The following is a 54891-nucleotide window of genomic DNA, read 5'->3' as shown; positions in this document are numbered from 1 at the left end:
GGCCTCACGATCGTCGCGGGGCCGCTCTTGACGATGGTGTTCGGGGCCGAGTACGCCGGCGCGATTCCCGTCTTGCAGGTGCTCGCCGGATTCGTCGTGCTACAGGCGATCACGAACCTGACCAGCGATAGCCTGGACTATCTGGGTCGCGCTCGCGCTCGAGCGGTCGCGAAGGGCGCGACGGCGCTGGCCAATCTCGGGCTGAACATCGCGTTGATTCCGGTGATCGGCGTCGTCGGGGCGGCGGTCGCGACGGTGGCGACCCACTCGGTGTACGTCGCGGTCAACCTCTATATCGTTCACACCGAGCTCGGCCTGCACGTGTGGCGGCTCGCGCGGACGACTGGGATGGTCTGTGCGATTACGGGCGTCATGGCGGTCGCCGTCTTGCTCGTGACGCCGCTGGTCTCGAACCTGCTCATGTTGTTCGGGGCGATCGCTCTCGGTGCCGTCACCTGGGCCGTACTGGCCGTGCTGAGCGGACTGGTCGATCCGGGACAGGTTCGGTCGGTCATCGGATGACATCGGTTCGAACCGTCCGAACGTTCGTCAGCCGATTCCGCGATCATTGAACGAACTATCAACGCTTATCCGAGCGTTCGGTGTCTAGGTAGTATGGCTGTTGCCGATCCCGTGACCGTCGGGGTACTGAGTCTTCATACGAGCAAGGAAACCAAGGCGATTCTGAACGCCGTCGAGGATCTCGGACACGACACCGAGTGGCTTCGCACCGAGAACACGTCGGTCAGCGTCACCGACGGGAGTCCCACGCTCGAGCCGGCGGTGGACGTCATCGCGAACAGAGTGCTTCTGTCGAACACCGAACAGCCCGCCGAGGAACTCGGGCTGGTAAACGCGTTCTCGCAACTGGTCCCGACGCTCAATACGCCGATGGCGGTGATGACGGCGATTCACAAGCTCTCGACGGCGACCGCGCTCGCGTCGAACGACGTGCGGACGCCGGACGTGACCCTCGCGCTGAGCGGCGAGCAGTTGAACGCTGCGCGGGACCGCTACGGCGAGGAGGCCGTCTACAAGACCGCCATCGGCACCCACGGCGGTGGGACGTGGAAGGTCGGCCCCGACGACCCGATCAACGCCAAGGTCGGTAACCGGTACGCCTTCCTGCAGGAACTCGTCGATCAGGAGGACGTTCGCCACCGCGACCTGCGCGTCTACGTCGTCGGCGGCGAAGTCGTGGCCGCGATGTATCGCTACGCGCCGGACAACGACTGGCGAACCAACGTCGCCCTCGGCGGCTCCGTCGAGGACGCGACCGACGACCTCCCCGACGAGGCACGCGAGATGGCCCAGCGCGCGTCGGATATCGTCGGCCTCGACTACGCCGGCGTCGACCTCGTCGAGGGCGACGAGGGCTGGTTCGTCCTCGAGGTCAACCCGACGGCGGGATTCAAGGGGCTCTACGAGGCGACGCAGGTCAGCCCGGCGCCCTACATCGCGAAACTGGCGATCGAACGGGCGGGCGGCGAAGTCGACGACGATCGGGTGCGAGACATCTCGAACGTCCTCGACGACTCCCGACCGGCGGCCCAGCCCCCGGATGTGAGAGGACAGGACACGGAACCCGCGGTTATCGGGTACACTGAGGAAGTCATTCTTTCGGGAACCAGCGGGTCGAAGACGGTTCTCGCCAAGTCCGACACCGGTGCCACGCGGACGAGCATCGACACCGGTCTCGCCGCCGATATCGGTGCCGGCCCGATCAAGTCCATCACCCGCATTCGGTCCGGCAGCAGCAAACAGTCCAAGAGCCGCCCCGTCGTCGACGTGGTCGTCGGCGTCGGCGGCAACCAGCACACCGTCACGGCCAGCGTCGAAGACCGTAGCCACATGGACTACCCCGTCTTGCTCGGCCGGGACATCCTCGGAAACTATCAGGTCGACGTCAGTCGCCGGATCGACAGCGATGCGGCCGATACTCCCGAAGAAGAGGAGTGAACGGCTGAGACGCATTCGACCGCCGCCCGAACGGAGACCGAAAATCGCCTTTCGATTCCAAAAGTTATCCTGGTGGACACGTCCGTCGAGATCGCGTTCGGCCCGCTTAGTCCGGCACTGTCCGGTCGGGCGGTAGCACGGTGACCGATGGGATTCCCGTACGCCGACTCGGTGATTACGAGGGATCTCCCACCGAGACCGAACGGGACCGAGAGTCGCTGGCGGCCTGTTCCACCGAGCTCCGGCCGGTTGAAGCGGCCGTATTGAATACGCGGCGCGCATCCGCTGTCGAGGGGATTTTTTAATTATGAAAAATATGTTTTCCCACACCGAAGAGTTACCCACCCGAGTAGCAAATCTTAATAGGAGAAAATAGCAATTGTACACTGATGAGTAAGTCAAATCAAGACTGGTGGCCGAACCGGTTGAACGTGGATCTCCTCGATCAGAACGTCCCCACGTCCAGCCCGATGGACGAGGACTTCGACTACGCCGAGGAGTTCCAGAAACTCGACCTCGAAGAGGTGAAGGCGGACCTCACGGACCTGATGACGTCGTCACAGGAGTGGTGGCCGGCCGACTACGGCCACTACGGGCCGCTGTTCATTCGGATGGCGTGGCACAGCGCCGGCACGTACCGGACCAGCGACGGCCGCGGCGGCGCCTCGGGCGGTCGACAGCGCTTCGCGCCGCTCAACAGCTGGCCCGACAACGCGAATCTCGACAAGGCGCGCCGCGTACTCTGGCCCGTCAAGCAGAAGTACGGCCGCAAGCTCTCGTGGTCCGACCTGATCGTCCTGGCCGGGAACGTCGCCCTCGAGTCGATGGGATTCGAGACGTTCGGCTTCGCCGGCGGGCGCGAGGACGAGTACAAGCCCGACGACGCCGTCGATTGGGGGCCCGAGGACGAGTGGGAAGCCTCCGACCGCTTCGACGAGAACGGCGAACTCACGGGGAACCTCGCCGCCACCGTGATGGGGCTCATTTACGTGAATCCGGAGGGCCCCGACAGCGATCCTGATCCGGAGAAATCCGCGGAACGGATTCGAGAGTCGTTCGGTCTGATGGCGATGACCGACGAGGAGACGGCCGCGCTCATCGCCGGCGGACACACCTTCGGGAAGGTCCACGGCGCTTCCGATCCCGACGAGCACATGGGCCCCGAACCCGAAGCGGCCCCGATCGACCAGCAGGGTCTCGGCTGGGAGAGCAGCCACGGCTCCGGCAAGGGAGCCGACACGATCACCAGCGGGATCGAGGGCCCGTGGAACTCAACGCCGACGCAGTGGGACATGGGCTATATCAGCAACCTGCTCGAGCACGAGTGGGAGCCGGAGAAGGGGCCCGGCGGTGCCTGGCAGTGGACCACGAAGAGCGGCGAGCTCAACGCCGCCGCGCCCGGTGCCGAGGACCCGGACGAGAAGGAAGACGTGATGATGCTGACGACGGACGTCGCCCTCAAGCGCGATCCCGATTATCGGGAGATCCTCGAGCGCTTCCAGGAGAACCCGGAGGAGTTCCGCGAGGCGTTCGCGAGGGCGTGGTACAAGCTGATCCACCGCGACATGGGTCCGAAAGAGCGGTTCCTCGGCCCCGAGGTGCCGGACGAGACGATGATCTGGCAGGACCCCATCCCCGACGCCGACTACGACCTGATCGGCGACGAGGAGATCGCCGAGCTCGAAGCGGAGATCCTCGCGTCGGATCTCTCGATCTCCCAGCTCGTCAAGACCGCCTGGGCGTCCGCGTCGACGTACCGCGACAGCGACAAGCGCGGCGGTGCCAACGGGGCTCGCATCCGTCTGGAACCCCAGCAGAGCTGGGAAGTGAACGAGCCCGACCAGCTCGAGACGGTGCTGTCGACCTACGAGACGATTCAGGAGGAGTTCAACGGCTCGCGATCCGACGACGTGCGGGTCTCGCTGGCCGACCTGATCGTGCTGGGCGGCAACGCAGCCGTCGAGCGGGCCGCGGCCGAGGCCGGCTACGACGTCGAGGTTCCGTTCGAACCGGGCCGCACCGACGCGACGCAGGAACAGACCGACGTCGAGTCCTTCGAGGCGCTCAAACCCCCCGCCGACGGCTTCCGGAACTACTACAGCGACGAGGCCGACCAGTCCCAGGAGGAGCTGCTGATCGACAAGGCGGATCTCCTCGACCTGACGGCACCCGAGATGACGGTGCTGGTCGGCGGTATGCGCGCGCTGAACGCGACCTACCAGGATTCCGAGCTGGGCGTCCTCACCGACCGGCCGGAGACGCTGACCAACGACTTCTTCGTGAACCTGCTCGACATGGACTACGAGTGGGAAGCGTCCGACGACTCCCAGGACATCATGGGCTGGGAAGCGCCCACCGACGACTCCGACGACGGCGAGGTCTTCGAGCTGATCGACCGCGAGACGGGCGAGCTCGAGTGGACGGCCACCCGCGCGGATCTCGTCTTCGGGTCGAACTCACGGCTTCGAGCCATCGCGGACGTCTACGCGTCCGACGACGCGGAGGAGAAGTTCGTCCGTGACTTCGTGGCCGCGTGGAGCAAAGTGATGACGCACGATCGCTTCGACCTCGAGTAATCGAGCGGTCGTGACGACGCGGATCGACTAGCTAGTCGCCCCGTTCGTTGGGACGACACGCCGCCCGATCGGGACGCTTCCCGGTCCGTTTCTCGCGTTACTCGCTCCGGATGACGACCTCGTCGTCCGTAATCTCCAGTATCTGCGAGGACTCGACCGGGTAGTCGTCGTCGCCGTGGCCGCCCCAGTCCATGCGGGCTTTGAGCCGATCCGTCAGCCCGGGCTCCGGATCGACGTACGCCGTCTGTCCCTCGACTTCGGCGACCATCCCGATCTGCTGGCCCGACTCGTCGACGACGTCTTTCCCCTGATCGCCGTGGGAGAGTTCGACCGCCGACGACTCCGTCATTTCGTCCGTCGTTCCCATCTCGGCCTCGGCTCCGGTATCCGCCGTCGTCTCGTCCATCGTTCCGGCGGTTCCGGTTTCCATCTCGGCGGTCCCCGTGGACTCGTACTCGTCGACGTCGATGATCTCTCCCTCGAGCACCTCGCTGGTGAGCACCTCGGACTCGATCAGTTCGGTGTCCTCGAGCATGTACCGCATTCGCAGTCGCTCGGTGACCTCCTCTTCGATCGTTCGGCGCTCGAGGAGTTCGCTCCGGACGGCGTCTCCCTCGGTCCGCTGGCTCTGGATGACCTCCTGTTGGACCACGTCGTCGGGCGTCACGCTCGAACGGACGACGTCGCTCTCGAGGATGGATCGTTGGACGCTCTCGAGTTCGATGTCCGTCCGGATATCGTCTCGCTCTACCTCCTCCTCTTGCTCGATATCGACGTCGACGACCTCGCTCTCGACGATGTAGCGCTCGATCTCCTCGATGGTGTCCATGTGCGTTTCGTCGACGGTCACCTCGATCATGTCGTCGGAGACGAACTCGGTCTCGACGATGTCGCGGCTCACCAGTTCGGAGTCGACGACCTCCCGCTCGACCAGATCCGTGTCGATCACCTCGCTCTCGATCGTGTCGCGTTCGACGATCTCCCGCTCGACGACTTGCGTCTCGACGATCTCCGTCGTCACGGTCTCGCCGCGTCGCAGCGAGTCCTCGAGTTCGTCCCGGCCGAGATCGGCGCGTTCGAACGCGTGTTCGCGCTCGACGACCTCGAAGAAGCCCATCTCCTCGCCGGTCGGCTCCGCCTCGTGGTAGACGAAGACGAGGTCCTCGTCGTCGAAGCGCTGCTCGAACTCGTCCCAGGTGTACTCCTCGTGGTGGTCGCCCATCTCGTCGCGCCGGGCGAAGGAGTGGCCGTGATCCTCGCCGTCCTGAACCCTGACCGGAACGGCGTCGCGCGCCTCGGCCCACTCTCTGATGCGCTCGGGATCGGTGGTCATACGCCGTTGCTCGGCTTCGCCGGTCTCCGTCGAGGATGTATCGTTCGCCATCTCCCGTTACACTGCGACCGATCCGTACTTCAGTCAACGGGGCCATCCCGTCGGATCAGTGTCCCGTTTCTCGAGCCCCCTCGTTCGGCCGGCAGTGGCCGGGTCGTAATCCGCTGTTGTCCGTCCTGGCGGTGACTGTTTCACGACCCCGAGACGTGTGTAGGACGAACTTACCGCTCGCGATAGTCGGGGCAGGATCCGAACTCTTTCGACTACGCTTCGTCTCCACGCGGCGATAGCCGACGGCACGCCCTGGAACCGGGACGTGAGGGCCGATTGAGTCGGGACGGATTCCGTCAGATCGGAGATCGGTCGGGTTCAGTCGGATTCGTATTCGGCCCAGATGTACCGCGTGGCGACGCTGCGATACGGCCGCCACGGCTCGGCGATTTCGCGCATCTCCGCGCGGGTCAGCTCCTCGCCGTCGCCGTAGAGCTGCTCGATCCCGCGGCGGACGGCGAGATCGCCGAGGGGAAGCACGTCCCGGCGCTCGAGGACGAACAGGAGGTACATGCGGGCGGTCCACGCGCCGATCCCCTTGATATCGGTGAGCAGATCGACGACCTCGTCGTCGGAGTGCGAGGCGAGTCCCGCTCGCGTGTAATCGTTCTCCTGAAAGGCGCGGGCGGCGTTTTGCACGTACTCGACCTTGCTCCGGGAGAGACCCGCATCCCGGAGGGCCGTCTCGTCCGCGGCCAGGACGGACGCCGGCGTCACGTCGCCCTCGAGGAGGTCGAACACGCGCTCGCGGACGGCCGCCGCGCTCGCGGTCGAGAGCTGCTGGTTGATGATCGAGATACAGAGCCGCTCGTACTCGGTCCAGTCCGGTTCGGCGTAGGGGTCGTGCCGGTCGAGGAGCCCCGCCATAACGGGGTCCTCGCGGAGAACGGCGTGTGCCTCTTCATTCATGCGCACGTGTCGATACGGGAGTACGGGACCGGGAACGCATAGGCGTCTCGGTCGGCCGCGGAGGGGGGGCAGTTCACTCGAGGTGGTGATAATCGAGTTCGTGGTCCGCCTCGAGCGCCGCCCGAACGGCCGGGCCGGGGTCACCGACGCCGCGTCGGTGGAACAAGAGTCCCTCGGTCCCGGCGGTGACGAGGAGGTTCACCCGCCAGTCGTCGGCCGTGTCGGGGTGATCCGTCCGGAAATGAGCGCCCCTGGACTCGGTGCGCTCACGAGCGGCTCGAAGCATCGCCTCGGCGACGGTGAGACTCGCCGAGAGATCCACGGCGTACTCGAACGATTTCGACGTGCGGTCGCCCTCGACGCGGAGATCCGCGGTGCGTTTCCGGACGGCGTCCAGTTTCGCGAGACCCGCCCGCAGCCCGGCTTCGTCGCGGAGGATGCCGGCGTGCTCCCACGACAGGTCGCCGAGCTCCTCGAGCAGTGCCGTCGGCGTAACGGTGCCGTCCGAGGCAGCGAGTGCCTGGAGGGCTTCCAACTCACGCTCGGCCAGCGCCCGCTGTCCGTCGGTGACGACGGGATCGACATCGTCGTCGGTGACGGTGGCCGCGACGTGCCCGCCGACGAGTTTGCCGATCGCGACGGTCTCGGCCAGCGAGTTCCCGCCGAGGCGGTTCGCGCCGTGGACGCCAGCGACGGTTTCGCCGACGGCGTAGAGGCCATCGACGCCTGTCTCGCCCGTTCGGAAGTCGATATCGACCCCGCCCATCGTGTAGTGGGCCGTCGGGCCGACTGTCATCGGCTCCTTCGTGATGTCGACGCCCAGCGACTCGAAGCGCTCGACCATCGACGGCAGCCGGTCGCGGACGTACTCGGCGTCCCGGTGGGAGATGTCGAGGAAGACCCCGCCGTCCTCGGTCCCTCGGCCCTCGCGGACTTCGCGGGCGATGGCCCGCGCGACCACGTCGCGGGCGTCGAGTTCCATCTGGTCGGGCGAGTAGCGCTCCATGAACCGCTCTCCCTCCGCGTTGTACAGCCGCCCGCCCTCGCCGCGGACCGCCTCGGTGACGAGCCGGCCGTCCCACTCCTCGCCGTAACGCTCGCCGACCATTCCCGTCGGGTGAAACTGCACGAACTCGAGGTCGACGAGCCGCGCCCCGGCCTCGAGCGCCAGCGCCTGCCCGTCGCCGTTGTTCTCGTCGTCGCGCGAAGAGTGGCGGCGATAGAGCGCCGAGAACCCGCCGGCCGCGAGGACGACGTGGTTCGTCCGGAACAGCAGGCCCTCACCGGTCTCCATGTCGAAGCCGACGGCACCGTCGACGCGCCGGCCGTCCGAGAGCAGGCGCGTGATCATCACGTTCTCGCGGTAGGGCACCTCGAGCTCGCGAGCGCGGCCGACCAGCGTGTCGAGCATGGCCTCGCCGGTCCGATCGCCGACGAAGCAGGTCCGCCGGTAGGACTGCGCGCCGAAGTAGCGCTGGTTGATCTCGCCGTCGTCGGTCCGGTCGAACGGCAGGCCCCACTCGGCGAGTTCGCGGATCCGGTCGGGCATCTCCCGCGCCGTCAGTTCGACGGCCTCGGGGTCGTTCAGGTGATGGCCCTCGTTGAAGGTGTCCGCCGCGTGGATCGTCCAGTCGTCCTCGGGATCGAGCGAGCCCAGCGCGGCGTTGACCCCGCCGGCCGCCCACGTCGTGTGGGCGTCGCCGTGATCGCGCTTGCCGATCACGAGCGGTTCGATCCCCGACTCGGCGAGTTCGATCGCGACCCGGGCACCCGCAGCCCCGGCTCCGATGACGAGTACCGGTGTCGTCACGACCTCGTACTCGAGGCCGGCGGCGGAGCCGGGGTCGCCCTCGGTCTCGAGGCGATTCTCGATGCCGGCGGTCGTTCGTTCGCCGGTCGTCGTTCGCCGGTCGTCGTCGATCGTGTCGCTACCGTTGGATGGTGATTTTGTCATCGGGTGAACGTAACCGCCGGCCGGGTTTAGGTCCGGCCCCGAACGATGCAGAATGGCTCCCTAACGGCCCCGAGATGCCATATCCGTCTTCAGAAACGTCTCGGATAGCGTGGATAACGGTCGGTTCGAATACTAGTTTTTCAGCGGTAGTGGACTATCAGTTGAGCCGACACGACGATCGGTCCAGTCGGTGGGAAGACGTGGGGCGTCACGGTCGTACTGTCGTCCTCGATGCCGGGGTCGCGTCCGTTCGCTTGCGTCTCGGACGGGGACGCGGCGTTACTGACCCTCGCGGTCCGCGAGGGCTTCGGGCTCGACGTTCGCGAGCCGCATCGCGTTGCCGGTAACGCCGAGGCTCATCCCCATGTCGCCGACGACGACCGCCAGCGCGACGCTTACGAACCCGAGCGGGACGCCGACCGCGAGCAGGGCTTTCACCGCCAGACTCGCCCAGACGTTCTGCCGGATGACGCCGTTTGCCGTGTGCGCGAGGTCGTACAGGTACGGCAGTTTCCCGATGTCGTCGCCCATCAGCGCGATGTCGGCCGTCTCGAGGGCGGTGTCGGTGCCGGCCGCGCCCATCGCGACGCCGACCTCGGCGGTCGCCAGCGCGGGCGCGTCGTTGATACCGTCGCCGACCATCGCCACGTCGCCGTACCGTTCTTGGAGGTCGGCCACGGCCGCGACCTTCTCGTCGGGCAGGAGTTCGGCGCGGTACTCGTCGACGCCGACCTGTTCGGCGATCGCCCGCGCCGTCCCTTCGTTATCGCCGGTCAGCATCACGACGCGTTCCACGCCGAGGTCGTGGAGCCGCTCGATCGCCCGCTTGGAGGCCGGCCGGACTTCGTCGGCGATCGCGATCGCGCCCAGCAGGTCGGTCGCCGTCCCGACGAGGACGACCGTCTTGCCGTCCCGCTCGAGCGCGGCGAGCGTGTCCGCGGCGAAGGCTCCCTCGTCGGTCTCGAGCGCGACGCCACCGTCGGTCCGCGAGTCCGACGAACCGTCGGCACGGGTCCGCGAGAGATCGAAGCCCAACTCCTCGAACAGCGCGGGCTTGCCCGCGTAGTAAGTCTCGCCACCGTCGGACGAGTCCGACGAGCCTCCGGCTTCGCTGGAGACATCGATTTCCCCGCGGATCCCCCTGCCGGTCAGGCTCTCGAACCCCGTCGGCTCGGGGCGGTTGCCCACGCCCGCCTCGTCGGCCCGGGCGAGAATCGCCGCGGCGATGGGGTGTTCGCTGCGTCGTTCCAGCCCGGCCGCGTATCGAAGCAGCGTCTCCTCGTCGGTTCCGTCGGCCGGGACGATGTCCGTGACCGCGAGTTCGCCCTTGGTGAGCGTGCCGGTCTTGTCGAGAGCGACGGCGTCGACCTCGCCCATCGCCTCGAGGTAGTTGCCGCCCTTGATCAGGACGCCGTTCCTCGCGGCGCTGGTGACCCCCGAGACCACCGAGACGGGCGTCGAGATGACGAACGCACAGGGACAGGCGATCACCAGCAGCGTGAGCCCGCGGACGAACCAGGTCCCCCAGTCGCCGGCGAACGCGATCTCGTAGCCGGCGACGCCCGCGGTGACGGTGTCGCCGATGAGCAGCGGCGGAAGGGCGGCGGTCAAGATCGCCAGCACGACCACCGCGGGCGTGTAGTAGCCCGCGAACCGGTCGACGAACTGCTCGGTTTCCGTCTGCTCGGCCTGTGCGCCCTGTACCAGCTCGATGATCCGCGAGAGCGTCGAGTCGCCCGCCGTCGAGGTGACCTCGATCTCGAGGTAGCCGTCCTCGGTGATGGTCCCGGCGTAGACCTCGTCACCGGTCGACTTGTCCACGGGGACGCTCTCGCCGGTGATCGGCGACTGATCGATCGCGCTCTCGCCCTCGCGGACCGTCCCGTCGAGCGGGATCTTGTCTCCGGGCCGGACGACCACGGTCTCACCCACCGCCACCTCGTCGGCCGGCACCGTCACTTCCTCGCCGTCGCGCACGATGGTGGCTTCGTCCGGCGAGAGCTCCATCAGCTCCCGCAGGGAGTCCCGCGCCCGGTCCATCGCGTAGTCCTCGAGCAGTTCGGCGACGCTGAACAGCACCGCGAGCGTCGCGGCCTCGACGAAGTAACCGATGCCGGTCGCGGCGATGATCGCCGTCCCCATCAGCAGGTCGATGTCGAGGCTCCGGTTCTTCGCGGAGTAGTAGCCGCTGCGGACGACGGGGACGCCGCTGACGGCGACCGCGCCGAGGAAGAGGAGATCGGCGACGTGAAGCGGATACTCGAGGACGCTCGCCACCGCGGGGTTCAAGCCGGGCAGGAGGAACTCGACGAGCAATCCGAGGGTGACGAAGGCCGCGCCGAGCCACGTCTTCTTCGCGCGGGGGCTCGTCCAGACCTCCGTGGGCGGCGCGACGTCGACGCCGCCGGCGTTCGACGGGGACTCGGCCGTCCCGTCACCGCCATCAGTTCCCCCGGTGACCTCGTAGCCGGCACCTTCGATCGCGGCGACCACGTCGGCCTCGCCGGTTCGATCGGGGTCGTACGTGACCGTGGCCGTCCCGGTCGTCGGATTGAGGTCGGCGTCGACGACTCCGTCGACGCGCCCCAGGCTCTTGTCGACCTTTCCCGCACAAGACGGGCAGTCCATCTCGGGGACGGCGAGTCGAGCGGCCAGTTCCCGTCGCTGGTCGTCCCCCTCCGTTTCCCTCGTCGCGTCCGATTCATCGCTCATTACTTCGGGATAGGGGCGTCAGTTCGATAAGCCTTCGTTGGAATATTCCAAAAGCGTGCGGAGCCGCTAGAGCGGCGTCGACGGGTCGTCGACCAGTTGCTCGCTCGCGACGTGTTGCTTGGCCAGGTGTTCTTCGGCCTGTCGGAGCCGATAGGTGAGCGTCGACCGCGGGACGTCGAGGTGGTCGGCGAGATCGCCGGCGTCGATCTCGCGGGGCGATTCGTAGTAGCCGTGTTCCACGGCGGCCCGGAGGGCGGCCTCCTGTTCCGGAGCGAGTCCGCTCGCCCCGCCGCTCGGGTTGCCAGTCGGCGCTTCGGTATCCGTCGTCGCCGATCGAAGCATCTCCATTCGGGCGCGGTCACCGAGCGCCGCCTCGAGGGCCTCGAAGAACGCCCCCGTGTCGCCCTCGCCGGAGTGGACGATCCGCCAGGTGTAGTGACGACCCTCGTGGCGCGTCTCGAACAGGACGCCGTCGCCGAAGTGGTCGCGGGCGATGTGCGGGACGGACGCACAGCTTGGGGTGCGCTCCCAGTCGGAGTAGAGGACGAGCGTATCGTCGGTGCGGTCGAGGACCCGCGTGGTCTGGGTCGCGCCGCAGTCGTCGGTCGCGAGGCAGTCCGCGTAGTAGTCGCCGGTGAGGAAAGCGTTCTCGATGTCCTCGAGCGCGTCCGGCGTGCCGGTGGCGTGGTCGACCCGCCAGAGGCGTTCGTCGGTCGCGTGCAGCGACAGCGAGCGGACCCTGGCATCGGGGTGGTCCGCGAGCGCGTCCGCCACCCCGTTGCAACCGGGCTCGTACTCGAGGGCGAAGACGAACTCTCTCATACCCTGAGGAAGGGGCCGACGGGACAAAGGGGTTCCCACCCGCTTCCGTCGTCGGCGCCTCGAGGCCGCCATGATCCGCCACGTCTTCCAACACGTCGTCTTCGTCGCGCCGTCGCTAATTGTCGTGGTCGTCTGAAGCAAACCAAAACGAAAATCAGTGGCCGCGAGCGCGGCTCGAGCGACTGCGAGAGCCGCGCGATCCGGGGGAGGGCAGGCTACTACCCGATTACGACCGCGAGCGAACCCGTAGGGTGAGCGAGCGGGCCGACGACTGACTCGGAGCGAGAGCGCGGCGCGAAGCGCCGCGGGAAAGCGAGCGGCGTAGCCGCGAGCCGAGTGGAGAGGAAGGAGGAGTGCTTTTGATCGAAATTTCACCGAGGGACATCGCGGTCGCGGTATCGCGACCGCGATAGACCGCAGAGTAAAATTTCGTTAGTCGTCCAGCAGTTCCCGCGCGATGACGTTCTTCTGGATCTCGGTGGTTCCCTCGTAGATCTGGGTGATCTTCGAGTCGCGGTAGAAGCGCTCGACGGGGAAGTCGTTGACGTAGCCGGCACCGCCGTGGATCTGGACGGCCTCGTTGGAGACGTCGACGGCGACGCGGGAGGCGTACTCCTTGGCCATCGAGGCGAGCTTCGTGATGTCGTTGCCCTGGTCGACGTTCCAGGCGGCCTTGTAGGTCAGGTTGCGCGCGGCCTCGGTCTCGGTGGCCATCTCGGCGAGTTTGTGCTGGATGGCCTGGAAGTCCGAGATGGGCTGGTCGAACTGCTCGCGGTCCTGGGCGTACTCGCGGGCGGCTTCGAGCGCGCCCTTCGCGATGCCGAGTCCCTGCGCGGCGACGCCGGTCCGGGTGGCGTCGAAGAACTGCATCTGCTGGAGGAAGGCGGCGTCCTCGTCGCCGACGAGGTTCTCCTCGGGGACGCGGACGTCGTCGAGGATGAGTTCGGCGGTGTCGGAGGCTCGGATGCCGAGCTTGCCCGTGATCTTGTCCGAACTGAAGCCGTCGCGGTCGGACTCGACGATGATCTGGCTGAAACCGCCGTAGCGGCTGTCGGCGTCGGGGTCGGTCTTACAGAGCACGACGAAGAAGTCGCCGATGGAGCCGTTGGTGATCCACATCTTGTTGCCGTTGATCACCCACTCGTCGCCGTCCTTCTCGGCGCGCGTCGAGACGGAGGAGACGTCGGAGCCGGTGTCGGGCTCGGAAATCGCCGCGCCGGATATCTTCTCGCCGGTCGCGACGGGCTCTAAGAAGCGCTCCTTCTGGTCTTCGGTCCCGAACTCGCTGATGGCCTCGGTGCCGAACGAACAGGCCATGATCGAGAGCGCGATCCCGGCGTCGTGGGAGAACAGTTCCTCGGCGATGAGCGCCGACTCGAGAGTGGAGTAGCCGGCGCCGCCGTACTCCATCGGGATCGAGGTGCCGACCAGGCCCATTTCGGCGGCCTCGTCGACGATCTCGTGGGGGAACTTCTCTTCGGAGTCGTACTCCTCCGCGTTGGGGACGATCTCGTTTTCGGCGAATCGGCGGACTTCGTCGCGGATCTGCTCCTGTTCTTCGCTGAGTCTGAATTCCATGGACAATCGTTACTATTGCAGCGATAAAGACCTTTGTAACCGTCTGTAAACGGAAGTGTAGTTTCTATCATACGAGGGGAAACGTTGAAACGGGTCCGAATAGGATTCGTGAGCATGGACCTGGAGGATATCAACACTGTCGCAGTTCTAGGTGCGGGTAACATGGGCCACGGTATCGCGGAGGTCGCCGCGATCGCTGGCTACGACGTGAATATGCGCGACATCAAAGAGGAGTTCGTCCAGAACGGCTACGACCAGATCGAGTGGTCGCTCGGCAAGCTCGCCGAGAACGATCAACTCTCCGAGGAGGACGCCGACGCCGCCTTAGACCGAGTGACGCCGCTGGTCGATATGGCCGAAGCTGTCGCCGATGCCGATGTCGTCATCGAGGCCGTCCCCGAGCAGATGGAGATCAAGAGGGACGTGTACACCGAACTCGAGGAGGCCGCCCCCGATCACGCGATCTTCGCGACGAACACCTCGAGTCTCTCGATCACCGATCTCGCGGAGTTCACGGAGCGGCCGGAGCGGTTCTGCGGGATGCACTTTTTCAACCCGCCGGTCCGGATGCAGCTGGTCGAAGTGATCTCGGGCGCCGAGAGCGCCGAGGAGACGCTCGCGGTCGTCGAGGACCTCGCCGAAGATCTGGGGAAGACGCCGGTTCGCGTCCACAAGGACTCGCCCGGCTTCATCGTCAACCGCATTCTGGTACCGCTGATGAACGAGGCCGCGTGGCTCGTCAGCAACGACGAAGCGACCATCGCCGAGGTCGATTCGACGACGAAGTACGACATGGGCCTGCCGATGGGCAGCTTCGAACTCGGCGACCAGGTCGGCAACGACGTCAGTTACCACGTCCTCGAGTACATGAACGAGGTGCTGGGCGAGGCCTACGAGCCGGCTCCGCTGCTGGCGGAGAAAGTCGAAAACGAGGAGTTCGGCAAGAAGTCCGGGAAGGGGTTCTACGACTACGAGGACGGCGAGGGCGTCCAGATACCGACCGACGAGCAGTCGGAGTTCGTCAAGAAACGGCTCCTCGCGACGATGGCCAACGAGGCGGCCAAGCTGATCGGCGGCGACGTCGCCCCGCCGGAGTCGATCGACGAGGCGGTCCAGCTCGGGGCCGGCTTCCCCGACGGTCCGGTCACACTCGTCGACGACTACGGCCTCGCAGCGCTGCACGAGACGCTCGAGGAGGCCTACGACCGGACCGGCCACGAGCGGTACGCGCCCGCGGAGTACCTCGCGGAACGCGCCGACGAGGGCGGTTTCTACGAGCGCGATAGTGACTCGGGTGAGGTCGACTTCGAAGCGATCCGCGTCGAGTACCCCGGCGACATGGTCGGCCACATCGTCCTCGACCGGCCACACCGAATGAACACCATCAGCGACGAACTCCTCGAGGAGCTCTCGGCGGCGATCGACCTGCTCGAGGACGACGACGAGGTGCGCGCGATCCTGGTCACCGGCGAGGGCGAGAAGGCGTTCTCCGCGGGCGCGGACGTCCAGAGCATGGCCGGCGACGGCGCCGACCCGATCGAGGGCCAGGAGCTGTCGCGACTGGGACAGTCGACGTTCGGCGAACTCGAGGCCTGCGACCTGCCCGTCGTCGCGGGGATCGACGGCTTCTGTCTCGGCGGCGGGATGGAGCTGGCGACCTGTGCGGACATGCGCGTCGCGAGCGAGCGCTCCCAGTTCGGCCAGCCCGAACTCGACCTCGGCCTCATTCCCGGCTGGGGTGGGACGCAGCGACTCAAACACATCGTCGGCGAGGGCCGCGCGAAGGAGATCATCCTCACCGCCGAGCGCTACGACGCCGAGACGATGGCCGACTACGGTTTCGTCAACGAAGTCGTCGACAACGACGGGCTCGAAGCGCGCGCGCTCGAGCTGGCGACCGACCTCGCCGGCGGGCCGCCGATCGCTCAGAAGTTCACTAAGCGCGCGATGCTCGCCGGTCGCGACGATACCGAGGCGGGACTGGAGTACGAGGCCTCCGCGTTCGGTCACCTGATGGCGACCGACGACCTGATGGAGGGTATTATGGCCTTCATGGGCGACGAGGAGCCGAACTTCGAAGGGAAGTGAGGGAGCCGCCGACGTGCGAAGCGTCGGTCTCGTCGTGAACTGTGAGCGACCGAATCCGTTCCTCGAATTGACCTGTATTAATTTTATACAGTTGACATATGGTCGCGAGATTTATCACAGAGAGGTACCATTGGTGACGCGTGGCTGTAATCGATGAAGAGAATGGAGGGGTTCCCCAATGAGTGATGGGCCCGAGGTGCTCGTCGTCGACGACGAGGCTCGGCTCGCGGACCTATTCGCCGCCTGGTTACAGGCCGACTGGGCCGTCGAGACGGCCTACGACGGTGAAGAGGCGCTCGAGAAGATGGCCGACTCCGTCGAAGTCGTACTTCTCGACCGGCGGATGCCCGGACTCTCCGGCGACGAAGTCCTCGAGCAGATCCGCGAGCAGGGATACGATTCGCGGGTGGTCATGGTGACGGCGGTCGATCCCGACTTCGACATCATCGAAATGGGGTTCGACGACTACCTCGTCAAACCGGTCTCGAAGGACGAACTCGTCGATATGGTCGACGACGTCGCCGACCGTTCCGACTACGAGTCCGATATACAGGAGTACTACGCGCTCGTCTCGAAGAAGGCGCTACTGGAGTCCGAGAAGGCCGACCGAGAACTCGCGAACAACGAGGAATATCAGGCCCTCAGCGACCGCGTCGCGGAGCTCGAGCAACGCGTCGACGAGACGGTTTCCGGAATGTCCTCCCACGACGATTTCGTCGGTGCATTCCAAGACCTCCAGTCCGAGAACTAGACGCCGACTTCGAACTCGAACCGAGCCCCTCCACTCTCGCTTTCAGTCGCGGCGACCGACCATCCGTGTCCGGTAGCGACTTCTCTGACGATCCAGAGGCCGATTCCGAGCCCCTCCGTCGACGACGAAACCGACGGATCGAATATTTCGTCACGGAGCTCTTCGGGGAGTCCCGTTCCATCGTCTTCGATGAAGAATCCCCGCGCACGTCCGTCCCCTTCGCCACGGCCGCCTCGGCTGTCACGCTCGTCTCTCCCGTCTCGCTCGAGCGGTCCGACGCGAACGGTTCCGGTCGTGTCGCCGTGTTCGATACTGTTCCTGAAACAGTTCTCGAGGAGCCGCAGGAGTCGCGAGCGGTCGGCCCCGATCGTCATCGTGCCCGTGACCGACAGCGTCGCCTCCGCGGTCGAGACGTGGGCCCACGCCTCGCGAGCGATCGACTCGAGATCGGTGGGGTCGGTGTCCGCGGCCCAGTCGCCCTCGCGGGCGATGGCCAGCACGTCCTCGATGATCGACTCCATCCGATCGAGTCCCTCGCGGGTCTTTTCGGCGTGTTCGGCGTCCCCGGTCTCCTCGAAGAGTTCGAGGTAGCCCTGGGCGACGCCGAGCGGGTTGCGGAGGTCGTGGCTGACGATCCGAGCGAACGTATCGAGTCGCTCGTTGCGTTCGCGGAGCTTCCGTTCGCTTCGCTTTCGCTCCGTGATGTCGCGGAGGACGCCCACCGAGCCGAGAAATTCGCCGTCGGGAACGAGGACCGCGATCTGGGCCTCGCAGGGGATCCGCTCGCCGGCTTTCGTCTCGAGGGGCAGTTCGAGGGTTTCGGTGTGGCTCTCGGCCTCGAGCAGCGATCGAATGAGGGCCGTCGCGGCGGTGACGTCCTCGCGGTCGAACAGGATCGACGCGTGTTCGCCGAGCAGTCCCTCGCGGCTGTAGCCGGTCATCTCGACCAGCGCGTCGTTGACGGTCGTGAAGTGGCCCGCGTCGTCGAGGACGTACATCCCGTCGCCGGCCGTTTCGACGAGTCGCTCGTACCGGTGGAGGGCGCGTTCTCGCTGGTCGAGGCGGCCGCGAACGGCGATCGTCTCGAGGACGTGGGACGCGGTCGCGGCGATCGTTTGGATCGCGTCTCGTTCGCGTGCGGAAATCGGCTCCGTCGCGTAGACGACCGCCACTCCGTACAGCTCGCCGCCTGCCGCAAGCGGTGCGACGGCGACCGACCGAGCGCCGCGTTCGAACGCGCGGTCGCCGAACGGGACGGCGTCGCTATCGTCTTCGCCGTACGGCCGATACTGGATCTCCCCGGTGTGAATCGCTCGCTCGAGCAGCGGCTGCTCGCCGTCGCCGATACCGACGGTTCGGTGTAGCGACCACGCCATCGCCTCGGGATCCGACAGCCACGGCACGATCTCGCGTTCGCCGCGGTCGTACTCGCCGACCCAGGCGAACGCGAATCGATCGCTGCCGGTCAGCTCCTCGCGGAGCACCCGTTCGACCGCCAGCGGAGAGGTCGCGTCGACCAGCCGACGGCGAACGGCACCGACGATTTCGGCCAGCGCAGCGGGCAGCTCTCGGACCGACGCCGTCGTCTCGGTCGTGAGATCGCTCGCGTTCGGGTCGCCCGCGTTCGAGAGTTCCGCGCTCGAGCCGTCGTCGAGTCGATCGGTGATGGCGGCCGCCAGCTGCGCTCCCGGTTCGATCTCCGCAGCCCGGACGATCACTTCGCTCAACACCCCACCGCCGTCGTCGCTCGCTCCCCAGGAGACGAACGTCGGCGTCCCCGGGGCCTCGGACTCGACCGTATCGACGAGCGCCGGCACGTCCGTCACCGTGCTCGCGTCGATGACGACCGCGTCGATCTCTTCTCGCTCGAGTCGGTCGGTCGCCGCCGCGGGCCGCTGGGCGACGACGACGTCGACGGGGGCGTCCGTCAACGACAGCGTGACGGCCGCTCGCGTCGAACGATCGCCGCTCACGCAGAGCACGCGCGGCCGGCTCATAACGGGGCAGTGCGGGCGAGTGTCATCTCGATCACCACAGTAGTTGGTCTGCCGGGTCTCATGTTATCGACCGAGATTGTTCTTTCGGCCGACGTGTGACAGCGGCGTCGCCGCGGGTGACTGCCGAACCGGCTCGTCGCTGCGGTCGACGGGCCCAGCCGTCGATCAGGGGGCCTGCCCGTAAATGAGGTTTCGCTGAATTTCGTTCGCCCCCTCGTAGATGACCGGGATGCGGGCGTCGCGGAAGACGCGGGCGATCCGTCGCTCGTCGAGGATCGAGCGGCCGCCGTGGAACTGCATGCTCTGCTCGGACACGTCGACGGCCGTCTCGGTCGCCTTCGTCTTCGCCATCGCGGCCCAGTACCCCGCGTTGTCTTCGTTCGCGACCTTCTCGCGGGCGCGCCAGGTGAGCGTTCGAGCGCTCTCGAACTCGAGTAACATATCGGCGAGCCCGTGCTGGACGGCCTGGAAGTCGCTGATCGTCTTCCCGAACTCCTCGCGGTCGTGCGTGAACTCCCAGGCCTCCTCGATGGCGGCCGCGGCGATGCCGAGCCCGTGGCCGGCGACGGCGACGCGACCGTGATTGAAGAAGTCCGCGAGCAGCGTGAAGCCGTCACCCTCCTCGCCGATCAGGTTCGCCGCGGGAATGCGGCACTCGTCGAACTCGATGTGGGCTTGTTTCGAGGCGCGCATCGCCATCTTCTCGGGGATGTGCTCGGCCTCGTAGCCGTCGGTATCGGTCGGGACGATGAACATCGAGTGGTTCCCGTAGGGGTTGTCCTCGTCGTCTCCGGTCCGGGCGTAGAGCGTCACCCAGTCCGCCTCGACGCCGTTACCGATCCAGTACTTCTCGCCGTTGATGACGTACTCGTCGCCATCTCTCTCCGCTCGGGTCTGCATCCCCGAGAGATCGCTACCGGTGTCGGGTTCCGACACCGCCAGTCCCGAGCGCTGTTCTCCCTCCGCCACCGGTCGGATGTACTCCTCGCACTGCTCGTCCGTGCCGTGTTCGTAGGTAATCTCGCAGCCGAAACTCGCAAGCTGGAGCGTCAGCGCGATCCCCGCGTCGGCCCGGTAGAACTCCTCCGTGATCGCGAGCAACTGCGCCAGATCGAGCCCCCGGCCGCCCCACTCCTCTGGGATGTCCTGTGCTACGAGGTCGGCTTCCTGACCGGCCGCGAGGATCTCCTCCGGATACTCGCCCGCCTGAAAGTACTCCCGAGCGTTCGGTTCGATGTGTTCGCGCGCGAACTCGCGGGCCTCGGCCTTGACGTCTCGAGCGTGCTCCGGAACGATGCTCTCGTCGAGTAGCTCCATATCCCGCGGAACGGTCGCGCGGTGCAAATAGCCGCGGTCGAACAATGCAACCCGAGAAACCGCTGTGCCCGTCGCGGTTCGACGGCTCGTCGCCGGGACGTCCCTAGCCGAACGTCCGCGCGAGGTCGTCGACGGACGCCGCCGCGTCCGCGTGGTCCTCGAGCAGGGTGATATCCCAGACGAGATCGGCGAGCACGTGGGCGTAGAGTACGACGCCGGTGACGATAGCGAGGGGAACGCTGGCGATGGCGATCACCGGGACCGCGATTCCGCCGATCACGACGTGGCTCAACAGTCGCGAGAGGACGCCGACGTCGCCGGGGTCGAAAATGTTCGACTGGTCCGTGAGGGCCGCACCCGGATCGGCGAGACAGAATCGGACGGCGTCCCAGTCGCCGGTCTTGAGACGAGCGATGAGAAAGTGATCGAGATCGATGAAGACGCCGATTGCGGTGCCGTAGGCGACGACGGCCGCGGCGGGAACCGACTGGCCCAAGAGCGTTATCGACGGGAGTAGTGCGGTTAGAACCCCCGCGACGACCAGTGACACGGCTGCGTGATGTTTCGAGTAGATCGAGACTCACCTACTGGGGGTGATGACGCGGGGCCACTAAACCGTCCTGCCTCTTTCCGGTTCCAGCCGTCACGGCTGTCCCGTCGCCGACCGAGACTCACCCGGCGAAGCCCGACAGGAGCCACTCGTCGCCGTCGCCCTCGTCGTCCCCGATGCTCGGCGCACTCACGAGGACGAACGCGCTCTCGCGATCGCCGTTACGGATCTGGCGCGTCGACGTCGGCGGGATCCACAACGCGTCGCCGGTCTCCATCTCGACCGGTTCGTCGTCGACGATGACGGTCGCCTCTCCCTCGATGAGGACGTAGATCTCCTCGTGGTCGTTGTCCGTGTGATCGTGGGGTTTGCTCTTCCAATCCGGATCGCAGCGGGCCACCGTTACCCCCACCTGCTCCGTCTCCAGCGGATCGCTCAGAACGTGCATCGCGCTCGAGACCTGCTCGACCTCCTCGTAGTTGACCTTCCGGTATGTCATACGGACCCTTACGTGAGGACGACAGTAAAACTATACTGTTGACTGGCTTTGTTCGCGGAATTCGCCGAGGCCGTCCCATCTCTCTTCCGTCACGTTCTTCGGGTAGTAGTCTATGTCCCCGGTCGCTGGTGCGTGCGGTCCCATCGTCCCGATCCGTCTCGCGATCCTACCCCTGGGCGAGCGGATCGAAACTGTCGACCGGCATGACCGAGTAGTCGACCGTCAGCGCGTCCTTCGTCGCTCGAATCTTTCCGACGAACGCCGAGATATCCTCGAGTTCGCCCTCGAGGACGAACAGTTCCATGCAGTAGTGGTTACCGACGTGGCTGTGAAAGTTCGACGCGACGAGGTTCTCGTGCTCGTGGCGCAGGTGCATCATCCGTTCCTCGACGCTCGTCGTCTCGTAATCGAACAACACCGTGACGATTCCCATCAGGTCCCGCTCTTCCAGTCGGGTGTCCTCGAACTCGCCCAACAGGTTTCGCGAGGCCTCCCTGACGACTTCGCTCCGACCGGTGTACCCGTGCTCTTCGGCGAACTGATCGAGCCGTTCCAAGAGTTCGTCCGGCATCGAAACGCTGACGACTGCCATATAATAAATCTGCTGCCCAGATCTATTAAGGATTATCATCGTACGCCGTCGACGCGCCGACGAGATGGTCGGGCGCCGACGAACGCGACGGTGCCGACGACTGATTCGGCCCGAACTGGCGGAGAGTTACCCGGTACCCATCCCCCGTTCGAACGAATTCCGATCGATCGTCTATCTATCGAGTAATTGAGAAAAGGTTAAAGAACGTACCGTTCGACAGAACACGGGCTAGAAAGATATCCGCAGCGGAGAACGAGGACGGGAGTGGAACACCTCCGACTTCTCCCTACGATGGCTTAAGCCTTTCCCACGGAAGTGGCGACGCTGGCGGTGTTTCGGCCGGTCCCGTTCGGCTACCGAACCCGTCTCAGCGGGGCGTTCGGCCCACGCTACTGGGAGGTGGCCGAGCTATCGCAACGACCCTAGCGAGAGACAATGCGACAGTTTACACGCCAAACCCGTTCGCAGGGAGGACCGACGGAGACGACCGGCCGACAGACCGCCTCGAGCAGCGGGGCCGAACTATCGCGCGTTCATTCGGCGGTGTTACTCGCGCCGTGTGTCCTGTCGACGAGCTACGTTGGACTCGCCGTCGCGGCTGGCCCGGCGCTTTTCGACACCGGCGCCTCGGGCGGCTCGCGAGTCGTCGCGTTCGTCCTGCTCGGATCGTTGCTCCACCTCGCGGGATACGCCACGATCCGGTTGGACAGAGAGAGCCACCGAACGGCTCGCCGAGCGGACGAATGGCAGCCGGATTCCCGGCTGTACGTCGGCGGCGGTGCGGTCGCGCTCCTGGGCCTGCGGCTGTGTGAAATGGTCGTCACGGGACGGTCGGTCTCCGCACCGCTGATTTACGTCCTCGGAAACGCGGTCGTCGCCGTCCCGCTCGCGTCGATCGTCGCCGGGCCGGTGTACTGGCTGAACCGCCGTCGCACCGCGAACCGGTGACGGAGTCCGGGCGATCACGGCGACCCCGTGCCGTTGCGTCGCTTTGAGTGCCGTTACGTCGCTTTCCGTGGCGTTGCGTCGCTCTCACGGGCATCGCTACCGCGCTCACACCACCAGTACCATCCCCAAAACGACGAGCGCGTAGCACAATAGCACACTCAGCAGCGCCACCAGTCGGTAGCCAGACCGTTCGTAGTGCCCCGGTCGACGAGGGTACCGTCTCCCGACGAGTAACTCGTCGAGACGGGCCACCGTCGCCGCCACTCTCGCCTCGAGTCTCGAGACGGCCACCAGGTGATACCAGACGAACGAGTCGTAGAGATAGACGACGATCGCGCCGATCTCCCAGAGCGGATCCGCCGCGTCCGTCGGCGTTTCGCGCCGCTCGCGCCGGCGCTCGAGCGACGGTTTCGTTTCGGCCGCGGGCAACGACGAGCGGGCGGCCGCTGATTCGTCATACCGCATCTCCGTCCCGTCGTCTCGGTCCGAACGGGTATCCGAATCGTTTCGGTCCGGACGAGCGTCTGAATCGCTTCGGTCCGAGTCGGCGGGTCCCGGTTCGTCGTCGATCTCCGACGATGGCGAGGATTCGCTCGGCGGGGTACTCGACCCGGTTTCTCGATCGGTTGAGTCCTCGGGTTCCGAGCGGTTCAGGTCCTCGAGCGACGGCGTCGATCCGGCGTCGTCGGTGCGTCTTCGCCGGAACTGAACGCGAGTGGTCGATTCGTCCCAGTCCGTCTGCACCACCGCTTCGCCGTCCCCCAACGACTGGACCGTTTCGGCCGTCCCGCTCCCCAGAATCCGATCGACGACGTCCGTGTCGTTCTTCCACGTCAATCGATGCCAGACGAACCAGTCGCACTGCGTGATGTAGTCCTTGTCGACCGACGCGGGTCGCTGCGAGAGACAGCAGATGCCGATGCCGCGCTTTCGACCGCGTTTGGCCACGCGAATGAGCAGCGATTTCAGATCCGATCCGCCCCGGCCGCCCCGCTGGGGAATGAACTCGTGGGCCTCCTCGAGGAGGATCAAGAACGGAATGCGGTGGTCGTGTTCGGCGACGAACAGCGCCTCGATCGCGTTCGAAAGAACGGCTTCCGTTTCGTCCTCGGAGGGGTACGTCGAGACGTCCAGCAGAACCGGGACGCGATCCTCGAGGGCGACCGATGCGAGTTGATCGGCGTCCTCGGCCGAAACCTGCCGATCACACGCGTCGCTCCCGCCGGCGTGCAAGAGATCGTATGAGTCCCGTAACCCGGTGTACTCTCCGTCGGTATCGACGATCAAGAGCGGAAGCCGACGATCGAGCAACTCCTCGATGATAACGCTCGCGGTGTTCGACTTCCCGCTGCCCGATTTCCCGGTGATGAACCCGCGGCCGGTGAGTATCTCCTCTACCGGAAACGTGAACCCGTCGTCCGAAACCGACAGTTTCTCGATCGAATCGGGCATTTCGCTTGGGCAATTTGCATTCATTCTATAAATGTTTCCTGTCCGTTCAGCGATGGATCGGGGGACGGACGAGTCGGAACGTCGAGGCTCGAACTCGAGACAATCGACCTCAATGTTTTTCTCCCGTGGGTTTCCTCCAAGAGATATGGACTGGGGTCGCGCGTTCGAAGCCGTCGGCGGACGAGTGGTCGGAGCGATCGCCGGCGTCACCATCCTACTGACCGCGTGTCTGGTCGGTGCGATGGCGATGATAAACGGCGACACGATCGGTGCCGGCAATCGATTTCCGTACTACGTTCTCGTGACCGCCATCGGGTTCGTGGCGAGTCTCTGGAAACTCGACGAGAACGACGCCGACGGGACGACGGTCCTCATCGCGACGGCCGGGATCGCACTCGCCAGCGGGATCCTGTTTTCGTTCGCGGTCGAAGGGGTCGTCTTCGGGATTCGCAACCCCGATCGGATCCTCAGCTCGCAACTGCTCGTCTACTTCCTGGCCGCCGGCTTGATCTGTACCGCTCTCGGCATGTGGTGCCTGCGACACTGGCGTGAGTTTACGGTGTACGAGTCGGCGTAATCACGACTCTCGAGGGAACGCCGCTCGGCGGCTCCGATGGGAGGGTGGCGGGAACTGGGACCGGACTGCCGAGACTGCTCGTGGGCTGCCCGCTGTGTCCCCATCCGCTGTCTGCCCTCTTTCTTCCCGACCTTCCGCTCCCGCACTACACGTGTTCTCTCGGCATGAGATCCTCGAACTGTTGCTCGGCGAGCCAGTCGGCGAGGCTGACGAGTTGCGCCGACGCCGCCTCGAAGAGCCGTTCGCCCTTCTCGGCGGTCGCGTCCGTCTGATCGCCGAGGACCCCGTTTTCCGTATTGTCGGCCGCGTCGTAGAACGTGCGCGAGCCGTGTTTGACCGTCTCGGCCGCCTCGACGTCCGGAATTCCGGTATCTCTGGCCTCCTCGAGTCGGTCGTCGTGAACCAACTCCGGCTCGAGGTACTGGATCAGCGCGGTCTCCTTCGGGCCGCCGTGGGGGCCGTTCTGTTCGAACAGTTCGTCGACGAGGTCCGGGATCGAGTCGTTCCACATCCACTCGATGGCGTACGCGACTTCGTCCTGCCGAAGTCGCGCCCCGACCTCGCGTAGGTGGGGAACGTTCCCGCCGTGGGCGTTGACGTAGATCACCCGATCGATTCCGTGCGACGTGAGGTTTCGAGTCAACGATTCCAGATACTGTCGGAACGCCGGCGGCTCGACCCACATCGTCCCGTGGAACTGCCGATGGTGGCCGCTGACGCCGACGTTGATCGTCGGCGTACAGAGGTAGCCCGTCCGCTCCGCGACCGCTCGCGCGAACGCTTCGCCGATCAGGTGATCGGTCGCCTCCGGCAGGTGCGGTCCGTGCTGTTCCGTCGATCCCAGCGGGACCAGTGCGAGCGATTCCGATTCGAAGTACGACTCGAGGTCGGGCCACGCTTCGTCGCCGAGGTACATGGGAGCGTTTCGTGTGCGAGCCACCAATAACGTGTTGTCGACGGCAGATCCGCCAGCGAACCCGGTTCGGACGCCGGTCGCAGTCCGCGGGTCGAACCCGACGGGGCCGGGTTGGAATTGGTGACGCCAGCGGCGCTGACGCGGCGGAATCGGTAATATCAGGTTACCGAGTTCGGCGGTATTCGCGGGTCCCTCCGGGCTCGCTGCCCGGTCCGCCCCCTCAAAGTGTGCGGATCGGCGTCGTATTCCGAGAATTATTTCGAACGGTCGGCCAGAAGACAATCGTTCGTCCAATTGTTTCGCGCCACAGTCGGAGCAACGGGATTCGCGCGGCTCTGACAACGGCGGTCACTCTCCGTGCCGAAACCGGTCGCATTCGGCCGCGATATCCCCGTCTCGTCCGCCGGACCGTCGACCGGCCCCTATGAGTGAAACTGGACAGGTTCGGCCGGTCGGCGTTTCTCGTCGTTCCCACTCGATTGATAGTTATTCGCCGCCGATTCCGAACTCGGTCGCAAAGCGCGTTTATCGCCCGCCCGCTCGAGGGTCGTCTCGCGATTGCTCGCCGGAAGCGCTGTCGTCCGGGACCGAACCCGTCACGAACTGTCACGGTACGGTCGTCGCGCAATTCGCCGTAATAGACAGTTCAATTGCCGCGGCGACGGCGATCGGAACCGGTTGGTTTCGTGACCGATCGATACGCACTCAATTACGAAAGGCGGGCGGCACCAACCACGCCTGCACATGGCACCACTGTACCCCGCTCAAGCACAGGTCCCGGACTGGCTACAAGACCCGATCGCGGAGCTGATCACGTTCCTCCCGCGGATCATCGGCGCGCTGGTGATCCTCGCGATCGGCTGGATCATCGGCCGACTGGCCGCGGGCGTCGTCCGACGGATCGCCGACGGCATCGAACTCGACCGAATGGTCCTCGAGACGCCGCTGGGGCGCATCCTCGGCGGCACCGAACAGGCCGTCTCGAGCGCGTTCGGCTCGCTGGCGAAGTGGTTCGTCTACGCGCTCGCGTTCCTCGCGGCGGCGAACGCGCTCGCGATTCCGTTGCTGTCGGAGTGGATCGCGACGGCGGTCTCGTACCTGCCGGCGTTCATCGCGGGGCTGCTCGTCATCACCATCGGGTTCGTCGTCGCCGACTTCATCGGCGACGCGATCGAACGGACTCGCGCCGCAACCCAGACCGCCTACACCACGTGGTTCGCGACCGGCGCGCGGATGTTCCTCTACTTCACGGCGATCGTCATCGGTCTCGACACGATGGGGATCGACGTCGGCATCCTCTACGTGTTCGCACGAGCGCTCGCGTGGGGGCTCGGCGCGGCGATCGCCATCGGTGCCGGCATCGCCTTCGGCTGGGGCGGCAAGGACTACGTCGCCGAGAACATCGGCCACTGGATGAGCCGAACGAGCAGCGTGACGCCCACGGAGGAGGAGACCGGCGGGAGCCGATCCCGCAGCGGTGAACGCGCCGGAAGCAGTTCGAGCACCGATCGCGAACCCGGCTCCGAGCCCGGTCCCGGGCCGAGCGACGACGACTGATCGGACGCGTCGACTCGCGCAGTCACCCGCTCGGTCGGCGCCGTCGGCACGGTATCGATCGCAGCCGACGCTGTCGACACGGTACCCACGCGGGCCGATCCGATCGCTCGCGATACGACGATCGGTCGCGACGCGACGATCAATCGGCTTCGATTTCGGCCGCGGCTCGAGCCGCCGGATCGTCGGCCTCGTCGCGCGGAAACAGCGGTTTGACCGGGACGATCACGTGGGCTCTGACGAGCCCGTCGTCGTTGCGTCGCCACTTTTTCAGGTGTGCGATCGAGTGCGAGCCGCTGTACCCGTCCTCGATGCGCTCGCAGATCGCGTCGAACTCGGCCTCGTCGAACAGGTCGGCCGAGACCGGGTCCGTCTCGACCGCGACGCTCCCGCGCCGGGCGTAGACGTCGAGGCGGCCCTCGAACGCGTACTCGAGATCCTCGATCCAGCCGTGGACCTCGCCGACCGACGGGCGGTCCGGAGCGGTCGGAAAGGTGATCGACGCCCGATACCGGTCGGGACGCTCCCGGACGTGGCGTTGCCAGAGTCGCCCGAGACGCCCTGCGGTTCCGGCACCGGGCACCCCCGATGCGACGTCGGTGAGTCTCGCGGCCGCGGCCGACGAGTACCGGCGGAGAAGTGTACCGGCGTCGGCGCCATCGCGTTCCCTCATTCGTTCTCACGTTCGAGTTGCGGGCATCGGTAATACGTCCTTTGTTGTGAGAGACGATCAGGCGTCGAGACGGTCACGAGATCGAGCAGATCATCGCTTCGCGAGAGTTTTGTACAATCCGGGACTACCGCCGCACAGAATGCCTCGAACAGGCCCCAGCCGCTCGATTCTCTTCCTCGCCGGCTCCGTCGCGATCGTCGCCCTCGGCGTCGCGGGTAATACCGGCTTTGACTCCCCCCTCCGAACGATTCCCGCGCTCCTCTTGATCGCGCTCGGCGTCGCCGGCGTCACCAGTACGACTCGGGAGTACAGCACGACACAGCTCCGCCACACGGCGAAGCGGTGGTGGCTGCTCGCGTTCGCGACGTTTCTCCCGTACGCGCTGGCGACCGCTCCCGACAGCGAGTCTGCGGCCGCCGTCGGCGACGCGTTCGCCGGTCCGGTCGCCGGTCTCGTCCTCGAATCGGTCGCCGGCGCGACGGTCTGCTGTGCGGTGTCGATGACGGTGCTGTACGGCTTCGCCCGGTACGGTATTCATCCGGGACGACCCACGCCGGAGGAGCGCGTCCTCGCCGACGGCGGCGAAGAGTAGGGTCACGGACAGCGATCCGTCCCTGAGACCGGCGGCAGCGCTGGACTTATCCGTTCGAGCGGCATCATTCGTCTAATGACTGAACGGGTGGAATCGGCGGATCCTGCACCCCGGTTCGATGGCGGCGGTGGGACGGAGTCCCAGTGGTACCGCACCCTCGTCGACACGGTTCCGGAGGGTGTCTTCCAGCTCGACGCCGACGATCGAATCGTCGCGGTCGACGATACCCTCCTCGAGCTGACCGGCTACGGCCGCGAAGGGATCCGCGGCGAGCACGTCTCGCGACTCCTTGGCGGAGTCGGAACCGAGGCGCTCGAGGACGATGCGGGAGCGGATGGCGATGGGAGTGCGGGGAACGATTCGGGTGGGGATGGCGATGAGGACGCAGGGAGGGACCGGACGGCGAGCGGTGAGCGGGGCGGCGTCACCTCGATCGAAGGGGCGATTCGGACGGCCGCTGGCACCGAAATCCCCTGCGAACTGCGGCTCGGGACGGCACCTGCCGACGACGGCCGGCGGGGGACGGTCGGCGTCGTTCGCGAACTCGAGTCGCGACCGTCCGGGAGCGCGTCGCGGGCGGAATCGGAGACTGGCGAACGCGCGGACCGTCCGGTCGAGCCGGCCGCGGCGTCCGAACGGGGCTCGTTGCGTTCCTTCGACTCGATTACCGCGGTGCTCGAGGGGGCCGACGTGGGCGTTTTCGTCCTCGACGACGGGTTCGACGTCGCGTGGATCAACGACGCGATCGAGCGATACTTCGGCCTCGACTCGACGGCGGTGATCGGCCGGGACAAACGCGAGTTACTCGACGAGAGTATCGCCGAGCGGGTCGGCGATCCGGATCGGTTCGTCGACACGCTCCGTGCGACCTACGATGACAACAGCGACACCGAACGATTCGACTGTCACGTGACGCCGGGCGAGGACCGCGAGGAACGCTGGCTCGAGCACCGGAGCAAACCGATCGAATCCGGTCCGTACGCGGGCGGACGCGTCGAACTTTACTACGACGTCACCGAACAGCACCGACGCGCCTACCAGCTCCGTCGGCTGAACGAGGCCGTTCGCGAGTGGCTCGAGACCGGGACGCGCGAATCGGTCGCCGAGCAGGCCTCTCAACACCTGTTCGACATCCTCGACCTCGAGATCAACGGCGTCTTCTTCTACGAGCCGGAGCGAGCGGCGCTCGAACCCGTCGCCTGGTCCCAGCCGGCAGCGTCCCTGTTCGGGGAAATTCCGACGTTCGCCGCCGGTGAGGGGGTCGCCTGGCGCGTCTACGATACCGGCGAGCCGGCGATCTACGACGACGTGACGACGGATTCGAACGTCTACAATCCCGAGACACCGATCCGGAGCGAGATCTGCCTTCCCCTCGGAGCCCACGGCGTCGTTATCATCGGCTCCGAAAAGCGGACCGCGTTCGACGAGGCCGATCTCTCGCTCGCGAAGATCGTCGCCTCGAGTCTCGAGGCGACCCTCGACCGGATCGGCCGCGAACGGACGCTCGAACGCGAGCGGAGCCAGACCGAAACGCTCCTCCAGACCGCACCGGTCGCGATCTCGGTCGAAGACGCCGACGGCGAGACGGTACTGGCGAACCGTCACGCACAAACCGAACTCGGACTCGGCGACCGCGACCCCCTCGGCGAGACCGAGTTGCTCGCCGCGCTGGACGTCTCCGATGCGGACGGCGAGCCGATCGCTCCCGAGAACGGTCCCTCGGCGCGCGTCAGAGCGACCGGCGAGCCGGTACGCGACGAGGAGATCGCCGTCGAGGATACGACCGGTGACCGAACGTGGTTCTCCATCACCGCCGTTCCGGTCTTCGGGCCGGACGGCTCGCTCGAGCGAGTCATCTCCGCCGGCGAAGATATCACGACGCTTAAAGAACAGGAACGTCGCCTCGAGCGGCGCAAGCGCGAACTCGAAACCGAACTGAGCGAAATCCTCGGGCGCGTCTCGGACGCGTTCTACGCGCTCGACGACGAGTGGCGCTTCACCCACGTCAACGAGCGCGCCGCGGAACTGCTGGATCACGCGGAGGCTGAGCTTCTCGGTGAGACCATCTGGGAGGCGTTTCCCAGCGCGATGAACTCCGATCTCGGCGACCGGTATCGCGAGGCGATGGAGAGCCAGCGACCGATCTCGTGGGAGCGCTACTCCGGTTCGCTCGACATCTGGATGGAGATTCAGGCGTACCCCTCCGAGACGGGGCTGTCGGTGTACTTTCGAGACATTACCGACCGGAAACGTCGCGAGCGCCAACTCGAACAGTACGAACGGATCATCCAAACCGTCGAAGACGGGATCTACGTCCTCGATGAGGACGGGCGGTTCACAATGGTCAACGACGCGTACGTGGCACTCACCGGCTACGATCGCGACGAGCTGATCGGAAGCCACGCCTCGCTCGTCGTCGACGAAGGGGCGATGGACGACGCCCGGACCGTCGCGGAAGACGAGAGCGACGTGTCGACGCTCGAGACGTCTCTCGAGACCGAGTCCGGGGATCGGCGGCCGGTCGAAGCGACGGTGACGTCGATCGCCACCGCCGAGTCCGGGCCCGAACGGATCGGCGTCGTCCGGGATATCACCGAACGGGAGGAACGCCAGCGCAGGCTCGAGGAGAGCGAGCAGCGTTACCGAACGCTCGCCGAGAACTTCCCGAACGGCATCGTCGCCCTGTTCGACGAGGAACTACGATACACGGCCGCCGGCGGACGACTCCTCGACGACCTCGACATCGGTCGAGCGGCCGAACTCGAGCAGACGATCTACGAGCGGTATCCCGACGAGCTAGTGGCGGAGATCGAGCCCCACTTTCGGGCCGCTCTCGACGGCGACGAGCGCACCTTCGAGGTGACCTATCGGAATCGAAACTTCCGTGCGACGACGCTGCCGGTTCAGACCGGCGGCGAGGTCTCGAGTGGCATGCTCGTCGTCCAGGACATCACCGAGCGAACGGAGTACCGGCGCAAACTCGAGGAGTCGAACGAGCGCCTCGAGCAGTTCGCGTACGCCGCCTCCCACGACCTCCAGGAGCCGCTGCGGATGGTCACGAGCTACCTCGAACTGATCGAACACCGCTACGCCGACGAACTCGACGCCGATGGCGAGGAGTTCATCGAGTACGCGGTCGACGGCGCAGAGCGGATGGCCGAGATGATCGACGGCCTCCTGGAGTACTCACGCGTCGAATCGCAGGGCGATCCCCTCGAGCCGGTCGATCTCGCCGACGTTCTCGCCGACGTTCGCGAGGATTTAACGGTCAGTATCGAGGAGCGAGACGCCGAGATCACGGCGGAGCCGCTCCCCGTCGTCGCCGGTGACGCGAGCCAGCTCCGACAGGTGTTCCAGAACCTCCTCTCGAACGCGATCGAGTACAGCGGGGACGAGCCCCCGCGGATCCACGTCAGCGCCGAACGGAGCGGCAGCGAGTGGGAGATTTCGGTCCGCGACGAGGGGATCGGCATCGATCCGGCGGCCCAGGACCGGATCTTTCACGTGTTCCAACGCCTCCACAGCCACGAGGAACACGAGGGGACCGGGATCGGCCTCGCGCTCTGTCACCGGATCGTGGAACGTCACGGCGGGGAGATTCGCGTCGACTCCGAACCGGGCGAGGGGTCGACGTTCTCACTGACTCTGCCCGCCGCCGACGAGACCGAACCGTCACCGTCGGCGTCGGAATAGCCGTCCCAGCGATTCGAGCGATCGATTCGAGCCGGCTGCGATCAGCCAACAGCTATATATTCGGCCGCCGACTCAACCCGGCAAAGCGGTGCACGACGTGATCCCGACACCACTTCGATCGGCTCGATCCCTGCTCGCCGCCTCGCTCGCCTGTTTCGCCGTCGCCGGCGTCGCGACCGCCGCCGCTATCGACGGGCTCGGACTACCGCTCGGAGCGACCGGAATCGCCGTCGTCGGCGTCTATTGCGTCGCTCGCTACGCTCAGTCGGTCTCCCGACAGACGCTCGCCGTCACGGCGCTGGCGCTGTGGGTCTCGTTCCTCGGGGTAGCCGGCAGTCACGCCGTCGGCCTCGAGGCGATCGGCGCCGTCGCACCGGGTCCCGCCGACGCGACGACCGTCGCGCTCACTGCGGTCACATGGGCGACGCTGCTCGACGCCGTCGCGTCGACGGTCTTCCTCGGCCTCCGCGAGTACGGCTCCCCGGCTCCGGCAGCGGAACCCGACGACAAGGTGTTCGACGGCGACGCGTCCGATTACTCGACTCGGTAGCTGACGGCGATTCCTTCTCCCAGCGGGACGACGACCGTCTCGAAGGCCGGATCGGCTCGAACCGTCTCGAGGTAGTCGATAACTCCCCGCGTCTGTTCGGTGCAGTCGACGGGAGCGTCGCCTTCGGCCCACTCGAGCAGGTCATCGAAGTCGACGACGCTGGCCGTGATCGCGTTGTCGGCGACGACGACGCCGCCGACGGGAACGGTCTCGCGAACGGCCTCGAACGCGTCCGCGTAGCGTTCCTTCCGATGATCGATCAGGACGACGTCGAAGGGGCCGTCGTAGCGATCGATCGTTTCCATCGCGTCGCCGAGCTCGTAGCGCGCGACTCCGTCGTAGCCGCCCGCAGCCAGGTACTCGCGGGCGAGCTCGAGTTCGTCCTCGTCGACCTCGGTGAGGACGATCTCGCCGTCCGCGGGGAGAGCCTCGGCGAACCAGTAGGCCGAATAGCCGTAGCCCGACCCGAACTCGAAGATTCGTTCGGCGTCGCTCAGGCGGGCGACGAACCGGAGGAACGCGCCGACCTCGGGGCCGACGTGGGGGAACCCCTCGGCGGCGGCGTACTCGTCCATTTCGATCAGCGTCTCGTCGGGATCCGGGCCGACGGCGCGAACGAAGCGAGCGATCTCGTCCGTGAGGACGTCGGTCATACGCGAGCATACGACCGCCAGCCTATAGGGTTCGGGGAGGCGGAAGCGGCCGGTCGTCCCGTCAGCCGCGTCCGGAACCCGACGGCCTCCTACCGGTTCCGACTCACCGGGAACGAGACGCGATCGGGATGCTCGTTGAACCGCTCGAGGACCCGTTCGTAGAGGTCGTTTTTCACCCGCTGTCCGCGCCGCGGGTGGACCAGATAGCGAAGCCGAAGTTCGACCCACGACTCCCGCTGGACGACGTTGACCGACGGACCGTCGCGCACCTCGAGCTCGACCGGCGTCTCCTCGAGGAGTTCGCGGTAACGGGCGATGTTCTGGGCCATACGCTCCCCCAGATACTCGTCTCCGATATCGGTCAGTTCCTGACGGGCGAACGCCAGATCCGTCTCGTAGGAGAGCTGAATCGAGATCTCGTTCCAGACGTACGGGAACTTGTCCCAGGAGAAGTTGTACACCTCCGAGGAGAGGACCGTGCTGTTCGGAAGGGTGACGACGCGACCGGAGGGCTGGTTCGAGGAGACGAGTTCGCCGTTGATCTCCCAGAGCGTCGTGACGAGGAAATCGACCTCGATAACGTCTCCCTTGGCGTCACCGATCCGGACGCGGTCGCCGACCTGGTAGGGCCGTTTGACCATGATGTAGATCCAGCCCATCAGCGAGAACAGCGGCTGTTGCAGCGCGAAGGTGATCGCGAAGCCGACGACGCCAAGCGAGAAGAGCACGCCCACCCACTGCTCCGTCAGGACCCCGAGCAGTCCGATGACGGTGACTGCGCCGAGGCCGAATCGGAGCACGTTTCGCGCGTCGTGGGCCCGCCGTTTGTTCGCGATCCGCTGAACCAGTAGATGCCGTCCCAGTTGATAGAGCCCGTAGGTTCCGGCGACGACGGCGACCGCCAGCAGGGCCTTCTGTGCGATGATCGCGCCGGCGACATCGCCGACTGAGAGCCACGTCAGATCCAGCGCCGGCACCGCGTTTGCAGCGACGGTGGCGACGATCGCAACTGCCAGCGAGCCGAACCCGAGGAGCCTGTTCACTCGAACGGATTTACAGGCTCGCGTGAAAACGATTGTGTTGATCCTGTCAGCCGTCGGCATTGCCGATCCCCGTGGGCCGCCGTCGAAACCGCGAGCCTCCTGTGAGCAGCGAGGATACCCTTTTTGTGCTCCAGACCGTCTACCAACCCGATATGTCCGCCGAACACCCCCTCGCCGACTCCGTCGACAATCTGGTGTACGAGCCGGTACAGGTTCACGAACACGGGATCGACCTGACCGTCGGTGCGATCTACGAGGTCGCGGCTCCCGGTCGCATCGACTTCGGCGGCGACGAACTCGCGGACGCCGACCTCGAGCCGGTGCCGACCGAACAGGAGAGTCCCCACGACGAGTACGGCTGGTGGCACCTTGAGGGCGGCCAGTACGTGATCCAGCACAACGAGTTCCTGACGGGGCTCGAGGGAGCGGCACAGCTCCAGGCGCGCAACGAGCTGTTGGCTCGAGGCGGTTCCCATCCCTCGATGCACGTCCGAGACCACCTGCCGCTGCTGCCGCTGTCGGTGGCCGACGGCGGGCTCCGACTGAAGGAGAACGCGCGAGTGTCGACGCTGATGGAACTCAACGGCAGCTCTCAGTGACTCCATAGTCGGTTTCGGTCAGCGGCCACTAACTCCGGCGCGATTTGGTGAATACGTAGACCAGTAGACGTGTGAATTGAACGCGGGGCGGTACGCAAGCATCCGCTCGCGACGCGAGCGGTTTTCCGCCGGAGCGGGGTGAAACCCCGCGACGGCGGCTTTTTGGCATCAACGGGTTTTGCCGGGGTTCGACCGAGTGAGCGAAGCGAACGAGGGAGGACCCCGGTAAAAGAGGTTGCTTCACTCAGCGTGATCGTATGCGGCAGGGAGCGTAAGCGAAATCGTCGTTCCCTCGGACGGGTCGGCATCGATCCAGATCTCGCCGCCGTGGCGTTCCACGATGCGCCGACAGAGCGCGAGGCCGATCCCGGTCCCCTCGTGTTCCTCGTGACTGTGGAGGCGCTCGAACACCTGAAACACGCGATCTTCGTCCGACGGATCGATGCCGATCCCCTCGTCGCTGACCGAAACGATCCACTCGTCACCGTCGCGCGTGGCGGAAATCGTCACTCGAGGCGCTCGCTCGCCGCTGTACTCGATCGCGTTCGAGAGGAGGTTCTGGAACACCTGCCGGAGTTGGCTCGCGTCACCGGAGACGGTCGGTAACGGTTCCCTGGCGATTTCGGCGTCGGCGTCCGCAATCCGCCGCTCGAGATCCCGGAGGACATCGTCCACTACCGCGTCGAGATCGACCGGCTCGAGGGACTCCCCTTGCGTATCGACTCTGGAGTACGCGAGGAGGCCGTCGATCATCGCCGACATCCGCTCGGCCCCGTCGACCGCGTACTCGATGAACTCCCGGCCGTCCGCGTCGAGTTCGTCGGCGTAGCGGTGTTCGATCAGTTCGAGGTAACTCGTGACCATGCGCAGCGGTTCCTGGAGGTCGTGGGAGGCCGCGGAAGCGAACTGCTCGAGGCGCTCGTTCGACGCCTCGAGTCTGCGCCGGTACTCCGTTCGCTCGGTGATGTCGAAATGGGCGACGGCGACGTATCTCCGATCGCCGTCCGTAAAGGGTGCCGCCCGCATGAGAAACCATCGCCGTTCGTCCGGAGAGTGGCACGGATATTCGAATTCGAGCAGGTCCCGGTCGCCCGAGAGAATCTCGGACAACCCGGCGGCGATAGTCCGTGCGGTCTCCGTCTCCGCCCGGGCGGTGATCTCGAGATAGTTGGTGCCGATCGTATCCGGTCGGAGTTCGATCTCGTTTTGCTCGCCGAACTCCCGCCACGCGCGGTTCGTATGCAGGATCGTCCCCTCGTCGTCGAGAATCGCGAAATTGATCGGAAGCGTGTCGACCGCGGCCGGAACGAGTGCCTCCGGCTCCCGAGCGTTCATACCGACTATCCGTCGATCGATGGAGAAAACGTTGTCCCCGACGGGGGAAACGGAAAACGGCTCGAGGGCTCGAAAGAGCTACTGCACACACGAGAGGGCCGTGAGAACCGTCTATCGGCCGTCCAGCGATCGATCATCGAACTCAGTACGGTCCGAGCAGACGCGACTCGAGAGTGGGTCCCACCATCGGTCGAGACGCGAAGAAAAAGAACGGTATCGAACCCGGTGAGCGGTGCTACTTCCCGGCGTATTCGGGCTCGCGATCCTCGAGGAAGGCGTTGACGCCCTCCGCGTGATCCTCGGTGTCGAAGACGATTCCCTGCGCGACGGCCTCATCGGTCAGCGCCTGTCCGAGGGACTTCTCGAGGCCCTCACCGACGAGTCGGTTGGCGTGGCGCAGCGCGATCGGCGGGCCGGAGACGACCTTCTCGACGAAGGCGTCGACTTCCTCGTCGAACTCGTCCTCGCCGTAGACGTGGTTGACCAGTCCGAGCTCCTTCGCGCGGTCGGCACCGAAGATGTCGCCGGTCAGGACGAGCTCCTTGGCGACGTTCTCGCCGACGATCCGGGGCAGCAGGTAGGAGGTTCCGGCGTCGACGCTCAGGCCGACCCCTCGGAAGACGAAGCCGAAGACGGATCGATCGCTCGCCAGCTGGACGTCACAGCCGATCGCGAGGTTCGCGCCCGCGCCGACCGCCGGGCCATCGATCGCCGCGATCGTCGGGATCGGGAATTCGACGAGCGTGGTCATCATCTCCTTCGTCCGCTGCTCGAGGCTGCTCGCTCGGTCGTCGGCCGGGATGTCTTCCTCGAGGGCGTTTACCATTCGTTCGACGTCGCCGCCAGCGGAGAACGCGCCGCCCGAGCCTTCGATGACGACACACCGGGCGTCGCTCCCCTCGATCTCTTCTAAGGCCGCGACGAACCCGTCGTGGATCTCGGTGGAGAACGCATTCCGTCGGTCGGGCTGGTTGAGCGTGATCGTCGCAGGACCGTCGTCCTCGATCTCGAGGAGGACTGCATCGCCGAGTGACATTATTCGTCACCTCCTTTCTGTTCACGGAGCTTAAATTTTTGGACCTTTCCGGTGGTCGTCCGCGGCAGTTCTTGGACGAACTCGACCTCGCGCGGGTGCTTGTACTCCGCCATGTTAGTCAGACAGTACTCTTTGATCTCCTCCTCGGTCACGTCGCCGTCGGGTGTCCGGACGATGAAGGCCTTGACGGTCTCTCCGCGGCGTTCGTCGGGGATGCCGGCCACGGCGGCGTCGGCGACGTCGGGGTGCTCGAAGAGGAGCTCTTCGACTTCACGCGGGTAGACGTTGTAGCCGCCCGTAACGATCATGTGCTTCTCGCGGTCGACGACGTAGAAGAAGCCGTCTTCGTCCTTGTAGCCGATGTCGCCGGTGTGGAACCAGCGCCGGCCGCCCTCCTCGGTGAAGACCTCCTCGTTGGCCTCGGGCAGACCGTAGTAGCCTTTCATCACGTTCGGCCCGGCGACGACGATCTCGCCGGTGATCTCGCGGAGGTCGGCCTCCTCTTCGTCGATCGGCCCCTCCTCGACCGGGGAGACCTCGTTGAAGTCTTCGTCGACGACCTTCGAGTCGACGCCGGGGACGGTCTTGCCCACGCTGCCGACGCGACGGCCGTCGATCGGGCTGTTGAAGTGGGTGATCGGACTGGTCTCGGTCAGGCCGTACCCCTCGTAGATCTTCGGCTCGTAGAGCTCTTCGAACCGACGCAGGACCTCGACCGGAATTCCGGAGCCGCCGACGCCACAGAGTCGCAGCGACGACATGTCGAACTCCTCGGCGTTCGGCTGGTTGATGACGTCGTTGTACATCGCCGGCACGCCGTGCATGATCGTCAGCTCCTCGTCCTCGATGAGCGAGATCGCCTCCTGTGCGTCCCACGAGGCCATCGGGTAGTAGGCGCCGCCGTGGAACAGCGCCGCGTTCATCGTCACTGTCATCCCGTAGATGTGGAACAGCGGGAGGACACCGAGTCCCTTGTCGTCGGGGCGAATGCCATCGGGGATGAGCTCCGCCGCCGCGTTCGCGTTCGACGCGAGGTTGCTGTGGGTGAGCTGAACGCCCTTGGGCTGTCCGGTCGTCCCCGAGGTGTAGGGCTGGACCGCATCGTCGTCGTCGGCACGGTCGGCGATTCCGGGATCACCCGGCTCGAGGAAGTCCCCGAACGCGGTGGCACCCTCGGCCTCGCCGCCGACGCTGACGACGTGTTCGACGCTCGTGTCGTCCCGTACCTCGTCGACGAAGGGGACGAGGTCCGCCAGCGCGACGACCACCTTGGCCTCGCTGTCCTCGAGCAGGTGGCCGATCTCGCGGGCCTTGTACTGCGGGTTCATCGGAACGACGACCCCGCCGGCGCGAAGCGTCCCGTGGAACGAGATCACGAACTGCGGCAGGTTAGGGAGATAGAGTGCGACGCGGTCGTCTGCGCCGATCCCGCGCTCCTCGAGCGCGGTCGCGAACGCACCCGTTTGCCCCCAGAACTCCTCGTAGCTCGTCTCGGACCCCTGAAAACCGATCGCGGTGTTGTCGCCGTGTTCCTCGACGGCGCCCGCGACGTTAGTGACAAGATTTGTCATAGTCCGTGCAATACGTTTCCGTGTACCGTAAAAAAGATTATTAAAGATGACGCCGGCTGTCGATCAGCGAACGAACGCGACATCCTGTAGATCGCGTCGTCTGTTTCGTCTCGAGTAAACCACGGTGGTGGATGTCAACGCCGATCGCCCTGTCGGTGGTTCTACTGACGGTGAGATTCACCATCAGATAGACTAGGAAAGAATACGAAGAGCGGACGATTCCGGTCTGCTTCACGAGCGTTTCTTCGATAGCCACTGTCCAACGAAGCCCCCTATACCGCCGAAGAGCGAACCCATGCCGATCATAAACGGATAGACGAGTAGGAACCCGAATACGTATTGGAGAGCGATAGACCCTAGCGGGAGAGCAACCGATTGAGTACCGATGCGAAGAATAAGGGCCAGTGGGCCCAGAACGAGAATCGGTAGTCCGCCGGCATACCCACCGGCTTTCAAAGCGTCTCGGCGTGTCCCGCTCTGAAGGAAGCCAGCAACGAACCCTCCGACGATTTGGCCGGATCCAGCTGATGGTGCAGATGGGGCAAACACTGCACCAATATTGTAATTTACTCCTACTATATTTATAAATAAACAGACCAAGGCGTCACAGAAGACGGGGCTGGGAATCGCCCGCTAAATGGCGATTCAGATGTCAAATACCGTATTCTGTGAATCATATTTTATAAACACACGGCCTGACGAGGTGCCGCCGGTCACTCCGAGAAGATGTCGTCCGGCGAGAAGGCCTCGAGCGGACCGACCGGTTCGCCGGTGGTCGCATACTGGTAGAGGGCGGCGCGAACGATCATGCCGAGGACCTGGGTGACGACGATTGCGGCGACGAGGAGCAGTCCACCGATCGCGCCCATGAGAAATGCGGCAACGCCCGTCGCAGACAGGTACGCGGCGGCGAGGAGGCCGATGCCGACGAGCGCGACCGGAAGTAGCGCCAGCCCGATGCCGAACGTCACGGTCACGCTCTCGCCCCACGTTCGGGCGAAGGCGTCCCCGCTCCGTCGCAGATCCGACCGGAGCGTATCGGTCCGGTCAGTGACGATCACCGGGACGACGAAAAACGTCAGAAGGCCCCACGTCAGGTCGAGGATCGACCGGGTGAGCGTCCCGACACCGGGAACGTTCTCGGACAGGACGGAGAGGAGGGTACCGACAGTCGCGGACAGCAGCCCCCACTTCGCGATCCGACCGCGGACCGCCCACGCGGCGGCCAGCCCGTCGCGGACGGTTGCCTCCTCGCCGGCGAACTGTCGGGTCGCACAGTGGACCACCGCGGCGTTGAAGAAGATGCCGACGCTCGAGGAGACGGCGAGGCCGGCGAAGATGACGCCGTACTTGACGAGCCGGTTCGTGAACATCGCATCGACGAGTCCGTAGTGGAGTACCGCGACGCCGCCGACTGCATACGCACTTCCGACGACCACGAGACTCAACAGCGGAAGGACCGCGAGCCGAGGCCGCTCCCGAAACACGTCGAGGCTGGCGTCGGTGACCGTAACCGCGCGTCGGAATCGTCCTGACATATTCACAACTACTCTTTCGGAATATATATTCCTGTCGCTCAGTTGACTGCCGTAGGGCCGAGCCCTCGAGGCCGGACGGAGAGCGACGAGGGTATTTACGGCCGCGTTACCTAGCCTCGCGGTATCGATGTATCAGGACATCCTCGTTCCGACGGACGGGAGCGACGGCACCCGTCGGTCGCTCACGCACGGACTGGCGATCGCGGAGCGATTCGACGCGACGATTCACGCGCTGTCGGTCGTCCCTGAGGGGCCGCTGGGGACGCTCCAGACCGACGAAGCGATCCCCGCCGCGGAGCGGGCGGTCGAGCGGATCGAGGCCGAAGCGACGCGGGAGGGCGTCGACGTCGTGACGGCGGTCGAGCAGGGAGTCCCCCACGAAGCGATCCTCGGGTACGCCGACGATCACGGTATCGACATGATCGTTATGGGAACGCAGGGCCGAACCGGACTCGACCGGGTGCTCGTCGGCAGCGTCACCGAACGGATCGTCAGAATGGCCGACGTCCCGGTCGTCACCGTTCGCCTGAACGACGAGATACGGATCGAAGACGCCGACGAAGCCGCACGGATCGCCCGAAAGACCGCCGAACAGGAGGGCTACGACGGGGTCAGCGTCTCGGAGGATCCACACCGAACCAGCGCCTCCTGGATCGTCCCCCTCGAGACCGAGGCGGGACCGGTTCACGTCCACGTCGACGCCGTGACGAGCGAATCCCGGGTCGCCGAGGGAACCGACACCGAGTAGGAAATATAACGCGTAGTTGAGTGCACAGGCGCTCGTTCCGCGACGATGCCTCAACGCAGTTAGCCCGGATTTTGTCTCAAGCACCTGAGCGCTATCGCTCAGTGACGATAGCCGACACACCTGAGGCGAACATCCCCGACGGGATCACGGTTAGCCGCTGGGAGACTGACCGTTGAATCTCGAGTTCGAAGTATCACCGTTCTCCGAACGCGAGAGCTGCCACTACCAGTAGGGAGGGAGCTTCGAAATGGAGGATGCAAGCCAGGGCAGGGCTGCCAACCCGAGGTTCAAAGCCGTGGTTTTATGACAGTCTCCTTCTTCTGAGTGTTCATGGCGTCGACACCACGTGACCGAATCGACAGTCTCCGCGAGCGAATCCAAGGCGGCGACGAGATCGCTGACGCCGACCGAGAACTTCTCCTCGAGTTCAGCGACCGCCTCGATCTCCTGGCTCAGTCCTACTCCGATCACCGACACGAGAAACTGCTCAGGCACTGCACCATCATGGCCGAGGAACTCGACGGCGACACGATCGCGACCGCCCTCGAGGAACGCGACGCCGCAGAGACGATCGTCGCCTGGATCAACCGCCGCTACGATAACGAGGAGACGAACCGGGACTACCGGAGCGCTATCCGCGTCTTCGCGAAGCGCGTCACCGACGGCGAGGATCCGCCCGAGTCGATCGAGTGGATCCCCACCGGCACGTCGAACAACTACGATCCGACGCCCGACCCCCGGAACATGCTCCAGTGGGAGGAACATATCGGGCCGATGCTCGACGAGTGCTACAACGCACGCGACGCGGCCATGATCTCCCTGCAGTTCGACGCCGGTCTCCGCGGAGGCGAGTTCAAGGACCTCGACGTCGGCGACGTCCAAGATCACGATCACGGCCTCCAGGTCACCGTCGAAGGGAAGCAAGGACGTCGGACGGTCATGCTGATCCCGTCGGTCCCGCACGTCCACCGCTGGCTCGACGCACATCCCGATCGCGACGATCCCGATGCACCGCTCTGGTCGAAGATCACTACGCCCGAGCCGATCTCTGATCGGATGGTCTCGAAGGTCTTCGACGAGGTCGCTGAGCGCGCTGGCGTCTCGAAGCCCGTCACGCTCACGAACTTCCGGAAGTCCAGCGCTGCCTTTCTCGCCTCGAGGAACCTGAACCAGGCCCACATCGAGGAGCATCACGGCTGGGTCCGTGGAAGCCGCGTCGCCGCCCGCTACATCTCCGTGTTCAGCGAAGACAGCGATCGCGAGCTCGCCCGACTCCATGGGATCGACGTCTCCGAAGAGGAGGCCGACTCGATCGCCCCGCTCGAGTGTACGCGGTGTGGTCGCGAAACGCCCCGCGACGAACCGCTGTGTGTCTGGTGCGGCCAGGCGATGGATCCTCAAGCTGCGGCCGAGCTCGACGACGCCAGTGACCGGGAGGCCGAATCGCTCGCTGATCTCCCCCCGGAAAAGGCCAAGCAGGTCCTCGAACTGGCCGACGTCCTCGACGATCCCGACGTCCGAAGTTCGTTGCTCGACGGATAAACTACTACCAGCTATATCTTTCATCGGTATCCCTCCTCTTCGAGGCGCTCGAGGAGGATCTCGGCGTCTTCGGCCATCGGAACGTCTTCCTCGATCAACATCTCGAGCGTGTCTTCGTGTTCGGCAAGCTCTGCCCATGGGTCGCTATCGTCGTCGGTTGGGGGTGTTTTACTCTGACTCATCGGTTGCTCACCTGTGAGCGGACGTACTGCTGTTCTTCGTCAGGGCGGTTCGACAGGGGGATACAGGTCGTCAGTGTCCCGTTCTTGGCCAAGAGGACGAGATCCGTCTCGGCGTGGTAGCGGGCGATCGTCGATGGCCCGCGAGCGCTGGGGTAGCCGACCGGCTCGGCGTCCCACCAGACTCGCTTCAGGTCGTAGTCGGACATCCCCGAGCGCTGCGGCCAGCGATCCTCCTGAACGTGCTCGGAGATCCAGATGAGGCCGCCGTTGCGTTTGGCGTCGGCGCTCATGGGATCATCACCACCATCGCGAACGCGGTCCCGAGGACGAGCATACAGACGCCAATGAAGGCGACCCAGCCGGTTGTGGTCAGCTGGGCGCGATCACCCTCACCCCGCTCGCGTGTGAAATCGTCTGCGACGGGCCCGCGGACGGACGTGGTCCCGCGTCCTGTGTCGGCGACCATCCGGATATCGCTGTTCTCGTCGAGGCGCTGGATCACTGACGCACTCCAGACGTTGCCGATCGCGGAGCGCAGCGCCGCCTGGGCGTCCGGGTTGTCGACCTCGTCGCGGAGCGCCTCGAGCTCGGAGCAGACATCGTCGACGCGATCGACGACCTCGTGCTCGCCGACCAGGAGGCCGCCGTCGCCGGCCTCGGTGATCGTCTCGCGACGGAAGACTTCCTCGAGGTTGCCGTCGGGCTCCTCGTCGTCGGTGAACCACGGCTGTCGTTCGCCGCAGCGAGGGCAGAACTTCGCCGATGCGGGGATCTCTTCCTCGCAGTCGTCGCAGTGGATTCGGTACGAGCCGCCCGTCATCGCCGCTCACCTCCTGGCCTTACGTCGCACCACTTCCGTTCGAAGTTGTCCCGAAGGTGGCTCTCGAACTCTGAAACGTCTCGAAGACTACTCGGCTGCTCTTTCTCGTCCTGAATCCTCTTACGGTAGCCGGCGAGGTACATCTCGAACGCAGCATGATGCATCCGGACGCTCTGGAGGACATCGTCGAATCGGTCGGTAGCGCTCTCAGACATGGCTACCACCCTCCCAGAAGTCCGAGTAGTCCTCGTCGTAGAACCACTCGTTGTCACAGTCGAAGCAGACTGCGACGTCTTCGTCGAGCGGGCGTGTCTTCCGCGATCCGCAGGAATCGCACTCGGGTGTCGGATGCTCCTCGTAGCCAGTACCGCTCGAGGACCGATCGACGCCCCCATCAGTCGCGACCTCGCGCTCGGCGGGCTCGTCGGCCTGCTCCTGCTTCTTCGTCGCGATGAGCTTGTTGCACTTCCCGACGAGGATCCCGCGGGTGATATCGTGCTCTTCGTGCTCGACGCGGGTGATCTCTCGAAGCCGGTCGATCTCGGCGCGGGCCAGCAGCCCGTGCCACGAGAGGAGGTCCTCGTTTTCGACCGCGCGGGCGATCGCCATCTGGACGTCCTCTTTGGTGACGCCGTCGAGCTTCCGTCCCTGATGGACGAGGTTGCCACGAGAGCCCCAGCGGGAGTCGGTTCCTGCGGGGTACTCGTGGACGTTCTCGAGCACCCACTGATAGACGTCGACCTCACCACCGTCGGCAACCAGATCGTTCTGGTAGATGCAGTCATGATCGATCTCGGCAGCCGTCGAGGCTTGGTTCCCACAGACAGCACACCGGATCTCGTCCTCGGTACGTTCGGCCCAGGCAGGAAGGCCGCCGTCGGCCCGCAGCTCGCTCGCCGGTGCGAACTCACCGCCGTCGGGGACCGTCTCGTCATCATCGGCCTTGAGGTACGCCTCGCAGTCCTCGCAGGTGTGAGCGTCCGCGAGCCGACGCGGGTCGTCGCGGACATCCGCGACCGGCGTCTCGAAGCACTCACCGCAGGCCGCGGCGTGCCGGGTGTCCTCGAAGTACATCGAGGCATGCCACGTCTCGTCGACGGCCTGGACCCAACAGACGATCCCCGTATTGCTGTCGAAGTTGTCTGACGGGAGTCCGTGGTACTCTTCGTGCCGTTCTGGGCATTCGTCGACGGGATGGTTCGCAGTCTCGCAGCGAGGACAAACCATCAGGCCTCACCTCGAGCCATGCGAACATCCCCGACGCTCGCCTGTGCGTCCTCGAGGACTTCTTCGACTTCGTCTAGATCAGCGCCGCTGGCAATCGCCGCACCGAGGGCAGTTTCAACCGTCGCCCGGAACTCTTCAGCAGACATCACGACCACCTCGGTCCATCTGCTCGACATGATCCCGAAGCTCGTTGATCGCGTCTGCGGTCATCGCTTCTTGAGCCATCGTCTCGAGCGCGTCTTGGTAGTCGGATTCGAGCTCGTAGTTGCAGACCTGAGCGGCATCGGCGTTGCTGTACTGGACGATCTCGCCGTAGATCGCGCCATGAAACACGTCGTCCGCGAACCACTCATGATCGCCCACGCGATCTTTTGCCTCACTGCTGAGGTCACCGAGTTGTCGGCCGTAAATTCCGCCGTCGTCGCTGATCGCAGAGACGATTTTCGTGACCTCGAGGCGGTATCCCGACTCCTCGATGTGGAGTTTCTCGACAAGGGTCATGCTTCCACCCGCTCGGACTCGAGCGTCTGCTGTTCGGCCTCGTCTTCCTCTTCTTCGTCCTCGAGGGCGTACGCGATCGGGACGATCTCTTCGTCGACGAACCGAGCGAACTGCTCGACCGACATCTCCTCGGGCTCCCACACCGCGAAGTAGCCGGAGCCGTAGACGACGAGGCGGACGAACTCGCCGCGCCAGAGCGTCGTCAGCGCGACGCCGACGTCGGACTTGATCGCGTCCTTCTGCATCGCACCCTGGCCCCACTGGATCGAGATATCGTCACCGTTGAACTCGCGCGACGCCATCTCGATCGTGTAGTCGCGATCGGCATCGCGCTGGTTCCGGACGAACTCCGCTGGCGACAGTCCGACGTGATCGATCTCGACGCCGGTGCGCTTGACGAACTCCGTGAACGGCCAGTCGACCTCGAGATGGTCGTCCTGGTCGCGGGCCGTGTGCGTGCGCTCGGCGACGATCCACCCGCCGCCGGTGACGTCGGCGATAAAGTCGGAGGCGACCGTCCGGGTTCGCGTCTCGCGGTCGATCTCGACCACGTGGCCGTCCATCGAGACGATCTCCTCCTCTTTCGGAACGCGGCCGGCGACCGTCCCGCGTTGGACGGTGAGCTCGTCATCGAGGTAGCTGACCGCCGACTCGACGTGGAGCGCGCGATGCGTGTCGTGGTAGTTCGCGAGCGGCTCGTCGACGGTCTCGGTCAGGAAGGCGAGTTTGCCGTCGATCATGACCAACCCACTCCGTCGTACTTCTCACGAGCATCACGAAGCACTTCCTCGAGGTTCTCCGCGTACAGCTCGAAGAACCGGAACTGGCCGATGAACTGGTCCAGTTGACTCTCAGCTTCGGCGGCGACCGTCTCGGGTGTGACCTCGCCGTGATGATCGTCGACGATGTCTGCCTCGAGGAACATCTCTTCGACCGTCTCTTGGAAGGCAATGGTCGTCGCCGTCATCATCCCGATCCCGTAGTCGGTCCGGTTCGGGTTGAAGAACGTGTGGTAGCCGAGGTCGCCCCACCACGCAGCCTCCCCGAGAGAATCGCGCTCGCGGATCTCTTCAGAGATCGCCTCGAGGCGCTGTTCGGCTGGCCGGCGATCGAGCTCCGCTGCGGCGCAGCTGCCGTTGCAGTAGTAGTCGGTGACGACCCCGATACCGTCCTCTGCGGGGTGGGAGTGTTTCATGACCTCCTCGTCGTCCTCGAGGTCGGTTTCATCGAAGGTGATCCGGTCGGGGATCTCGCCGCCACAGTGCTGGCAGACGATCGTCATCGAACCGCCTCCACGTCGACCGTGTGACGCGACCAGAGGTAGGCCTCGTCTGGGTTCTCTCGGTCCTGAAGCCAGTAGCGGCCGTGGACGTCGACCGCACTCTGAACGCGCGGCGGTTCGCCGGTCAGCCGCCCGAGGACGGACTGGAGATAGTTTGCGGGGGTTGGCTGCGTGTTATTCGATCCGTTATCGTCTTCTGTATGGTTGTCGTCTGAGTACATGGTTTCAGTCGTACCCGGGGCACATTCCAGCCCCGGATGGTTGTCGTCTGGAACCCGCGGACAGCCGGGGCGCGCTATCGCGTTGGCCTGTGGTGCGCGCTCCGGCCGTGGCCGCGAGTAACTGATTCTGTTGTTGGCCCCAAGACGCACTAAAAGTACCCCGCCTCATTTCCGAAAGGGCGAGCATCGGTAACCGACTGCTACCAGCAGCGCTGGCTGCTGTAGCCGCCGCATTACGATATCCGAACGTCGTGTCGTGGATCATGCGTACCTGGGACTTCTGCCGAGTCGGGCGCTGATGACGCCCGGCTCATTTCCGTTTAGTTCGTAGCCTGTGCTCCTCCGACATCGCCGTCGCTCTCGCCGAGATCTTCTTCAGAACGATGGCGGTCGACGTATTCTTCAGCCGCCTCTTGAATGATCGCAGAGCGGCTAACCCGATCGCCGGGCTCACTACGCTCGTGCGCGATCTCGTCGAGGTCAGCCTTCAAATCCTCGTCGAGGTAAATGCTCGTCTCAGCCATCATCTATCTCTATTGGCCTATTGGACTAATAGCTTGTGGTGCCAATTGGACGAACAACAGACCTAGGTTTATAAACTACTAGTCTAATTGTCTACTATATGAGCGAGGACATGAAGACGGTCAGCATCTACGCACCAGAGGACCTTGTCGAAGATTTCGACGATAAAGTCTGGCAGATGAAGGCCGATGGTGAAATTGACCGAGATGCATCGAGAAGTGAGGTTATCCGACACCTCATGGGGGAATGGGCAGAGGGAAACTCGACATCGAGTTCGACAGCGACGGCGACAGCTGACTAACTACGCTGCCAGAAACACGAAATCGAGATCGACGCTCGCCTCGAGGCCGGGATCGGTCACCGTGTACCGCCGGTCCCTCGTCGTCCCCTTCCGTTCGATCAGATCGTATTTCTCGAGCTTCTCCAGATAGTTCCGCACCTGCCGCCACCCGACGGGATCACGGTGACGATCGGCGTAGATCTCCTCGCAGTGGACGTTGTACGCGTTCTCCAGTACCGACTTATCGACCGTCGGACCGAGCCGGCGTGCCAACTCGTAAATCACGCGGTGGCTGTATGACAGACTCTTCAGATTCGCCTCGCGCATTTTCACCTTCGCGCGCTGAAAACAGTCGTCGATATCGGTATCAGTGACCGTGTCGTTACCGCGCTCCGTCGCGATCTCCGCAGCGGCCCACACCGCTTTGATCCCGTACCGCGCAACGCCGTCGGTCACCTTCGCGATCCGCTCGAGTTGGTCACTGCTGAACGCGTCGTAGTTCAGCCCCTCCCTGACCCGTGGCTCGAGGATCTCGACCAGCTCGTCTTTGCTATATGGAGCGAATTGAATCGTCGAATCGATACCGAAGTTTCCGATGACGGCGTTGTTGAGCTTCCCCAACCACTCGGTGCGATCGTGGGTGATAACGATGACGGAGATACCCTCGATATCAGCTAAATCGGCGAGGATCTCGTGATCGGCGATCGAGTCGGCCTCGTCGAGGACGAGAATATATGGCTCGCCGTCGACGACGCGTTCGAGCGCTGCTTTCAACCGACTCGGTTTCCAGTTCAACTGGACGGTGACGTCGTCAGGATGCTCCGCTGCGGCCTCCTTGAGGAGCATGTTCCGCGTCTTGTCGCCACAGTGGATTTCCGCCCACGCAGAGTCGGAGTAGGCCGGCAGCTTCCGCGTGAGAAAATGGCGAGTGGTGGCGGTTTTCCCGACACCGCTCGAGCCGTAGATGAGGACGTCTTCGCCTTCGAATCCGTGGGTCGTCGGCCCGAGCCGTCGCGAAAGATGTTCGAGCTCGTCGTTCCGATTCGGGAGCTCGGTGGGGGGCCACGAATCCGTAAACACGTCCGTTCTCGAAATCATAACAGTGTGATTCGCGGACAGATGTAAAAGTAGTACCCCGCCTCGTTTCCGAAAGCGCTACTCGGCGATCGCGACCAGGAACGTGCCCTGGGACTGGACTGTCGAAACCCCGCAGTCGGCATCGGCCAGCGCCCGCAACACGCCCGGCGGGACGCGGTCGACGTCCGGGCCCAGCACGATCTCGAGGACGCGCCGACCGCCGTGATCACGCCGATCGACGAGCCGGGCGTCGCGAACAGTCGGGTGCGATGGGACGGCCTCGGTAGCCGCCTCGAGGTTTGCCGTCTGGACGCTCATCGTTCCCTCCGGACGGTCGTCAGGCAGCTGGGGCACGTCACGACCGGGCAGTTGTGGCTGTTCGCGACGTCGTCTTCGCTGATCCGGATCAGCGCCGTCCCGCAGTCGTCGCAGTCCTCGTCGAGGACTTCCTCACTCATCGTCGTCCTCCAGGAACTCGGCGATCGCCCGGCAGCGCTCGGCGACCTTCTCGTCGGTCAACGGCCGCTGGAACTCGACTCGCATCTCGACCGTGTCACCGCTGGCCGCCATCACTCCTCGACCTCCTCGAGCAGTGCCTCGACGTCGCTCTCGAGATCTTCCCGGTCCCCGTGCTTGACCGCGAGCCCGGCGAGCCGTGCACCGGGCCCCCAGAGGCCGGACGATATCAGGTCTTGGGCGAAGTCGGCGACGAGCGTATCGACGTCGTGACCGATGTTGTTCAGGACCCGACCGAGGAATCGTTGGTTCGGTGCGTCGAAGTCCTCGATGTCACCATCGAATCCGACGATCGCCTCTGCGACCCCGAAGAACGCCTGGACGTGGCCGTCGATGACGACATCCCACTCGCCGACCTGACCGTATCGTGCACCCATGCCCTCTTCCTGGGCGTTGAGAAGCTTGTTGACTGCCGTCCGTTCCGGGTGGCGCTTGCTCCGCAGCGCCCAGAACTCGCCGAACTCCTCGAGCGTCTCGATGCGGTGGGAGATCTCGACCGTGCCCTCGGTACGCTCGGTGATGTCGCCACGATCGCGGACGATCGTCGCGGGACCCGACGCCTCGACGAGGAACGACCGTGGCAGTGGCGTTCCGTCGACGGTCTCTCCCTTGAGGCAACCTGCGACATCGGAGTCGTCAGCGCCGGTCGACATCACTCGCCACCTCCGATCACCGTCTCGACTTCGGCGAGCTCGCGCGCTTCGTCGACGACGTCAGCATCGAGTCCAGTGTCGACCGCGTACGCCTCGAGGACGTCGACCGCGCCCTGGTCGTCTTCGGCGGCGCGGGTGAACAGCTCCTCGAGTACCTGGACGCGAACGCGATCGGCGACCGGCCGGCCACCGTCGGCCTTCTCGGTCTCGACGCGGGCCAGCCGGCTCTCCGGGAAGGCGTAGTCCTTGTTGGGCTCGCTCTTGATGTTTGAACAGTAGGCGACGTCGAAGACGCGATCGTCAGCTGTCGTCCCGAGTCGTTCGTTGCCGTAGTTCTCGGCGAGTTCGTAGTTGTTCTCCTCAGACCACTCCGCAGCCGTCAGCCCCGTGTCGTTGAGTACGTGAACGGGTCGTCCCTGTGCGAGATCGATGCAAACGTCGCCGGTCTGGATGTCAGTGTCGTCGGTCATGTCGGTCTCCTCCGCCATCCGCAGTTGTTCGTTCACACGCGCTGCGTGACTGTTCGACTCCTCGCCGCTGCCGTCGCACCGCACCTCGGGCCCGGCGACTGCCTCGGCGATCTCGCCCTGGCGGATGTCTTCCTGGGCCTCGCGCTCGAGTTGATCGCCTCGGAGGCTCTGGTGCTGGTGACTCGCGGACATCTTACAGCACCTCCTCGAGGACGTCCTTCGCCTGGTCAGCTGCCGAGACTGGGCGCTCGGCCCAGCCACTCTCGCCTTCGTCGCCGACCTCCTGGTCGATGAACGCGATCCAGCGCCGGAGATCGTCACCGCCCTCGCCCATCGATCCGAGCAGGATTCCCTCCGTGTGCAGGATCGGGGCCCGCAGCGAGAACACCGGCACCGCACCGGAGTCGTCACGGTCGGCTCGGGACTTCGTCACGACGATCCGCTCGAGTTTGCGGTCGACGTGGTGGTGACGGCCTTTCGTGTCTTCGCCGACGTAGCCGTAGTTCCACGAGCGGCGCTCGAGGACGACGTCGTCAATCTGTGCCTGTGCGTCAGTCGAAACGGTTTCATCCGTTCGGGGTGTAGCTGCCATTTGCCTTTCACGAGGCACGGGAGGTCGGCGTTGCACCGCCGGCCTCAGATTTTCCGAGGCATCCCGTGCTCACCCTATAGTACACCCCATATCCACTTATAGTTTACTGTCGTCAATTACGTAGTCGCATACAGTAGTAATTTATTTACAAGAGTAAAGACAACAGTCAACTATGGCGGCGGAAAACCATGGCCCGATGGGCCTTGACCGGAAGGAGATCGACAACAAGATCCTCGATGCGTTGCACGACGGCCGAAACGTCCCGTCGAACCTCGCGGACGAACTCGATGTCTCCCGGCAGTACATCAGCCAACGGCTGAAGCTACTCGAAGCCGCGGATTATGTTGGGAACGTCGGTCGCGGTGTCTACGAACTCGTGGACGATCCGCGGAGATCGGAAGGGTACAAGAAAATCGGTGATGACCTTGACTGGGAAAAGCTCGGGCCGGTTACTACCTATGACGTGGATCGGCTCGAGTATTCCCTTGATGTACTTCAGGAGTGCGACGAGCTAGCCGACGGACTGACATGGGAAACAGTAGTTGTCGAGACGCCGGAATATAATCTCACAATAGAAGAGATTCTCGGCGCCTTAGGGGAAGCGAAACACTTGCTCGAGTACGCTAAAGAACTGGAGGAAGAGCTCAATGAGTAGCGCCCAGTCCACCGACGAACGAACCATCGACTGGCCTCGAGGCCACGATCGCACCGACTCAGCTGACCGCGACTCCTACCCGGGCGATCTCACGCCTACGCGCAAAGAGTCGTTCCAGTCGATCGTTGACGAGCTCGAACAGTGGGAAGCCACCGAGGGAAGCGTCCGGATCGAGACGGCCTCGCAGCACTACGTCGACCGGCCGAACATCCCCCACCAGCACGACAAGCCCGACGACGTCGGCGTCGCGGCCTACTTCCGACGTGAGGGTGAGGCCGCCGACCACGAGTTTGCCGTCTCCTGTGACTGCTGGAAAACCCAGCGCGAGAACGCCCGCGCGATCGCACTCTGGGCGAGACGGCAGCGCCTCGCCGAGCGCTGCGGTGTGCAGACCGCCGCCGACACGGTCGAGACTGCGCGGCTGCCCCCAGCAGACGAAGAGGCGATCGCGGCGCCGCCGGCCTCAAGCGAAGATGAACTCGACGAGGAGCCCCACAAGATCCTGGACGTCGCGCCGGACGCTCCCGCCGACGTCGTCACAGCGGTCGCCCGCCGGAAGTCGGCGAACGTCCACCCTGACAGTGACGATCCCGACGTCGAGGAGTACAAGAAGATTCAGAAGGCGAAAGAAGCGATGCTTGACTAATAGGAATTCAGCGGTCGCGAGGAACGCTCAAGCAGCAAGCTCCCTGATACTGTTCGTCAAATTCTCCCGGTAATATTATGTGAATATCTCGTATACTTCTCCGCATGAGCAGCGACGACGAACCATACCACGCGATGCAGGTCCCAGGTTCCCAGTTTTTCCTTGATCTGATGAGGAAGGGGAAACTCCATCCAGAGGCTTATCTCGATATCCTTGAAGAGAGGTTGGAGAAGGTCCCAGAGGCAATACAACCGGAGGATCTCCATGATCTATGGACAAGTGACCGGCTGACTGATGAAGAGTACCTCTCGTTCGATATAAGCTGGCCGGATGATATGGATGAACTTGATGGTATGCGAGACGACCACTCGACTCAAGAGTTCCATGGGCGGTTCTGGGAAGAAGGACCATTAGAGTAGATCCTATTTCACCGCCACTCGTGGTGCATCCAGTCCAGTTCGTCGCGATGCTCCTCGAGCCAGTCCTCGAGTCGGTCCTCGTCCCCTTTCCAAAGCCATTCCTGAAACGATAACTCCCCATCGCGATCGATTTCATTGACGCCAAGCCTATTCTCGTGACCGTCGAACCGGCGGGCGTAGATCACTGCCTCATGCCCGCGATCGCGGATTGCGACGACGGTCCAGAAGACACCATCTTGTTTACAGAGTGCCCGCACCATCGCCTCGACATCACCGCCCCGGAGCTCCAGCAGTCTCTGGCCGAGTTCGTATCGGAGGACTCGCTGTTTTCGAACGTAGTCATGCATACCCAGGAAACGGTCACGGCCCCTCTTAGCACTGGCCGGGCCGGTTCCGATACTTCCGATATCGTATTGAAAACGGGATGGGGGAATGGGTTGGCAGTGTGCCTCCGGATGGGGTGGGGGAGAGAGGGAGCGGAGGCATTCTATTGTTTATAGCTATCACCATTAACTGTTTTGGGCAGCATTAATAAGCCAATAAGTTGATAACAATATGACCACAAGGGACAGACGGCGGGGGTGAGGATTTAGTCGTTGCCCGACAAGATCCGTCCGACACGAGACATACGGTCCCTCGCCTTCCGAGATCGAACCACGTTTCGACGTGAAGTCAATGGCCAAATTGTCAAACTCGATCTCGGACCCACCCCTGATTGACACACCACCTGAAGGGATGGGGGCTCAACGCTGACATCCCCCTGTCGGCGTTTCTGTGATGAGCGAACTTCTATACAGAGCCCAGTCAGCAGTATAGGGACTCCTGGGTCCATAGAGTTAGCACTTCGAGATTGGAAAACGCGCCGTGGGAGAAGAAAAACTACGGTCCCTACCCGGTAGCTTTCCCCAGGCAGCGCGAAACGCCATATCGCAATCTGGGCGTTACGTGGGTAGTAATCCCACGCTAATAGCGTATTTCCGGATCACCATTATTCTTCCGACAACGACCGTGTGGAGAGCGGATGTTCTTGGCTAATTTGACCCGTGCGCGTGGGTTGGCCGTGAAATACATAGTGGGTTAAACCAGTTATGGGGATGGGTAATAGAACACAAAACTTATGCCATGAGTGGTAAGTTAATATTAATACCCCTATCCGGAGGCCCGTCGGTATGCGACGAGATGTCGATACCACGTGGACGGTCGCCTTCCGATGAATCGCGCGCTAACTAACGCAGACAAGACAATAACAAAAACATAATGACAAGCGAAACGGACTATCGCAAAAAGGGACGTGCAGTCGTCCTGGCAGCGCTTATGGTCCTCTCCGTTGTTGCCATGACCGTATCCTTTACTGGTGCGGCAGCGGCAGCAACAAATGACGAGGTAGACGCAGAACTTACCGTTGGCAGTATCGACGGAAATAACACCTGGATCGGTCAACAGGTAAAGATCAATAATGTTAACTCCCCTGCAGACCTGATGCAGGACGGTGACGTTGTTGAGAACCTTCGTGTCGATACAAGCAATAGTACTGCTATGTTAGACACGAGCGACCTTAGCGAAGGTCGGTACTACATTCAGCACGGTTCCAATGACACTAAGACAGGAACCTTCTGGGTCAACGAGCACCAAATCAGCACTGAGTTCTCCAGTGCTTCTGTGTCCCAAGGTGACAACGCTACACTCACGTACGAAGACGTGAGCGATATTGCTCGTACGGACAGTAACGTCAACATCTCCGTGACTGGCGAATACGACGGTGAAGCGCTCACTGAGAGCGAAATCAGCGCGATCTTCCCTACCGCGGAGAGCGGTGAAGAGAACGACGACGGCGCTGTTCTGCTCACCGGACTTGACACGGATACAAATGCAACCTTCAGCAGTGACCAGAACCTCGGCGACTACAACTTCACGTTCGACGTGACTGACACGACGGCCGAGGACACTGCCAGTATCACCGTCCAACAGCCTGGAGAGAAAAGTGTCGATTTCACCGACACGACCTACCAAGGCGTCACCGGTGACGAGGTTGAGATCGATCTTGAACTCTCCTCGACCTCTAGTGCGTACCTCGAGCTCTCGCACGAGGGTACCGACGTCGGTAACATTACGCTCACAGG

At 64.4% G+C, this 54891-nt stretch carries 58 protein-coding genes (1 of these 58 only partly in view); 19 read left to right on the top strand and 39 right to left on the bottom strand.

Annotation, left to right across the window (positions count from 1 at the left end; all coding sequences use genetic code 11):
* The 3 genes from AC0QDI_RS25070 to katG form a co-directional block, all read left to right on the top strand.
* Positions 1 to 522, top strand: the end of a protein-coding gene (locus AC0QDI_RS25070) for an oligosaccharide flippase family protein (RefSeq protein WP_474672822.1). The gene continues 948 nt to the left of window position 1, outside the view; only the last 522 of its 1470 coding nucleotides appear in the window; its start codon lies off the left edge, out of view; it ends in the stop codon at positions 520 to 522.
* A gap of 93 nt (positions 523 to 615) precedes the next feature.
* Positions 616 to 1959 (top strand): RimK family alpha-L-glutamate ligase, encoded by a 1344-nt coding sequence (locus AC0QDI_RS25065; RefSeq protein WP_474672821.1) that lies wholly within the window; start codon positions 616 to 618, stop codon positions 1957 to 1959.
* A gap of 389 nt (positions 1960 to 2348) precedes the next feature.
* A complete protein-coding gene (gene katG / locus AC0QDI_RS25060) occupies positions 2349 to 4535 on the top strand; it encodes a catalase/peroxidase HPI (RefSeq protein WP_474672820.1) in 2187 nt (728 codons plus the stop codon).
* 97 nt (positions 4536 to 4632) lie between these two features.
* On the opposite strand, the gene AC0QDI_RS25055 is transcribed toward katG, so the two are convergent.
* The 6 genes from AC0QDI_RS25055 to AC0QDI_RS25030 form a co-directional block, all read right to left on the bottom strand.
* The gene (locus tag AC0QDI_RS25055) at positions 4633 to 5919 is read right to left on the bottom strand and encodes a hypothetical protein (protein WP_474672819.1); all 1287 of its coding nucleotides are present in this window, start codon (positions 5917 to 5919) and stop codon (positions 4633 to 4635) included.
* Between the two features lie 318 nt (positions 5920 to 6237).
* Positions 6238 to 6828, bottom strand: a complete 591-nt coding sequence (locus AC0QDI_RS25050) for a DNA-3-methyladenine glycosylase family protein (RefSeq protein WP_474672818.1) — start codon at positions 6826 to 6828, stop codon at positions 6238 to 6240.
* Positions 6829 to 6901: 73 nt separating this feature from the next.
* Entirely contained in the window at positions 6902 to 8782 is a 1881-nt protein-coding gene (locus AC0QDI_RS25045; protein ID WP_474672817.1) for an L-aspartate oxidase, read from the bottom strand.
* A gap of 279 nt (positions 8783 to 9061) precedes the next feature.
* Entirely contained in the window at positions 9062 to 11494 is a 2433-nt protein-coding gene (locus tag AC0QDI_RS25040) for a heavy metal translocating P-type ATPase (protein WP_474672816.1), read from the bottom strand.
* Between the two features lie 66 nt (positions 11495 to 11560).
* Complete coding sequence (locus tag AC0QDI_RS25035) at positions 11561 to 12316, bottom strand: helix-turn-helix domain-containing protein (protein ID WP_474672815.1); 756 nt, start codon at positions 12314 to 12316, stop codon at positions 11561 to 11563.
* A 432-nt stretch (positions 12317 to 12748) separates the two neighbouring features.
* Positions 12749 to 13894: an acyl-CoA dehydrogenase family protein gene (locus tag AC0QDI_RS25030; protein ID WP_474672814.1), complete on the bottom strand. Its 1146-nt coding sequence runs from the start codon at positions 13892 to 13894 to the stop codon at positions 12749 to 12751.
* Between the two features lie 114 nt (positions 13895 to 14008).
* Between AC0QDI_RS25030 and AC0QDI_RS25025 the strand changes: the two genes are divergently transcribed.
* The gene (locus AC0QDI_RS25025; RefSeq protein ID WP_474672813.1) at positions 14009 to 15982 is read left to right on the top strand and encodes a 3-hydroxyacyl-CoA dehydrogenase/enoyl-CoA hydratase family protein; all 1974 of its coding nucleotides are present in this window, start codon (positions 14009 to 14011) and stop codon (positions 15980 to 15982) included.
* 178 nt (positions 15983 to 16160) lie between these two features.
* Positions 16161 to 16733 carry a HalX domain-containing protein gene (locus AC0QDI_RS25020; protein WP_474672812.1) on the top strand — a complete coding sequence of 191 codons (573 nt, stop codon included), beginning with the start codon at positions 16161 to 16163 and terminating at the stop codon, positions 16731 to 16733.
* On the opposite strand, the gene AC0QDI_RS25015 is transcribed toward AC0QDI_RS25020, so the two are convergent.
* The 5 genes from AC0QDI_RS25015 to nikR all read right to left on the bottom strand — a co-directional run bounded on the left by AC0QDI_RS25015 (position 16730) and on the right by nikR (position 21688).
* Positions 16730 to 18730, bottom strand: coding sequence for a PAS domain S-box protein (locus tag AC0QDI_RS25015; RefSeq protein ID WP_474672811.1), 2001 nt, complete (start codon positions 18728 to 18730; stop codon positions 16730 to 16732). The genes AC0QDI_RS25020 and AC0QDI_RS25015 overlap by 4 nt on opposite strands.
* 165 nt (positions 18731 to 18895) lie before the next feature.
* Positions 18896 to 20047 carry an acyl-CoA dehydrogenase family protein gene (locus AC0QDI_RS25010; RefSeq protein WP_474672810.1) on the bottom strand — a complete coding sequence of 384 codons (1152 nt, stop codon included), beginning with the start codon at positions 20045 to 20047 and terminating at the stop codon, positions 18896 to 18898.
* Between the two features lie 103 nt (positions 20048 to 20150).
* Positions 20151 to 20597 (bottom strand): hypothetical protein, encoded by a 447-nt coding sequence (locus AC0QDI_RS25005; RefSeq protein ID WP_474672809.1) that lies wholly within the window; start codon positions 20595 to 20597, stop codon positions 20151 to 20153.
* Between the two features lie 121 nt (positions 20598 to 20718).
* Positions 20719 to 21096, bottom strand: a complete 378-nt coding sequence (locus tag AC0QDI_RS25000) for a cupin domain-containing protein (protein ID WP_474672808.1) — start codon at positions 21094 to 21096, stop codon at positions 20719 to 20721.
* Positions 21097 to 21262: 166 nt separating this feature from the next.
* Positions 21263 to 21688, bottom strand: coding sequence for a nickel-responsive transcriptional regulator NikR (nikR, locus tag AC0QDI_RS24995; RefSeq protein WP_474672807.1), 426 nt, complete (start codon positions 21686 to 21688; stop codon positions 21263 to 21265).
* Between the two features lie 435 nt (positions 21689 to 22123).
* Between nikR and AC0QDI_RS24990 the strand changes: the two genes are divergently transcribed.
* Positions 22124 to 22636: a hypothetical protein gene (locus tag AC0QDI_RS24990; RefSeq protein WP_474672806.1), complete on the top strand. Its 513-nt coding sequence runs from the start codon at positions 22124 to 22126 to the stop codon at positions 22634 to 22636.
* Between the two features lie 105 nt (positions 22637 to 22741).
* Here AC0QDI_RS24990 and AC0QDI_RS24985 read toward each other — a convergent pair whose 3' ends face one another.
* Positions 22742 to 24088: an ATP-binding protein gene (locus tag AC0QDI_RS24985; protein ID WP_474672805.1), complete on the bottom strand. Its 1347-nt coding sequence runs from the start codon at positions 24086 to 24088 to the stop codon at positions 22742 to 22744.
* 145 nt (positions 24089 to 24233) lie between these two features.
* Between AC0QDI_RS24985 and AC0QDI_RS24980 the strand changes: the two genes are divergently transcribed.
* Positions 24234 to 24665 (top strand): hypothetical protein, encoded by a 432-nt coding sequence (locus AC0QDI_RS24980; RefSeq protein ID WP_474672804.1) that lies wholly within the window; start codon positions 24234 to 24236, stop codon positions 24663 to 24665.
* Between the two features lie 145 nt (positions 24666 to 24810).
* Here AC0QDI_RS24980 and AC0QDI_RS24975 read toward each other — a convergent pair whose 3' ends face one another.
* Positions 24811 to 25581: a creatininase family protein gene (locus AC0QDI_RS24975; protein WP_474672803.1), complete on the bottom strand. Its 771-nt coding sequence runs from the start codon at positions 25579 to 25581 to the stop codon at positions 24811 to 24813.
* A gap of 744 nt (positions 25582 to 26325) precedes the next feature.
* On the opposite strand from AC0QDI_RS24975, the gene AC0QDI_RS24970 reads away from it, so the two are divergent.
* Positions 26326 to 27138, top strand: coding sequence for a mechanosensitive ion channel family protein (locus tag AC0QDI_RS24970; RefSeq protein ID WP_474672802.1), 813 nt, complete (start codon positions 26326 to 26328; stop codon positions 27136 to 27138).
* A 139-nt stretch (positions 27139 to 27277) separates the two neighbouring features.
* Here AC0QDI_RS24970 and AC0QDI_RS24965 read toward each other — a convergent pair whose 3' ends face one another.
* Positions 27278 to 27808 (bottom strand): hypothetical protein, encoded by a 531-nt coding sequence (locus AC0QDI_RS24965; RefSeq protein ID WP_474672801.1) that lies wholly within the window; start codon positions 27806 to 27808, stop codon positions 27278 to 27280.
* A 139-nt stretch (positions 27809 to 27947) separates the two neighbouring features.
* Here AC0QDI_RS24965 and AC0QDI_RS24960 point away from each other — a divergent pair, with 139 nt between their 5' ends.
* The 3 genes from AC0QDI_RS24960 to AC0QDI_RS24950 all read left to right on the top strand — a co-directional run bounded on the left by AC0QDI_RS24960 (position 27948) and on the right by AC0QDI_RS24950 (position 32643).
* Positions 27948 to 28400: a hypothetical protein gene (locus AC0QDI_RS24960; protein WP_474672800.1), complete on the top strand. Its 453-nt coding sequence runs from the start codon at positions 27948 to 27950 to the stop codon at positions 28398 to 28400.
* A 75-nt stretch (positions 28401 to 28475) separates the two neighbouring features.
* On the top strand, positions 28476 to 32093 hold the full coding sequence (locus AC0QDI_RS24955; RefSeq protein WP_474672799.1) for a PAS domain S-box protein: 3618 nt from the start codon (positions 28476 to 28478) through the stop codon (positions 32091 to 32093).
* An 88-nt stretch (positions 32094 to 32181) separates the two neighbouring features.
* Positions 32182 to 32643: a hypothetical protein gene (locus AC0QDI_RS24950; protein ID WP_474672798.1), complete on the top strand. Its 462-nt coding sequence runs from the start codon at positions 32182 to 32184 to the stop codon at positions 32641 to 32643.
* On the opposite strand, the gene AC0QDI_RS24945 is transcribed toward AC0QDI_RS24950, so the two are convergent.
* On the bottom strand, positions 32628 to 33296 hold the full coding sequence (locus AC0QDI_RS24945) for an O-methyltransferase (protein ID WP_474672797.1): 669 nt from the start codon (positions 33294 to 33296) through the stop codon (positions 32628 to 32630). The genes AC0QDI_RS24950 and AC0QDI_RS24945 overlap by 16 nt on opposite strands.
* A gap of 89 nt (positions 33297 to 33385) precedes the next feature.
* Positions 33386 to 34339, bottom strand: a complete 954-nt coding sequence (locus AC0QDI_RS24940; protein ID WP_474672796.1) for a mechanosensitive ion channel family protein — start codon at positions 34337 to 34339, stop codon at positions 33386 to 33388.
* A gap of 152 nt (positions 34340 to 34491) precedes the next feature.
* On the opposite strand from AC0QDI_RS24940, the gene AC0QDI_RS24935 reads away from it, so the two are divergent.
* A complete protein-coding gene (locus AC0QDI_RS24935) occupies positions 34492 to 34938 on the top strand; it encodes a dCTP deaminase/dUTPase family protein (protein ID WP_474672795.1) in 447 nt (148 codons plus the stop codon).
* Between the two features lie 240 nt (positions 34939 to 35178).
* Here the strand turns inward: AC0QDI_RS24935 and AC0QDI_RS24930 are convergent, their stop codons facing one another.
* From AC0QDI_RS24930 to AC0QDI_RS24910, 5 genes are all read right to left on the bottom strand, one after another.
* Positions 35179 to 36273, bottom strand: a complete 1095-nt coding sequence (locus AC0QDI_RS24930) for a sensor histidine kinase (protein ID WP_474672794.1) — start codon at positions 36271 to 36273, stop codon at positions 35179 to 35181.
* 235 nt (positions 36274 to 36508) lie between these two features.
* The gene (locus AC0QDI_RS24925) at positions 36509 to 37309 is read right to left on the bottom strand and encodes an enoyl-CoA hydratase/isomerase family protein (protein ID WP_474672793.1); all 801 of its coding nucleotides are present in this window, start codon (positions 37307 to 37309) and stop codon (positions 36509 to 36511) included.
* Positions 37309 to 38880, bottom strand: coding sequence for a long-chain-fatty-acid--CoA ligase (locus AC0QDI_RS24920; RefSeq protein ID WP_474672792.1), 1572 nt, complete (start codon positions 38878 to 38880; stop codon positions 37309 to 37311). Before AC0QDI_RS24920 ends, AC0QDI_RS24925 begins: the two co-directional genes overlap by 1 nt.
* Before the next feature lie 231 nt (positions 38881 to 39111).
* Complete coding sequence (locus AC0QDI_RS24915) at positions 39112 to 39429, bottom strand: DUF5518 domain-containing protein (protein ID WP_474672791.1); 318 nt, start codon at positions 39427 to 39429, stop codon at positions 39112 to 39114.
* Positions 39430 to 39593: 164 nt separating this feature from the next.
* Positions 39594 to 40418 (bottom strand): DUF6159 family protein, encoded by an 825-nt coding sequence (locus tag AC0QDI_RS24910; protein ID WP_474672790.1) that lies wholly within the window; start codon positions 40416 to 40418, stop codon positions 39594 to 39596.
* A gap of 127 nt (positions 40419 to 40545) precedes the next feature.
* On the opposite strand from AC0QDI_RS24910, the gene AC0QDI_RS24905 reads away from it, so the two are divergent.
* Both AC0QDI_RS24905 and AC0QDI_RS24900 read left to right on the top strand, forming a co-directional pair.
* Entirely contained in the window at positions 40546 to 41166 is a 621-nt protein-coding gene (locus AC0QDI_RS24905; RefSeq protein WP_474672789.1) for a universal stress protein, read from the top strand.
* 330 nt (positions 41167 to 41496) lie between these two features.
* Positions 41497 to 42708 (top strand): tyrosine-type recombinase/integrase, encoded by a 1212-nt coding sequence (locus tag AC0QDI_RS24900; RefSeq protein WP_474672788.1) that lies wholly within the window; start codon positions 41497 to 41499, stop codon positions 42706 to 42708.
* A 20-nt stretch (positions 42709 to 42728) separates the two neighbouring features.
* Here the strand turns inward: AC0QDI_RS24900 and AC0QDI_RS24895 are convergent, their stop codons facing one another.
* From AC0QDI_RS24895 to AC0QDI_RS24845, 11 genes are all read right to left on the bottom strand, one after another.
* On the bottom strand, positions 42729 to 42890 hold the full coding sequence (locus AC0QDI_RS24895; protein ID WP_474672787.1) for a hypothetical protein: 162 nt from the start codon (positions 42888 to 42890) through the stop codon (positions 42729 to 42731).
* Positions 42887 to 43180: a hypothetical protein gene (locus AC0QDI_RS24890; RefSeq protein ID WP_474672786.1), complete on the bottom strand. Its 294-nt coding sequence runs from the start codon at positions 43178 to 43180 to the stop codon at positions 42887 to 42889. The genes AC0QDI_RS24895 and AC0QDI_RS24890 overlap by 4 nt, the downstream gene beginning before the upstream one ends.
* Positions 43177 to 43710, bottom strand: coding sequence for a hypothetical protein (locus AC0QDI_RS24885; RefSeq protein ID WP_474672785.1), 534 nt, complete (start codon positions 43708 to 43710; stop codon positions 43177 to 43179). Before AC0QDI_RS24885 ends, AC0QDI_RS24890 begins: the two co-directional genes overlap by 4 nt.
* Positions 43707 to 43925 (bottom strand): hypothetical protein, encoded by a 219-nt coding sequence (locus tag AC0QDI_RS24880; protein WP_474672784.1) that lies wholly within the window; start codon positions 43923 to 43925, stop codon positions 43707 to 43709. The genes AC0QDI_RS24885 and AC0QDI_RS24880 overlap by 4 nt, the downstream gene beginning before the upstream one ends.
* Positions 43918 to 44937: a hypothetical protein gene (locus AC0QDI_RS24875; RefSeq protein ID WP_474672783.1), complete on the bottom strand. Its 1020-nt coding sequence runs from the start codon at positions 44935 to 44937 to the stop codon at positions 43918 to 43920. The genes AC0QDI_RS24880 and AC0QDI_RS24875 overlap by 8 nt, the downstream gene beginning before the upstream one ends.
* Positions 44937 to 45083 (bottom strand): hypothetical protein, encoded by a 147-nt coding sequence (locus AC0QDI_RS24870; RefSeq protein ID WP_474672782.1) that lies wholly within the window; start codon positions 45081 to 45083, stop codon positions 44937 to 44939. Before AC0QDI_RS24870 ends, AC0QDI_RS24875 begins: the two co-directional genes overlap by 1 nt.
* The gene (locus tag AC0QDI_RS24865) at positions 45073 to 45438 is read right to left on the bottom strand and encodes a hypothetical protein (RefSeq protein WP_474672781.1); all 366 of its coding nucleotides are present in this window, start codon (positions 45436 to 45438) and stop codon (positions 45073 to 45075) included. The genes AC0QDI_RS24870 and AC0QDI_RS24865 overlap by 11 nt, the downstream gene beginning before the upstream one ends.
* Positions 45435 to 46178, bottom strand: a complete 744-nt coding sequence (locus AC0QDI_RS24860) for a hypothetical protein (protein ID WP_474672780.1) — start codon at positions 46176 to 46178, stop codon at positions 45435 to 45437. The genes AC0QDI_RS24865 and AC0QDI_RS24860 overlap by 4 nt, the downstream gene beginning before the upstream one ends.
* On the bottom strand, positions 46175 to 46720 hold the full coding sequence (locus tag AC0QDI_RS24855) for a hypothetical protein (RefSeq protein WP_474672779.1): 546 nt from the start codon (positions 46718 to 46720) through the stop codon (positions 46175 to 46177). The genes AC0QDI_RS24860 and AC0QDI_RS24855 overlap by 4 nt, the downstream gene beginning before the upstream one ends.
* On the bottom strand, positions 46717 to 46941 hold the full coding sequence (locus tag AC0QDI_RS24850; RefSeq protein WP_474672778.1) for a hypothetical protein: 225 nt from the start codon (positions 46939 to 46941) through the stop codon (positions 46717 to 46719). The genes AC0QDI_RS24855 and AC0QDI_RS24850 overlap by 4 nt, the downstream gene beginning before the upstream one ends.
* Before the next feature lie 320 nt (positions 46942 to 47261).
* Positions 47262 to 47465 (bottom strand): ribbon-helix-helix domain-containing protein, encoded by a 204-nt coding sequence (locus tag AC0QDI_RS24845; RefSeq protein WP_474672777.1) that lies wholly within the window; start codon positions 47463 to 47465, stop codon positions 47262 to 47264.
* A gap of 98 nt (positions 47466 to 47563) precedes the next feature.
* On the opposite strand from AC0QDI_RS24845, the gene AC0QDI_RS24840 reads away from it, so the two are divergent.
* On the top strand, positions 47564 to 47764 hold the full coding sequence (locus AC0QDI_RS24840; protein WP_474672776.1) for a ribbon-helix-helix domain-containing protein: 201 nt from the start codon (positions 47564 to 47566) through the stop codon (positions 47762 to 47764).
* Here the strand turns inward: AC0QDI_RS24840 and AC0QDI_RS24835 are convergent, their stop codons facing one another.
* The 6 genes from AC0QDI_RS24835 to AC0QDI_RS24810 all read right to left on the bottom strand — a co-directional run bounded on the left by AC0QDI_RS24835 (position 47765) and on the right by AC0QDI_RS24810 (position 51051).
* Entirely contained in the window at positions 47765 to 48841 is a 1077-nt protein-coding gene (locus AC0QDI_RS24835; protein WP_474672775.1) for a Cdc6/Cdc18 family protein, read from the bottom strand.
* Positions 48842 to 48898: 57 nt separating this feature from the next.
* The gene (locus AC0QDI_RS24830) at positions 48899 to 49138 is read right to left on the bottom strand and encodes a hypothetical protein (RefSeq protein ID WP_474672774.1); all 240 of its coding nucleotides are present in this window, start codon (positions 49136 to 49138) and stop codon (positions 48899 to 48901) included.
* Positions 49135 to 49278 (bottom strand): hypothetical protein, encoded by a 144-nt coding sequence (locus tag AC0QDI_RS24825; RefSeq protein WP_474672773.1) that lies wholly within the window; start codon positions 49276 to 49278, stop codon positions 49135 to 49137. Before AC0QDI_RS24825 ends, AC0QDI_RS24830 begins: the two co-directional genes overlap by 4 nt.
* Positions 49279 to 49389: 111 nt before the next feature.
* Complete coding sequence (locus tag AC0QDI_RS24820) at positions 49390 to 49989, bottom strand: hypothetical protein (protein ID WP_474672772.1); 600 nt, start codon at positions 49987 to 49989, stop codon at positions 49390 to 49392.
* Positions 49989 to 50651 (bottom strand): hypothetical protein, encoded by a 663-nt coding sequence (locus tag AC0QDI_RS24815; RefSeq protein WP_474672771.1) that lies wholly within the window; start codon positions 50649 to 50651, stop codon positions 49989 to 49991. Before AC0QDI_RS24815 ends, AC0QDI_RS24820 begins: the two co-directional genes overlap by 1 nt.
* A gap of 1 nt (position 50652) precedes the next feature.
* The gene (locus AC0QDI_RS24810; protein ID WP_474672770.1) at positions 50653 to 51051 is read right to left on the bottom strand and encodes a hypothetical protein; all 399 of its coding nucleotides are present in this window, start codon (positions 51049 to 51051) and stop codon (positions 50653 to 50655) included.
* A gap of 172 nt (positions 51052 to 51223) precedes the next feature.
* Here AC0QDI_RS24810 and AC0QDI_RS24805 point away from each other — a divergent pair, with 172 nt between their 5' ends.
* From AC0QDI_RS24805 to AC0QDI_RS24795, 3 genes are all read left to right on the top strand, one after another.
* Entirely contained in the window at positions 51224 to 51706 is a 483-nt protein-coding gene (locus AC0QDI_RS24805; RefSeq protein WP_474672769.1) for a winged helix-turn-helix domain-containing protein, read from the top strand.
* The gene (locus AC0QDI_RS24800; protein WP_474672768.1) at positions 51699 to 52352 is read left to right on the top strand and encodes a J domain-containing protein; all 654 of its coding nucleotides are present in this window, start codon (positions 51699 to 51701) and stop codon (positions 52350 to 52352) included. Before AC0QDI_RS24805 ends, AC0QDI_RS24800 begins: the two co-directional genes overlap by 8 nt.
* Before the next feature lie 104 nt (positions 52353 to 52456).
* Positions 52457 to 52771 carry a hypothetical protein gene (locus AC0QDI_RS24795; protein ID WP_474672767.1) on the top strand — a complete coding sequence of 105 codons (315 nt, stop codon included), beginning with the start codon at positions 52457 to 52459 and terminating at the stop codon, positions 52769 to 52771.
* 8 nt (positions 52772 to 52779) lie between these two features.
* Here AC0QDI_RS24795 and AC0QDI_RS24790 read toward each other — a convergent pair whose 3' ends face one another.
* On the bottom strand, positions 52780 to 53118 hold the full coding sequence (locus AC0QDI_RS24790; RefSeq protein ID WP_474672766.1) for a hypothetical protein: 339 nt from the start codon (positions 53116 to 53118) through the stop codon (positions 52780 to 52782).
* Between the two features lie 910 nt (positions 53119 to 54028).
* On the opposite strand from AC0QDI_RS24790, the gene AC0QDI_RS24785 reads away from it, so the two are divergent.
* Positions 54029 to 54891 (top strand): surface glycoprotein (locus AC0QDI_RS24785; RefSeq protein ID WP_474672765.1); only part of this gene is annotated, 863 nt, incomplete at its 3' end.

Source organism: Natrinema sp. LJW11 (assembly GCF_056135975.1).
This window is presented reverse-complemented; position numbering and strand designations above follow the sequence as displayed.

Coding starts and splice junctions, on each gene's coding strand:
- AC0QDI_RS25065 (WP_474672821.1), top strand. CDS start 616: ATGGCTGTTGCCGATCCCGTGACCGTCGGGGTACTGAGTCTTCATACG.
- katG (WP_474672820.1), top strand. CDS start 2,349: ATGAGTAAGTCAAATCAAGACTGGTGGCCGAACCGGTTGAACGTGGAT.
- AC0QDI_RS25055 (WP_474672819.1), bottom strand. CDS start 5,919: ATGGCGAACGATACATCCTCGACGGAGACCGGCGAAGCCGAGCAACGG.
- AC0QDI_RS25050 (WP_474672818.1), bottom strand. CDS start 6,828: ATGAATGAAGAGGCACACGCCGTTCTCCGCGAGGACCCCGTTATGGCG.
- AC0QDI_RS25045 (WP_474672817.1), bottom strand. CDS start 8,782: ATGACAAAATCACCATCCAACGGTAGCGACACGATCGACGACGACCGG.
- AC0QDI_RS25040 (WP_474672816.1), bottom strand. CDS start 11,494: ATGAGCGATGAATCGGACGCGACGAGGGAAACGGAGGGGGACGACCAG.
- AC0QDI_RS25035 (WP_474672815.1), bottom strand. CDS start 12,316: ATGAGAGAGTTCGTCTTCGCCCTCGAGTACGAGCCCGGTTGCAACGGG.
- AC0QDI_RS25030 (WP_474672814.1), bottom strand. CDS start 13,894: ATGGAATTCAGACTCAGCGAAGAACAGGAGCAGATCCGCGACGAAGTC.
- AC0QDI_RS25025 (WP_474672813.1), top strand. CDS start 14,009: ATGGACCTGGAGGATATCAACACTGTCGCAGTTCTAGGTGCGGGTAAC.
- AC0QDI_RS25020 (WP_474672812.1), top strand. CDS start 16,161: ATGAGTGATGGGCCCGAGGTGCTCGTCGTCGACGACGAGGCTCGGCTC.
- AC0QDI_RS25015 (WP_474672811.1), bottom strand. CDS start 18,730: ATGAGCCGGCCGCGCGTGCTCTGCGTGAGCGGCGATCGTTCGACGCGA.
- AC0QDI_RS25010 (WP_474672810.1), bottom strand. CDS start 20,047: ATGGAGCTACTCGACGAGAGCATCGTTCCGGAGCACGCTCGAGACGTC.
- AC0QDI_RS25000 (WP_474672808.1), bottom strand. CDS start 21,096: ATGACATACCGGAAGGTCAACTACGAGGAGGTCGAGCAGGTCTCGAGC.
- nikR (WP_474672807.1), bottom strand. CDS start 21,688: ATGGCAGTCGTCAGCGTTTCGATGCCGGACGAACTCTTGGAACGGCTC.
- AC0QDI_RS24990 (WP_474672806.1), top strand. CDS start 22,124: ATGCGACAGTTTACACGCCAAACCCGTTCGCAGGGAGGACCGACGGAG.
- AC0QDI_RS24985 (WP_474672805.1), bottom strand. CDS start 24,088: ATGCCCGATTCGATCGAGAAACTGTCGGTTTCGGACGACGGGTTCACG.
- AC0QDI_RS24980 (WP_474672804.1), top strand. CDS start 24,234: ATGGACTGGGGTCGCGCGTTCGAAGCCGTCGGCGGACGAGTGGTCGGA.
- AC0QDI_RS24975 (WP_474672803.1), bottom strand. CDS start 25,581: ATGTACCTCGGCGACGAAGCGTGGCCCGACCTCGAGTCGTACTTCGAA.
- AC0QDI_RS24970 (WP_474672802.1), top strand. CDS start 26,326: ATGGCACCACTGTACCCCGCTCAAGCACAGGTCCCGGACTGGCTACAA.
- AC0QDI_RS24965 (WP_474672801.1), bottom strand. CDS start 27,808: ATGAGGGAACGCGATGGCGCCGACGCCGGTACACTTCTCCGCCGGTAC.
- AC0QDI_RS24960 (WP_474672800.1), top strand. CDS start 27,948: ATGCCTCGAACAGGCCCCAGCCGCTCGATTCTCTTCCTCGCCGGCTCC.
- AC0QDI_RS24955 (WP_474672799.1), top strand. CDS start 28,476: ATGACTGAACGGGTGGAATCGGCGGATCCTGCACCCCGGTTCGATGGC.
- AC0QDI_RS24945 (WP_474672797.1), bottom strand. CDS start 33,296: ATGACCGACGTCCTCACGGACGAGATCGCTCGCTTCGTTCGCGCCGTC.
- AC0QDI_RS24935 (WP_474672795.1), top strand. CDS start 34,492: ATGTCCGCCGAACACCCCCTCGCCGACTCCGTCGACAATCTGGTGTAC.
- AC0QDI_RS24930 (WP_474672794.1), bottom strand. CDS start 36,273: ATGAACGCTCGGGAGCCGGAGGCACTCGTTCCGGCCGCGGTCGACACG.
- AC0QDI_RS24925 (WP_474672793.1), bottom strand. CDS start 37,309: ATGTCACTCGGCGATGCAGTCCTCCTCGAGATCGAGGACGACGGTCCT.
- AC0QDI_RS24920 (WP_474672792.1), bottom strand. CDS start 38,880: ATGACAAATCTTGTCACTAACGTCGCGGGCGCCGTCGAGGAACACGGC.
- AC0QDI_RS24910 (WP_474672790.1), bottom strand. CDS start 40,418: ATGTCAGGACGATTCCGACGCGCGGTTACGGTCACCGACGCCAGCCTC.
- AC0QDI_RS24905 (WP_474672789.1), top strand. CDS start 40,546: ATGTATCAGGACATCCTCGTTCCGACGGACGGGAGCGACGGCACCCGT.
- AC0QDI_RS24900 (WP_474672788.1), top strand. CDS start 41,497: ATGGCGTCGACACCACGTGACCGAATCGACAGTCTCCGCGAGCGAATC.
- AC0QDI_RS24895 (WP_474672787.1), bottom strand. CDS start 42,890: ATGAGTCAGAGTAAAACACCCCCAACCGACGACGATAGCGACCCATGG.
- AC0QDI_RS24890 (WP_474672786.1), bottom strand. CDS start 43,180: ATGAGCGCCGACGCCAAACGCAACGGCGGCCTCATCTGGATCTCCGAG.
- AC0QDI_RS24885 (WP_474672785.1), bottom strand. CDS start 43,710: ATGACGGGCGGCTCGTACCGAATCCACTGCGACGACTGCGAGGAAGAG.
- AC0QDI_RS24880 (WP_474672784.1), bottom strand. CDS start 43,925: ATGTCTGAGAGCGCTACCGACCGATTCGACGATGTCCTCCAGAGCGTC.
- AC0QDI_RS24875 (WP_474672783.1), bottom strand. CDS start 44,937: ATGGTTTGTCCTCGCTGCGAGACTGCGAACCATCCCGTCGACGAATGC.
- AC0QDI_RS24870 (WP_474672782.1), bottom strand. CDS start 45,083: ATGTCTGCTGAAGAGTTCCGGGCGACGGTTGAAACTGCCCTCGGTGCG.
- AC0QDI_RS24865 (WP_474672781.1), bottom strand. CDS start 45,438: ATGACCCTTGTCGAGAAACTCCACATCGAGGAGTCGGGATACCGCCTC.
- AC0QDI_RS24860 (WP_474672780.1), bottom strand. CDS start 46,178: ATGATCGACGGCAAACTCGCCTTCCTGACCGAGACCGTCGACGAGCCG.
- AC0QDI_RS24855 (WP_474672779.1), bottom strand. CDS start 46,720: ATGACGATCGTCTGCCAGCACTGTGGCGGCGAGATCCCCGACCGGATC.
- AC0QDI_RS24850 (WP_474672778.1), bottom strand. CDS start 46,941: ATGTACTCAGACGACAACCATACAGAAGACGATAACGGATCGAATAAC.
- AC0QDI_RS24845 (WP_474672777.1), bottom strand. CDS start 47,465: ATGGCTGAGACGAGCATTTACCTCGACGAGGATTTGAAGGCTGACCTC.
- AC0QDI_RS24840 (WP_474672776.1), top strand. CDS start 47,564: ATGAGCGAGGACATGAAGACGGTCAGCATCTACGCACCAGAGGACCTT.
- AC0QDI_RS24835 (WP_474672775.1), bottom strand. CDS start 48,841: ATGATTTCGAGAACGGACGTGTTTACGGATTCGTGGCCCCCCACCGAG.
- AC0QDI_RS24830 (WP_474672774.1), bottom strand. CDS start 49,138: ATGAGCGTCCAGACGGCAAACCTCGAGGCGGCTACCGAGGCCGTCCCA.
- AC0QDI_RS24825 (WP_474672773.1), bottom strand. CDS start 49,278: ATGAGTGAGGAAGTCCTCGACGAGGACTGCGACGACTGCGGGACGGCG.
- AC0QDI_RS24820 (WP_474672772.1), bottom strand. CDS start 49,989: ATGTCGACCGGCGCTGACGACTCCGATGTCGCAGGTTGCCTCAAGGGA.
- AC0QDI_RS24815 (WP_474672771.1), bottom strand. CDS start 50,651: ATGTCCGCGAGTCACCAGCACCAGAGCCTCCGAGGCGATCAACTCGAG.
- AC0QDI_RS24810 (WP_474672770.1), bottom strand. CDS start 51,051: ATGGCAGCTACACCCCGAACGGATGAAACCGTTTCGACTGACGCACAG.
- AC0QDI_RS24805 (WP_474672769.1), top strand. CDS start 51,224: ATGGCGGCGGAAAACCATGGCCCGATGGGCCTTGACCGGAAGGAGATC.
- AC0QDI_RS24800 (WP_474672768.1), top strand. CDS start 51,699: ATGAGTAGCGCCCAGTCCACCGACGAACGAACCATCGACTGGCCTCGA.
- AC0QDI_RS24795 (WP_474672767.1), top strand. CDS start 52,457: ATGAGCAGCGACGACGAACCATACCACGCGATGCAGGTCCCAGGTTCC.
- AC0QDI_RS24790 (WP_474672766.1), bottom strand. CDS start 53,118: ATGCATGACTACGTTCGAAAACAGCGAGTCCTCCGATACGAACTCGGC.